Annotated in this window: 46 protein-coding genes, 1 other RNA gene and 5 pseudogenes (1 of these 52 running past the window's edge); 25 read left to right on the top strand and 27 right to left on the bottom strand. The window is 61.5% G+C overall.

Annotated features, from left to right (window positions below; genetic code table 11):
• The 3 genes in view from E4P82_RS07380 to E4P82_RS07375 are tightly spaced (at most 21 nt apart) and all read left to right on the top strand, a layout consistent with a single transcriptional unit that may run on beyond the window.
• Window positions 1-1,914 carry the 3' portion of a UvrD-helicase domain-containing protein gene (locus E4P82_RS07380; RefSeq protein WP_169248288.1) on the top strand. It extends 135 nt beyond the left edge of the window, so only the last 1,914 of its 2,049 coding nucleotides appear in the window; its start codon lies off the left edge, out of view; the stop codon is at window positions 1,912-1,914.
• Window positions 1,915-1,935: 21 nt separating this feature from the next.
• On the top strand, window positions 1,936-2,274 hold the full coding sequence (locus tag E4P82_RS23560) for a DUF6883 domain-containing protein (protein WP_420887072.1): 339 nt from the start codon (window positions 1,936-1,938) through the stop codon (window positions 2,272-2,274).
• Window positions 2,271-2,501: a DUF4926 domain-containing protein gene (locus E4P82_RS07375; protein ID WP_169248287.1), complete on the top strand. Its 231-nt coding sequence runs from the start codon at window positions 2,271-2,273 to the stop codon at window positions 2,499-2,501. Before E4P82_RS23560 ends, E4P82_RS07375 begins: the two co-directional genes overlap by 4 nt.
• Before the next feature lie 60 nt (window positions 2,502-2,561).
• Here E4P82_RS07375 and E4P82_RS07370 read toward each other — a convergent pair whose 3' ends face one another.
• The 3 genes and pseudogenes from E4P82_RS07370 to rsmI all read right to left on the bottom strand — a co-directional run bounded on the left by E4P82_RS07370 (window position 2,562) and on the right by rsmI (window position 4,575).
• The gene (locus E4P82_RS07370) at window positions 2,562-3,209 is read right to left on the bottom strand and encodes a cupin domain-containing protein (RefSeq protein ID WP_169248286.1); all 648 of its coding nucleotides are present in this window, start codon (window positions 3,207-3,209) and stop codon (window positions 2,562-2,564) included.
• A 77-nt stretch (window positions 3,210-3,286) separates the two neighbouring features.
• Window positions 3,287-3,637, bottom strand: an RNA gene (rnpB, locus tag E4P82_RS07365) — RNase P RNA component class A.
• A gap of 88 nt (window positions 3,638-3,725) precedes the next feature.
• A pseudogene (rsmI, locus tag E4P82_RS07360) lies at window positions 3,726-4,575 on the bottom strand (16S rRNA (cytidine(1402)-2'-O)-methyltransferase).
• Here rsmI and E4P82_RS21900 point away from each other — a divergent pair.
• Entirely contained in the window at window positions 4,456-4,833 is a 378-nt protein-coding gene (locus E4P82_RS21900; RefSeq protein ID WP_246327440.1) for a hypothetical protein, read from the top strand. The pseudogene rsmI and the gene E4P82_RS21900 overlap by 120 nt on opposite strands.
• A 65-nt stretch (window positions 4,834-4,898) precedes the next feature.
• Here the strand turns inward: E4P82_RS21900 and E4P82_RS21895 are convergent, their stop codons facing one another.
• The gene (locus E4P82_RS21895) at window positions 4,899-6,290 is read right to left on the bottom strand and encodes a TonB-dependent receptor (RefSeq protein ID WP_246327425.1); all 1,392 of its coding nucleotides are present in this window, start codon (window positions 6,288-6,290) and stop codon (window positions 4,899-4,901) included.
• Window positions 6,205-7,149: a TonB-dependent receptor plug domain-containing protein gene (locus E4P82_RS21890; RefSeq protein ID WP_246327424.1), complete on the bottom strand. Its 945-nt coding sequence runs from the start codon at window positions 7,147-7,149 to the stop codon at window positions 6,205-6,207. The genes E4P82_RS21895 and E4P82_RS21890 overlap by 86 nt, the downstream gene beginning before the upstream one ends.
• A 553-nt stretch (window positions 7,150-7,702) precedes the next feature.
• Between E4P82_RS21890 and E4P82_RS07350 the strand changes: the two genes are divergently transcribed.
• The 3 genes and pseudogenes from E4P82_RS07350 to E4P82_RS07340 all read left to right on the top strand — a co-directional run bounded on the left by E4P82_RS07350 (window position 7,703) and on the right by E4P82_RS07340 (window position 12,662).
• Entirely contained in the window at window positions 7,703-8,062 is a 360-nt protein-coding gene (locus E4P82_RS07350) for a YraN family protein (protein ID WP_312914374.1), read from the top strand.
• A gap of 113 nt (window positions 8,063-8,175) precedes the next feature.
• Window positions 8,176-11,878, top strand: a pseudogene (gene metH, locus E4P82_RS07345) (methionine synthase).
• Between the two features lie 10 nt (window positions 11,879-11,888).
• The gene (locus E4P82_RS07340; protein WP_169248285.1) at window positions 11,889-12,662 is read left to right on the top strand and encodes a bestrophin-like domain; all 774 of its coding nucleotides are present in this window, start codon (window positions 11,889-11,891) and stop codon (window positions 12,660-12,662) included.
• Window positions 12,663-12,689: 27 nt separating this feature from the next.
• Here the strand turns inward: E4P82_RS07340 and E4P82_RS07335 are convergent, their stop codons facing one another.
• Both E4P82_RS07335 and E4P82_RS07330 read right to left on the bottom strand, forming a co-directional pair.
• The gene (locus tag E4P82_RS07335; RefSeq protein ID WP_338140966.1) at window positions 12,690-14,045 is read right to left on the bottom strand and encodes a sensor histidine kinase; all 1,356 of its coding nucleotides are present in this window, start codon (window positions 14,043-14,045) and stop codon (window positions 12,690-12,692) included.
• A gap of 5 nt (window positions 14,046-14,050) precedes the next feature.
• Window positions 14,051-14,740, bottom strand: a complete 690-nt coding sequence (locus tag E4P82_RS07330) for a response regulator transcription factor (protein WP_169248284.1) — start codon at window positions 14,738-14,740, stop codon at window positions 14,051-14,053.
• A gap of 210 nt (window positions 14,741-14,950) precedes the next feature.
• Here E4P82_RS07330 and E4P82_RS07325 point away from each other — a divergent pair, with 210 nt between their 5' ends.
• Genes E4P82_RS07325 through E4P82_RS07305 form a run of 5 tightly spaced genes read left to right on the top strand, consistent with a single transcriptional unit; the run spans window position 14,951 to window position 21,939 of the window.
• The gene (locus tag E4P82_RS07325; RefSeq protein ID WP_169248283.1) at window positions 14,951-17,158 is read left to right on the top strand and encodes a PepSY domain-containing protein; all 2,208 of its coding nucleotides are present in this window, start codon (window positions 14,951-14,953) and stop codon (window positions 17,156-17,158) included.
• A 35-nt stretch (window positions 17,159-17,193) separates the two neighbouring features.
• The gene (locus E4P82_RS07320; RefSeq protein WP_312914373.1) at window positions 17,194-18,696 is read left to right on the top strand and encodes an efflux transporter outer membrane subunit; all 1,503 of its coding nucleotides are present in this window, start codon (window positions 17,194-17,196) and stop codon (window positions 18,694-18,696) included.
• A gap of 8 nt (window positions 18,697-18,704) precedes the next feature.
• Entirely contained in the window at window positions 18,705-20,003 is a 1,299-nt protein-coding gene (locus E4P82_RS07315; RefSeq protein ID WP_169248349.1) for an efflux RND transporter periplasmic adaptor subunit, read from the top strand.
• On the top strand, window positions 20,000-20,731 hold the full coding sequence (locus tag E4P82_RS07310; protein WP_169248282.1) for an ABC transporter ATP-binding protein: 732 nt from the start codon (window positions 20,000-20,002) through the stop codon (window positions 20,729-20,731). The genes E4P82_RS07315 and E4P82_RS07310 overlap by 4 nt, the downstream gene beginning before the upstream one ends.
• Complete coding sequence (locus E4P82_RS07305; protein WP_169248281.1) at window positions 20,731-21,939, top strand: ABC transporter permease; 1,209 nt, start codon at window positions 20,731-20,733, stop codon at window positions 21,937-21,939. The genes E4P82_RS07310 and E4P82_RS07305 overlap by 1 nt, the downstream gene beginning before the upstream one ends.
• Before the next feature lie 58 nt (window positions 21,940-21,997).
• On the opposite strand, the gene E4P82_RS07300 is transcribed toward E4P82_RS07305, so the two are convergent.
• From E4P82_RS07300 to E4P82_RS07290, 3 genes are all read right to left on the bottom strand, one after another.
• Window positions 21,998-22,645, bottom strand: coding sequence for a polysaccharide deacetylase family protein (locus E4P82_RS07300; RefSeq protein ID WP_169248280.1), 648 nt, complete (start codon window positions 22,643-22,645; stop codon window positions 21,998-22,000).
• Window positions 22,646-22,731: 86 nt separating this feature from the next.
• Window positions 22,732-23,142 (bottom strand): helix-turn-helix domain-containing protein, encoded by a 411-nt coding sequence (locus E4P82_RS07295; protein WP_169248279.1) that lies wholly within the window; start codon window positions 23,140-23,142, stop codon window positions 22,732-22,734.
• Window positions 23,143-23,415: 273 nt separating this feature from the next.
• On the bottom strand, window positions 23,416-26,733 hold the full coding sequence (locus E4P82_RS07290; protein WP_169248278.1) for a transglutaminase family protein: 3,318 nt from the start codon (window positions 26,731-26,733) through the stop codon (window positions 23,416-23,418).
• A 348-nt stretch (window positions 26,734-27,081) separates the two neighbouring features.
• Here E4P82_RS07290 and E4P82_RS07285 point away from each other — a divergent pair, with 348 nt between their 5' ends.
• The 5 genes from E4P82_RS07285 to E4P82_RS07270 all read left to right on the top strand — a co-directional run bounded on the left by E4P82_RS07285 (window position 27,082) and on the right by E4P82_RS07270 (window position 30,938).
• The gene (locus E4P82_RS07285; RefSeq protein WP_169248277.1) at window positions 27,082-28,533 is read left to right on the top strand and encodes a circularly permuted type 2 ATP-grasp protein; all 1,452 of its coding nucleotides are present in this window, start codon (window positions 27,082-27,084) and stop codon (window positions 28,531-28,533) included.
• Window position 28,534: 1 nt separating this feature from the next.
• Window positions 28,535-29,308: an alpha-E domain-containing protein gene (locus E4P82_RS07280; RefSeq protein WP_312914369.1), complete on the top strand. Its 774-nt coding sequence runs from the start codon at window positions 28,535-28,537 to the stop codon at window positions 29,306-29,308.
• Entirely contained in the window at window positions 29,208-29,534 is a 327-nt protein-coding gene (locus E4P82_RS23135) for an alpha-E domain-containing protein (RefSeq protein ID WP_312914367.1), read from the top strand. The genes E4P82_RS07280 and E4P82_RS23135 overlap by 101 nt, the downstream gene beginning before the upstream one ends.
• A gap of 151 nt (window positions 29,535-29,685) precedes the next feature.
• Window positions 29,686-30,345: a fumarylacetoacetate hydrolase family protein gene (locus E4P82_RS07275; protein WP_312914365.1), complete on the top strand. Its 660-nt coding sequence runs from the start codon at window positions 29,686-29,688 to the stop codon at window positions 30,343-30,345.
• Between the two features lie 14 nt (window positions 30,346-30,359).
• Entirely contained in the window at window positions 30,360-30,938 is a 579-nt protein-coding gene (locus E4P82_RS07270; protein WP_169248275.1) for an NAD(P)H-dependent oxidoreductase, read from the top strand.
• Window positions 30,939-30,984: 46 nt separating this feature from the next.
• Here E4P82_RS07270 and E4P82_RS07265 read toward each other — a convergent pair whose 3' ends face one another.
• From E4P82_RS07265 to E4P82_RS07255, 3 genes are read right to left on the bottom strand one after another with little or no spacing between them, the layout of a single operon-like run.
• A complete protein-coding gene (locus E4P82_RS07265; RefSeq protein WP_312914362.1) occupies window positions 30,985-32,355 on the bottom strand; it encodes a DUF697 domain-containing protein in 1,371 nt (456 codons plus the stop codon).
• Entirely contained in the window at window positions 32,264-33,805 is a 1,542-nt protein-coding gene (locus E4P82_RS07260) for a GTPase (RefSeq protein ID WP_169248274.1), read from the bottom strand. Before E4P82_RS07260 ends, E4P82_RS07265 begins: the two co-directional genes overlap by 92 nt.
• Window positions 33,789-34,229: a thioesterase family protein gene (locus tag E4P82_RS07255; protein WP_169248273.1), complete on the bottom strand. Its 441-nt coding sequence runs from the start codon at window positions 34,227-34,229 to the stop codon at window positions 33,789-33,791. The genes E4P82_RS07260 and E4P82_RS07255 overlap by 17 nt, the downstream gene beginning before the upstream one ends.
• Before the next feature lie 433 nt (window positions 34,230-34,662).
• Here E4P82_RS07255 and E4P82_RS07250 point away from each other — a divergent pair, with 433 nt between their 5' ends.
• Window positions 34,663-35,037, top strand: a complete 375-nt coding sequence (locus E4P82_RS07250) for a DUF4124 domain-containing protein (protein ID WP_169248272.1) — start codon at window positions 34,663-34,665, stop codon at window positions 35,035-35,037.
• An 87-nt stretch (window positions 35,038-35,124) separates the two neighbouring features.
• Here the strand turns inward: E4P82_RS07250 and E4P82_RS07245 are convergent, their stop codons facing one another.
• Window positions 35,125-36,693 (bottom strand): class I adenylate-forming enzyme family protein, encoded by a 1,569-nt coding sequence (locus E4P82_RS07245; protein ID WP_169248271.1) that lies wholly within the window; start codon window positions 36,691-36,693, stop codon window positions 35,125-35,127.
• Window positions 36,694-36,879: 186 nt separating this feature from the next.
• Between E4P82_RS07245 and E4P82_RS07240 the strand changes: the two genes are divergently transcribed.
• Window positions 36,880-37,761 carry a radical SAM protein gene (locus E4P82_RS07240; RefSeq protein WP_169248270.1) on the top strand — a complete coding sequence of 294 codons (882 nt, stop codon included), beginning with the start codon at window positions 36,880-36,882 and terminating at the stop codon, window positions 37,759-37,761.
• Here the strand turns inward: E4P82_RS07240 and E4P82_RS07235 are convergent.
• Window positions 37,732-38,253, bottom strand: coding sequence for an Rsd/AlgQ family anti-sigma factor (locus E4P82_RS07235; RefSeq protein ID WP_169248269.1), 522 nt, complete (start codon window positions 38,251-38,253; stop codon window positions 37,732-37,734). The genes E4P82_RS07240 and E4P82_RS07235 overlap by 30 nt on opposite strands.
• An 86-nt stretch (window positions 38,254-38,339) precedes the next feature.
• Entirely contained in the window at window positions 38,340-39,062 is a 723-nt protein-coding gene (tsaB, locus tag E4P82_RS07230) for a tRNA (adenosine(37)-N6)-threonylcarbamoyltransferase complex dimerization subunit type 1 TsaB (protein ID WP_312914357.1), read from the bottom strand.
• 138 nt (window positions 39,063-39,200) lie between these two features.
• On the opposite strand from tsaB, the pseudogene E4P82_RS07225 reads away from it, so the two are divergent.
• The 3 genes and pseudogenes from E4P82_RS07225 to E4P82_RS23125 all read left to right on the top strand — a co-directional run bounded on the left by E4P82_RS07225 (window position 39,201) and on the right by E4P82_RS23125 (window position 41,353).
• Window positions 39,201-39,585 (top strand): annotated as a pseudogene (locus E4P82_RS07225) (DUF6394 family protein).
• Entirely contained in the window at window positions 39,582-40,676 is a 1,095-nt protein-coding gene (locus tag E4P82_RS23130; RefSeq protein ID WP_312914355.1) for a potassium channel protein, read from the top strand. The pseudogene E4P82_RS07225 and the gene E4P82_RS23130 overlap by 4 nt, the downstream one beginning before the upstream one ends.
• The gene (locus tag E4P82_RS23125) at window positions 40,619-41,353 is read left to right on the top strand and encodes an NAD-binding protein (RefSeq protein ID WP_312914353.1); all 735 of its coding nucleotides are present in this window, start codon (window positions 40,619-40,621) and stop codon (window positions 41,351-41,353) included. The genes E4P82_RS23130 and E4P82_RS23125 overlap by 58 nt, the downstream gene beginning before the upstream one ends.
• Window positions 41,354-41,383: 30 nt before the next feature.
• Here E4P82_RS23125 and E4P82_RS07215 read toward each other — a convergent pair.
• The 3 genes and pseudogenes from E4P82_RS07215 to E4P82_RS07205 all read right to left on the bottom strand — a co-directional run.
• Window positions 41,384-41,956, bottom strand: a pseudogene (locus tag E4P82_RS07215) (glutathione S-transferase family protein); the annotation flags it as partial.
• On the bottom strand, window positions 41,839-43,845 hold the full coding sequence (locus tag E4P82_RS07210; RefSeq protein WP_246327423.1) for a DEAD/DEAH box helicase: 2,007 nt from the start codon (window positions 43,843-43,845) through the stop codon (window positions 41,839-41,841). The pseudogene E4P82_RS07215 and the gene E4P82_RS07210, both read right to left, overlap by 118 nt.
• Before the next feature lie 96 nt (window positions 43,846-43,941).
• Entirely contained in the window at window positions 43,942-44,463 is a 522-nt protein-coding gene (locus tag E4P82_RS07205; protein WP_211203059.1) for a DUF2062 domain-containing protein, read from the bottom strand.
• Window positions 44,464-45,256: 793 nt separating this feature from the next.
• Between E4P82_RS07205 and E4P82_RS07200 the strand changes: the two genes are divergently transcribed.
• The 3 genes from E4P82_RS07200 to cynS all read left to right on the top strand — a co-directional run bounded on the left by E4P82_RS07200 (window position 45,257) and on the right by cynS (window position 48,419).
• Window positions 45,257-46,138, top strand: coding sequence for a formate/nitrite transporter family protein (locus E4P82_RS07200; protein ID WP_169248267.1), 882 nt, complete (start codon window positions 45,257-45,259; stop codon window positions 46,136-46,138).
• Between the two features lie 67 nt (window positions 46,139-46,205).
• The gene (locus tag E4P82_RS07195) at window positions 46,206-47,945 is read left to right on the top strand and encodes a bifunctional protein-serine/threonine kinase/phosphatase (RefSeq protein WP_169248346.1); all 1,740 of its coding nucleotides are present in this window, start codon (window positions 46,206-46,208) and stop codon (window positions 47,943-47,945) included.
• Window positions 47,946-47,978: 33 nt separating this feature from the next.
• Window positions 47,979-48,419, top strand: a complete 441-nt coding sequence (gene cynS, locus E4P82_RS07190; protein ID WP_169248266.1) for a cyanase — start codon at window positions 47,979-47,981, stop codon at window positions 48,417-48,419.
• An 88-nt stretch (window positions 48,420-48,507) separates the two neighbouring features.
• Here the strand turns inward: cynS and E4P82_RS07185 are convergent, their stop codons facing one another.
• The 8 genes and pseudogenes from E4P82_RS07185 to E4P82_RS07155 all read right to left on the bottom strand — a co-directional run.
• The gene (locus tag E4P82_RS07185; RefSeq protein WP_169248265.1) at window positions 48,508-49,806 is read right to left on the bottom strand and encodes a nitrate regulatory protein; all 1,299 of its coding nucleotides are present in this window, start codon (window positions 49,804-49,806) and stop codon (window positions 48,508-48,510) included.
• A 105-nt stretch (window positions 49,807-49,911) separates the two neighbouring features.
• Window positions 49,912-50,337: a hypothetical protein gene (locus E4P82_RS07180; protein WP_169248264.1), complete on the bottom strand. Its 426-nt coding sequence runs from the start codon at window positions 50,335-50,337 to the stop codon at window positions 49,912-49,914.
• Between the two features lie 61 nt (window positions 50,338-50,398).
• Window positions 50,399-53,536: an efflux RND transporter permease subunit gene (locus E4P82_RS07175; protein WP_169248263.1), complete on the bottom strand. Its 3,138-nt coding sequence runs from the start codon at window positions 53,534-53,536 to the stop codon at window positions 50,399-50,401.
• A 67-nt stretch (window positions 53,537-53,603) separates the two neighbouring features.
• Window positions 53,604-54,707, bottom strand: coding sequence for an efflux RND transporter periplasmic adaptor subunit (locus tag E4P82_RS07170; RefSeq protein WP_169248262.1), 1,104 nt, complete (start codon window positions 54,705-54,707; stop codon window positions 53,604-53,606).
• A 102-nt stretch (window positions 54,708-54,809) separates the two neighbouring features.
• The gene (locus tag E4P82_RS22775; RefSeq protein ID WP_281383664.1) at window positions 54,810-55,112 is read right to left on the bottom strand and encodes an excalibur calcium-binding domain-containing protein; all 303 of its coding nucleotides are present in this window, start codon (window positions 55,110-55,112) and stop codon (window positions 54,810-54,812) included.
• Window positions 55,113-55,227: 115 nt separating this feature from the next.
• Window positions 55,228-55,506 (bottom strand): annotated as a pseudogene (locus E4P82_RS21880) (thermonuclease family protein); the annotation flags it as partial.
• The gene (locus E4P82_RS07160; protein WP_169248261.1) at window positions 55,457-56,701 is read right to left on the bottom strand and encodes a hypothetical protein; all 1,245 of its coding nucleotides are present in this window, start codon (window positions 56,699-56,701) and stop codon (window positions 55,457-55,459) included. The pseudogene E4P82_RS21880 and the gene E4P82_RS07160, both read right to left, overlap by 50 nt.
• 344 nt (window positions 56,702-57,045) lie before the next feature.
• The coding region (locus tag E4P82_RS07155) for a substrate binding domain-containing protein (RefSeq protein WP_169248260.1) at window positions 57,046-57,671 on the bottom strand (626 nt) is incomplete at its 5' end.

Below are 57,671 nucleotides of genomic sequence, written 5' to 3'. Positions count from 1 at the left end.
GCCTGTCCAGGCAGTGGTAAAACAACCTTGATCGTCGCGAAGCTTGCCATCCTAGCGCGGAAGTGGCCCCATCGGACGAAAGGCATCTGCGTCCTCTCTCACACCAATGTCGCGCGAGAGGAAATTCAGCGACGCCTCGGTAGTACCGTTGTCGGTCAGCGCCTGCTTGACTATCCGCACTTCATCGATACGATCCATGGCTTCGTCAATCGGTTTCTTGCGCTGCCATGGCTTAACTCAAAGGGATTCCCCTCGCCCACGATCGACAATGATGTGACAACTGCTTATCGGCGCGGCGTGCTGGCCAACGCGGACTATCGGACAGTGCAGAATTTCCTGACGCAGAAACACAGCAGCTTCGACCACTTGCAAATTTGCGCACACAACTTGCACTTCGATCTCGGTGGGAAACCGTTTCCTGCCGGGCCGAATGCAAAGAGCTTCAAACTAGCGAAACAGGCCATAGAAACGGCTGCTCACGCAGGATACTTCTGTTACGACGAGATGTTTGTTTGGGGGCATGCGCTCTTGGCGAACTTCCCCGCCGTGGCTTTATGGCTCAGGCATAGGTTCCCACTGGTCATCATCGATGAGATGCAGGATACATTCGAGGCTCAGGGCGCCATTCTGCAGGCGGTCTTTCCGCGTACGTTGCCTGATGTCATTGTGCAACGGGTCGGTGATCCGAACCAGGCGATTTTCGACGATTCTGACGCTGAGCCGAACAAGAGCGATCCCTTTCCAGATTCCGATCCCACCCGTTGCGTCGACATTCCAAGCAGCCATCGCTTCGGACCTGAAATCGCGGCGTTGGCTTCGCCGTTTGCTGTCGCGCCTGTGGGCAACCATGGGCTCTGCGGCATCGGCCCAAAAGCCATCACCGGTGCGCCAACCACCTGTGACCACGCAATATTCATCTTTCCCAGCAACAGCACCGTAGGGGTACTCGATGCCTACGGCAAGCATGTCCTGACGACCTTTGATGACGGTACCTTGGCGAAGGGGATGGTTACTGCCGTGGGGGCGGTTCATCAGGACGCATCGGATATCGCACCAGGACACGATCAATTTCCAAAATCAGTGCCGCACTACTGGAGCGGCTACACCGCTGATATCTGTCGGAAAGATCCTCATCCTAAATCCTTTGTGCAATACGTTCGGGCAGCACAGGCCATTGTGCGCGATGGTCATGACCTCGCGCCAGGTGTCGAAAGAATTGCATCAGGGCTTGTTCGTCTCGCGGGACATATTGGAAACGCCGGGCAACTCAAGCGCAAGGCGCGGACGCATCGCGCGATCATCGATGCACTGGAGGCTAACACCGCAGTGCTAACAACTTATCGTCAGATGATCAAAAAGGTTCTTATCGACTGGATCCCATTAACCGAGAAAAACTGGGGTACAGTACGGACTGACATCCTGGCAATTGCTTGCGCACTTTGTGACGGCCCTACCAATCCCAATGTGATTAATTTTCTCGAATGGCCGGATACTGATCCATCACTAGCCGTCGGCGCTTCGACATCGGCGCATGATGCCAGTCCCAATGTGTATCACGTCTCGCACGGTAACAGGCGCGTAAACATCCGACTTGGATCAATCCATTCCGTCAAAGGGCAAACCCATTTGGCAACGCTGGTGCTCAACACCTACTGGCACGATCACTCGTTTCGGCGGATGTTACCATGGCTTCTTGGCGACAAGGTCAATGAGGGCGGCGCCAAAGTTCAAGATCGCAAACGTCTTTTACAAACCTATGTTGCGATGACGCGACCAAGCCATATGATCTGCCTCGCCGTACCGTATTCGATATGCAGTGGTGCCAAATCCTTTTCTCAACACATTGCCACCTTGAGCGCGCGTGGGTGGCGAGTAGCCGAGATTATCGACGGTGCGCCTGTATGGCATGGTTAAGAATCATGGTACCAATGAATTATGAGACTACCGGATTCAGATTATGCATCTATACCTACCGAGAAACTGAAGGATTACCTGCTATCGCCCTTTCATCCAATCGGACGGTTCAAGGCCAGATTCTTCAATGCTCTCGGTTACTATAGTGATGAATGGCCACTCTTGGAGCAAGACATTCGCACCTTGCTCGGAGGCGATGCCGCCAAGACTGAGAGGACATCATATGGTCAGAAATATGAAGTGTACGGCACGATCACCGGTCCTTCCGGCAGAACCGCACAAATCGTGACAGTTTGGATCGTGCTCCATGGCGAACGTATCCCCCGATTTGTGACTGCCTATCCAGGAGGTGGAACATGACGATCTCACTTTTAGATACTGTAGTTCTTGCCCGAGATTTGCCTGAGCACGGTCTCCGTCAGGGAGATATAGGCGCTGTCGTTGAAGTGTACGAACCAGATGGAGTAGAAGTGGAATTCGTGACCGGTTCGGGCCGAACCCAAGCCTTGGTCACGCTAACTGCGACTGACGTACGCCCTGTGGGTGACAGCGAAATACTAGCGGCAAGATCGCTTGCTGCCGCATAGGTTTAATGCCACCAATGCATTGAAGACATGAGATTGAGGAATGAGGAACACCTCAGCCACTCAGCCTACCGGTATCACCGTGCGGTTGATCATCGGATGATTATCGTCGCGCGGCCCGAAATCGCTGTCGGGATGCCAAGCAACCACATCCAACGCCACTTCCTCGGTGAAAAAGGAATGCAGGCAACCGCTTGGGATATACCAGCCCATGCCCGGCCGCAGCGGAAACACGCCATCCGAGGTGCGACACTCGCCCGTCCCATGCAGAATGACCCCGATCCGCGCCGAAGGATGGGTATGAGGCGTCTGGTCGGTATGCGGCGGAATGTGCAAATGATTCAAACACGGCTCGCCTACGCGAGGCGGGCAAATTAATAAAGTATCGCTGCACCCGTCGATATAGCGCAAACGCCCGACAGTCTCCAAGGGACCGCCGATCTGCCGCAAACCGCGATAACCGGACAGGGCGATCACCAAGCCAGCGCCACCACGCATCGAACCGGGGTCGGGCAACGCGAAAAACATCCCCTGGCCTAATTCACAGCCACCCCAGACATCGCGCAGCACGGAGCGACCACGAGTGACCATGCCATAACTGGTCGCGCCGTCCGGCAGCGTCAAGCACTCTTCATCCCACCCCCAAATCTGAACCGAATCCAGATCCAGCAGCAGGCCGTGACGAATCTCCAAGGGTATGAACGTGGTCATGATGGGCTCGGAAAAACGATCGCCGCGCGACGCGGGATCGGCTAGCCGGCTCTCGGAAGGAGCCGCGACAGGAATGGAGTGGGAACCGGCCTGTAAGCCGGGTTCTGTCAAGGACGATCATTCATCTGCGACGCCTGTCACCAGACGCCTGTAGCGACCTACCCAGGAGCCGCGCGGACCACGCGTAAATGCCCCTCTATTTGGTCTTGCTCCGGGTGGGGTTTACCCTGCCGCGCCTGTTGCCAGCCGCGCGGTGCGCTCTTACCGCACCTTTTCACCCTTACCGGTTCTCGCGAACGTAGGCGGTGTATTTTCTGTGGCACTTTCCGTCGGCTTACGCCGCCCAGGCGTTACCTGGCACCCTGTCCTGTGGAGCCCGGACTTTCCTCCATATCGTCATGCGATACAGCGACCGTCCAGCCGGTTCCCGGCTCTTAGTGTCCCCTGCCGAACGCTGCTTGGCAAGATCGGCTTGTGAATGGGAATACTCCACCATCCGACTCCGACCACCCCGCCTCACTCTCTCTCCATGGCGGAGGAAAGATGGGAATCGCTCCCCAACGCCAATGCCAGATCGTACAGCGCCTTTTTCCGCAGACCGGTCAACTTAGCCGCCACCGCCGCCGCTCGGCTGGCGGGCAGTTCCGCCAGCAGCGCCACCAACAAGCGGCGCGTCTCCGCCGTATCCGCCTCGCTCGCCGCCGGTGCGCCCTGCACGATCACCACGAACTCGCCCTTGCGGCGATGCGGATCGGCGTCCAACCAATCTTCCAGTTCGCTCAGACTGGCGTTGTGAATCTCCTCGAAACGCTTGGTCAACTCGCGGGCGACCGTCGCCGGACGTTCCCCGCCGAACACCGCCGCCAAATCGGCCAAGGTTTCGGCGATGCGATGGCTGGCTTCCAGAAAGATCAGCGTGCGTTCCTCTCGCGCCAAAGATTGCAGACGCTCGCGGCGCGCAACGGATTTGGGGGGGAAGAAAACCTTCGAAGGTAAAACGGTCGGTCGGCAACCCGGCCACCGACAGGGCCGCCACAATGCTGCTCGGCCCCGGCACCGGGATAACCTTCAGCCCCTGCCGGCGCAGTTCGCGCACCAACGGAAAGCCCGGATCGCTGATCAGCGGTGTACCGGCATCCGACACCAACGCCAACGCCTGCCCTTCTTGCAGGCGTGCAATCACTGCTTCCAGGCGTGCCCGCTCGTTGTGCTCATGCAAGGAAAACATCGGCGTATCGATGCCGAAATGCGCAAGCAACTGACCGGTATGCCGGGTATCCTCGGCGGCGATGCCCCGCACTTCCCGCAAGATGCGCAGGGCACGCGCGCTGATATCCTCCAGATTGCCGATGGGGGTGGCGATCACATACAACGCGCCGGATTCGACGGTCATGCGGCCTCTCCATCCGGCTCCGCAAACGCCGGGCACGCTTTAAACTCCCACATAACCTGTCCTTCGCGTTTTATCCGCAACTTCATTGCCGTGATGCCAATGGCATCCATCATGCCACCGATTGCGGCGGCATTGCGCTTAAATCATTGGAAATGCCCTTGCATCCTGCAGTTTAGTGGAAGACACCCATCCCGCGAGTTTGCCCGACCCGCGTTCCCGCGACACCGCTAACCACGATCGCTATGCGGCGGTTCACAAGGGAATCCGAAGCCTCCCCGCCTGTACGACCTTCGGACTCAGAACTTGAAGCTGACGGCCGTATAGACCGAACGTCCCTTGCCAGGCACGGCAATGCCCCATGGAATTCCGTTGATCGCCATGGTTCTGCCCTGCCCTGTATAAGCACCGCCGGTCGGCAAGTAATAAAGTTTGTCGAACAGATTTTCGATGCCGAAGTCGACACGCGCCTGCTTCCAGGAATAACTGCCACGCAAGTTGAGCAGGCCATAACCGGGCGTCTTGATTTCGTTGCGGACATCGGAAACATCGTCTTTCCTGTGCGCGAGCACGAGTTCAAGCGCGTTGTCCCAACCACCGTGCTGATGCGTCAAGATCAAGGTGGCGTTGAGCGGCATGACGTTGTAGAGGCCGTCATCGGTGTCGAGGTTTTTACCGTTGGTATAGTTGAGCACCCCATTGAGACCAAAGCGTCCCCAGTCGGTCTTGGCGAGCGGCATGTGTCCGTAAAGATCGATGCCGTAGAGCCGCGCCGGTTGATTGACGTATTGGAGGACCACGAATTGGTCCGTGGTGGTTGCATTGGCTTCCGTGCAGGAGGCGCCATCCGTACAGCGCATGGCATCGATGTAGTCGGTTACCCGCGTGTAATAGGGCGTTGCCTTGAACTCCCAGCGCCGGTCTTGGCTATGCCAATCAAGGGTAAAGCTCACGGTGTGGGCGACTTCCGGCTCCAGGTCGAGGTTGCCGATATACCCGTTTCCATCACCGACGAAGTTGTTCATGATTGCCGCCATGGCCCAGGTCGACCAGGTATAGCGCTCGTACAGATTAGGAGAACGGGTTTTCCGCGCCAGCCCAAACTCATAGGTTTGCGTCGAATCCGGGGTATAGCGCAGCAATGCGGTCAAGTCCCAATTTCGATCGGTCTTGTTACGGTCTTGACTGTTGAAATTACTGCTGTCGATAAGCTGGTTATTGACCATCATGCCCATGCCATTGGTTTCGGCATAGCCATGGACATCGCCGGTATTCATTTTGACGGTCTCGTGACGCACACCGAACAAGCTGACCCATTGCGGATCGAGATTCGCTTCCCATTCGCCGAACAGCGCATAACGATCCCGTTGACCGTTGTTGATATTCTCGAAGGTATTGGGAGCCATGTTGCCACCGGAAGGTGGCCACCAATCGTCCAGGCGATAGTATTGGAGTTCGCCACCCACTCGGAGAATATCGCCTTCGGAAAGATCAATATCCGCCGAGACCACGACTCCGGTCAGATTGGCCTTGGTATCCATGGGCATGCCGGGAATCGTGGCTGGATCGCCATAGTAGTATTGCTTGCCGTCGCCGAACTGCATTTCATGACGGGTCTTTTTGATAGTAGCCGCGCGCTTCCAACAGGCCCCATTCATATTGCCCGGTATAACCCAGATTGACCAGGGCATTGTTGTTTTCGGTCATATCCATGCGCTGGCTCGGAAAGCCCTCGTAAGGGATATTTTGAATATCCACCTTGGCCGTGAATAAATGCTTATCCTCCTTATAGGCGATACCCAGCGATTGATTGATCGCCTCGAAAGCAGAGGAGCCGACCTCATCGCCCGCAATCCAACCGCGATCCGCAGCGGCCGGACCGGACGGTTTGAAATCACCGCCCGCCTTGTAATTGTCGGCACTCACGGTGGATCCGGTATACGTAAGGTTCAGCTTTTCATTGGCCCAGCTTGTCCCGAGATAAGCACCCAAGACATTGCCATTGCCGCGGTAGAAAGCACCCACCTGTCCACTGATCAAATTGCCTTGTCCCGGAGCGGCAAACACAGGAGTCGCGGATTCGATTTGTATCGTCCCACCGAGACTGTCGCCTCCGACACTGACGGGGGTAATACCGGCATACACATTGATGCGGCCTACTTGACTTGGATCGATATAGGAAAGTGCCGGGTTCATGTGATTGGGACAGGCCGCCATCAAGCTCATGCCGTCCACTTGGGTACGGACCCGGTCATCGGCCAGACCGTGAATCACGGGTAGGCTGGAAATGCCGCCGGCACCTTGAAGTCCCACTCCGGGCACATTGCGCAACAGATCGGCCGTATCGCTGGTGGCATGACGCCGGAGATCGAGCGCATCCGCGCTGAGCGTCACCGCATTCAGTGGTTGAGACACGGGCCGTTGCGCGGTGACCACGATCTCATCCAGTTGCTGGCCAAGTTGTTGGTCCCCATCCCATCCCCAGGCTGTTCCCGCTGAAGTCGCCAGAGTATAAATGGCAAATAGGCCCATCATAAATTTCTTATTCATTATAAAGACTTCCTCTAATCGCCGCAGTGATTTCGCCAACAATATCCGTATTGTTTATTGGTTATATCCATATGAAAAAATTGATCAATACTAGCGAGCGGGAGGAATATTTGGAATGCGACAATATGTCGCAGAGCCCGTTTTCCACGGACTAGAGGCAGGGGATTTGAGGTTTCGTTGGGTTATTTCCGATGAGTGGACTGTATCGGAAAAGTGGATCGGAATCAGGCGCAATTAGACCGTGAGAAAAAAGAACTGCTCGGCCAGCGATAGGCTTTGCCTGTCGATCATTATTTTCTTAATGGGATACTGTGGTCATGAGATAAGAAATGAGCTAGCATTCTGTCGAATCGTGGGAGGCTAAACATGACCGCATCGATACTGTCAAGTTGCCGAAAGCGTAAAAGGATTTTTACGATGGACGATACTCTGGCTCCATGAGATTCCCATAGCGCCCTCCATCGCATCTGGCCGGAAATCCGCAAACTCATCGCCAATCATCAATTGATCCGAATCTACCCGGATCGCCTGGAATATATCGGGTGAACCCATCGTGATCAGCCGCATCGCCCAAGGTAGCGCGGCCGAGGATCTGGCTTGCCGCTATCTGGAAGCGCGCGGTCTGGCGCTGGTGGCGCGCAACGTCCGCTATCGGGGCGGCGAACTGGACTTGATCATGCGCGATGGCGAGCACCTAGTGTTCGTGGAAGTGCGCAGCCGTCGCCATACCCGCTACGGCACGCCGGCCGAATCGGTCACCCGAAGCAAACAGCAACGCCTGCTCCGCGCCGCCGCGCTCTACTTGCAACGCCAACGCCTCGACCTACCCTGCCGCTTCGATGTGGTGGCGATCCTCCAGGCCGATGGCGAACCGCAGGTAGAATGGATTCGGGATGCATTCCAGTTGACTTGAATGCCCGGCCAGCCGCCATGGTATCGGCCCGCAAGGCGCACAAGCCGGCTGCCCACTCTTCCCCCTTCTGATACCTTACAAGTATTCCATCGAAGTTGCCGAGTACCTGACCGATGACCGTTGACCGTACCGCCGAACTCTCCGCCCTGCTCGCCCGCCGCATCCTGATTCTGGACGGCGCCATGGGCACCATGATCCAGAGCTATCGCCTGCAGGAGTCCGATTATCGGGGCGAGCGTTTTCACGACTGGCCCAGCGATCTCAAGGGCAATAACGATCTGTTGGCGCTGACCCAGCCGGCCATCATCCGCGAGATTCACGCCGCCTATCTCGACGCCGGTGCCGACATCATCGAGACCAATACCTTCAACTCCACCTCGATATCCATGCACGACTACGGCATGGAGAGCCTGGTGCCGGAGCTGAACCGGGAAGCGGCCCGGCTGGCGCGCGAGGCCGCCGACCAATACAGCACGCCCGACCGGCCGCGCTTCGTCGCCGGGGTGCTCGGCCCCACCAACCGCACCGCCAGCCTGTCGCCGGATGTGAATAATCCGGGCTTTCGCAACATCGGCTTCGACGAATTGGTCACCGCCTACACCGAAGCGACTCAAGCCCTGGTCGAGGGTGGCGCGGATATCCTGCTGGTCGAAACCATTTTCGACACGCTCAACGCCAAGGCTGCGCTGTTCGCCATCCAGCAATTCTTCGACGATTCCGGTATTCGGCGACCGGTGATGATTTCCGGCACCATCACCGACGCTTCCGGCCGCACGCTGTCCGGGCAAACCACCGAGGCGTTCTGGAACTCGCTGTCGCACATCCGTCCGCTATCCTTCGGCCTGAATTGCGCGCTGGGCGCCACCCAACTGCGGCCCTATGTGGCCGAACTGGCGCGCATCGCCGACACCTACGTTTCCGCGCATCCCAATGCCGGTTTGCCCAATGCGTTCGGCGAGTACGATGAAACCCCTGAGACCATGGCCGCCACCATTCGCGAATTCGCCGAGAGCGGCTTTCTCAACATCGTCGGCGGCTGCTGCGGCACCACGCCCGCGCATGTTCGCGCCATCGTCGAAGCGGTCCAGGATCTGCCGCCGCGCCCGATTCCCGCCATCGAGCCGCGCTGCCGCCTGGCTGGATTGGAACCGTTGAACATCGGCCCGGACTCGCTGTTCATCAATGTCGGCGAGCGCACCAATGTCACCGGCTCGGCGGTGTTCAAGCGATTGATCAAAGCCGGCGACTATAACGCCGCGTTGGATGTCGCTCGCCAGCAGGTGGAAAACGGCGCGCAGATCATCGACATCAACATGGACGAGGGGATGCTCGACTCCAAGGAAGCGATGATCACCTTCCTCAATCTGATCGCCGCCGAGCCGGATATCAGCCGAGTGCCGGTGATGATTGACTCCTCCAAGTGGGAGATCCTGGAAGCCGGTCTCAAGCGCATCCAGGGCAAGCCGGTGGTGAACTCGATCAGCATGAAGGAAGGGGAAGCGGAATTCATTCGTCAGGCCCGACTGATCCGCCGTTATGGCGCCGCCGCCATCGTCATGGCTTTCGACGAACAGGGCCAGGCTGATACCGAGGATCGCAAGTTCGCCATCTGTCAGCGCGCCTACCGGATTCTGACCGAACAGATCGGCTTCCCGCCGCAAGACATCATCTTCGATCCCAACATCTTCGCCGTCGCCACCGGCATCGCCGAGCACAACAATTATGCGGTGGACTTCATCGAAGCCACCCGGCGGATCAAGGCGGAACTACCCCATGCGCTGATCTCCGGCGGCGTGTCCAACGTGTCGTTCTCGTTTCGCGGCAACAACCCGGTGCGCGAAGCCATCCATTCGGTGTTCCTTTACCACGCCATCCAAGCCGGCATGGACATGGGCATCGTCAACGCCGGACAACTGGCGATCTACGAGGAGATTCCGGCCGAACTGCGGGAATGCGTGGAAAATGTCATTCTTAACCGCCGCCCGGACGCCACCGAGCGTCTGCTGGACATCGCCGACCGGTACAAGGATGAAGGCGGCGCGACCGGCCCCAAGCGCGAGGAACAGGATTGGCGTTCCTGGCCGGTCGCCAAGCGACTGGAACACGCACTGGTCAAGGGCATCGACGAATTCGTCGACATCGACACCGAGGAAGCTCGTCAGCAGGCCGAACGACCGCTGCACGTCATCGAGGGTCCCTTGATGGACGGCATGAACGTGGTCGGCGACCTGTTCGGGGCCGGCAAGATGTTCTTGCCGCAGGTGGTGAAATCGGCGCGGGTGATGAAAAAAAGCCGTGGCCTACCTGATTCCCTACATCGAGGCGGAACAGGCCGAGGGCGAGCGCCGCAGCAATGGCCGCATCGTGCTGGCCACGGTCAAGGGCGACGTACACGACATCGGCAAGAACATCGTCGGCGTGGTCCTGCAATGCAACAACTTCGAAGTGGTCGATCTGGGCGTCATGGTCCCGGCCCAGAAGATTTTCGACGCCGCCCGCGAGCATGGCGCGGACATGATCGGCCTGTCCGGCTTGATCACGCCGTCGCTGGACGAGATGGTCAACGTCGCCAAGGAGATGAAACGGCAAGGCTTCGACATCCCGCTGCTGATCGGCGGCGCAACCACCTCGGTCATGCACACGGCGGTGAAGATCGATCCGCAATATCCCGGCCCGGTGGTGTACGTCAAGGATGCCTCGCGGGCGGTGGGCGTGGCGCAAAACCTGGTCGGCGCCGATTCCAAGGCCGATTACGTGGCCAAGACCAAGGCTGATTATGTCCTGAAACGCGAGCAACACGCCAATCGGCGTGGACGGGAAGCCTTGCTGCCGTTGGCCCAAGTCCGCGCCAATCGTCCAGCGCTCGACTGGTCCACTTACACCCCGCCCAAACCGGGTTTTCTCGGCATTCGCGCTTTCGACGACTACCCGCTGCCGGAACTGGTGGAGCGGATCGATTGGACGCCGTTCTTCCATGCCTGGGAACTGCGCGGGCGCTACCCGGCTATTCTCGACGATCCCGAACAGGGCGAACACGCCCGCCACCTGTTCGCCGACGCCCAGGCCATGCTGGACAAGATTCTCACGGAACGCTGGCTGACGGCGCGGGCAGTGATCGGTTTCTTCCCGGCCAATCGGACCGGCGAGGACGACATCGCGCTGTATTCCGACGAAGGTCGCGAATCGGCATTCATGACCTTGCACCACCTGCGCCAGCAGGGGCCAAAGCCGGACGGCAAGCCGCATTATTGCTTGGCTGACTGGATCGCGCCGCGCGAAACCGGCGTGGCTGATTATGTGGGCGCGTTTGCCGTCACCGCCGGCATCGGCATCGACGAACGGGTGGCGGAATTCGAGCGCGCGCACGACGATTACAGCGCCATCCTGCTGAAAGCGCTGGCCGACCGGCTGGCCGAAGCGCTGGCCGAACGGCTGCACGAGCGAGTACGGCGGGAATTTTGGTGTTACGCAGCAACGGAGACGCTGAGCAACGAGGACCTGATCGCCGAACGCTACCAGGGCATCCGCCCCGCTCCCGGCTATCCGGCCTGCCCCGACCACACCGAGAAGGGTTTGCTCTGGCAATTACTGAATGTGGCCCAGAACGCCGACATCCATCTGACCGAGAGCTTCGCCATGACCCCGACGGCGGCGGTGAGCGGCTGGTATTTCAGCCACCCCGAAGCGCGTTACTTCGGCGTGGGCCGGCTGGGCCGCGATCAGATCGCCGATTACGCCAGGCGCAAGGGCTGGACGCTGACGGAAGCGGAAAAGTGGCTGGCGCCGAACTTAGGGTACGAACCGGATAACGAATGAGGTATTGACCATGATCGAAAGCTGGCTCGATTTTCCATTTTGGCTGGGGGTGCCCGCCACCCTGCTAGTCTGGCTGACCACCGCCGCCGCTCTATGGTGGTTCTTTCAACGCAGCCGGCTCGCTCCTTTCTGGCGCGACAATCTGGGTGTCGTGGCCCCCTATTTTTCCTCGGTCGCAGTGCTGTTCAGTCTGTCGGTCGGATTCATGGGCGCCGATATCTGGCAACGGGCCGAGCAGGCACAACAATCCGTCCTCCAGGAAGCCAGCAATCTGAAATTACTATCGAACTTCGCGGAGATCCTGGAGCCGACCCCTCAACCCTTGGCCGAACGGATCTGTACCTACGCGAAAGCGGTCGTGCAACAGGAATGGCCGACGATGCTGCTGGACGGCGAAGCCTCGCCCACCGCCGAAACGGCTTTGAACAACCTGATGCTAGCGCTCACCACCCCGGAATTCACCGCTCGGGTGGATGCAACGCTGCGCCGGGAAATGCTGAACGCTTTCAACCAGGTCCGAAAGTACCGGGTCAACCGTATCCAGCTCAGCAGCGGCCACAGTCATATCGGCAAGTGGGTACTGGTCATCTTTCTCGGCTTCATGACCCAGATTGCCATCGGTCTGGTGCAACTCGACAAACCGCGCGCCCAAACGATAACACTGGCCGTCTTCTCGATCACCGCAGCCGTCACCCTGACCCTCCTAGCCGGCATGGATCAACCTTTTACCGAACCCTTCGCGGTCCTCAACACACCCATTGCGGATCTGGCGCGGTGCAAGTAAGTATCCCCCGGTGGAACCGGGGGAGCTTTAGGGGATTCGCCTCAAAGGTGCTGTAAGTCGTCCACCGGTAGCACGATCTCGACCCGCAACCCGCCGTCCGGGCGATTCAGCGCGCGAATGTGCCCGCCATGGGCTTCGATGGCCCGACGAGCAATCGCCAAGCCCAAACCGAAACCGGTGGTCTTGACGCTGCCCCCACCGCGAAAAAAACGGCTCGAAAACGGCTTGCAGGTCGCTTTCGGGAATGCCGGGACCTCGATCCGAAACCATGACAACCAGGCTATCGGGCGCGGCCCGCCGTTCGATCCGCACTTCGACCGCCGTGCCTTCGCGCGTGAATTTCACGGCGTTGCGGATCACGTTCTCGAAAGCGCGGTGCAACAACTCCGCGCGGATCTTGACGATGACCTCGCCCGCGCCGGAAAACGACACCCGACGCCCAGTCGCCTCCGCCTCGAAGCGCGCGTCATCGGCGATGCCCGCCACCAGATCCACCAAATCGACCTCTTCGTCCGCCGCGCCGCTGATGCCGGCTTCCAGTCGCGACAGGGTCAGCAGTTCCCCTACCAGTTCGTCCAGGCGACCGGATTCGCGTTCGATGCGATCCAGCGAAGCGTCCAGTTTCTCCGGTTGCTGGCGTGCCAAGCCGATGGCGGCTTGCAAGCGCGCCAGCGGCGAGCGTAGTTCGTGCGAAACGTCGTGCAGCAAGCGCCGTTGGGAACCAAGCAGAATTTGCAGTTGCTGGGCCATGCGGTCGAAATCCCGACCGAGATCGGCAATCTCGTCGCGCCGTCCCATGCGCGATCCGATCCGCGTATCGAGGTTGCCCGCCGCCACCGCGTCGAACGCCCCCCGCAGATGACGGATCGGTTTGGAGAGATACCAGGCCAACAGGGCGCTGAAGCCGAGACTGGCCAGAATCCCGATACTGATCGGGATCCACGGCGGTGGTGGCGGATCATGGGATGAGATTTTGCTCGCGGCGGGAATGAAAAATAGATAGGTGTGCAGGGGCGTCGCCTCCAACCAGGCAATGCGCGGGGTTTGATCTCCGTCCGCCAAGCGACGGGCCTGCGCCACCGCCTCGGCCGAAACCGTTCGGCCCAGCAGTTCCCGGCCCGCCTCATCGACGACATAAACCCGCGCCTTGCCCTGCTGCATTCTCCATTCTTCCAGCAGATCGCGCAGCGCCTCGATCCCGCCATGCCGGAACACCATCGCTGTCGTATTCACCAAAAACGCGGTACGCGGTCCTCCCGCCAGCGCGCGATCATGATCGTCCAGTGTTTGCCTGTGCAGCCAGACGGTCGTGCCGACGCCACCGCTCGCGATCAGCAGCGCCAGCCAAAACGCGAAAAAGAATTTCCAAAACAGCCGGCCCAAGATGCTTATTCCTTGAGGAACTGATAGCCGATGCCACGCACGGTTTGAATCGGCGAGCGCCCTTCCCCACCACCGAGCTTGTGGCGAATGCTACTCAGATGCACGTCGATGCTGCGATCGTAGCGCGCCAGCGGACGGCCCAAAGCCTGCTCCGATAATTCTTTCTTGCTCACCACCCGACCCGCGTTGCGGACCAGGACTTCGAGTAGATTGAATTCGGTGCTGGTGAGGTCGAGCGGCAGGCCATCCCATTCGACACCACGCTTTTCCGGCCATATCGTGAGCGGACCGGCCGTGAGCGAGCCCGATGACGAACTGGATGATTCCTCCAGTCGGGCACGTCGCAGGATAGCCCGGATACGCGCGACCAGTTCGCGCGGCGTGCACGGCTTGGGCACGTAGTCGTCCGCGCCGAGTTCCAAACCGATGATGCGATCCACGTCGTCACCCCGAGCAGTCAGCATCAGCACCGGAATGCGGCTGTCGCGCGCCCGAATGCGCCGCAAGGCTTCGATGCCGTTCATGCGTGGCATCATCACGTCCAGCACCACAATTCCGTATTCGCCCGACAGCGCTTCGGCGACTCCGGTTTCACCGTCGGACACGGCAGTCGCGCCGAAACCCTCGCGTTCGAGGTATTCCGTCAACATCTCGCCCAACTCGATGTCGTCATCGACCAATAGAACCCGGGTCATCGTCGCCAACCACTTCGCTCGTCGTTCATGAGGACCATCATAGCGATCCGTGCTCGACAGCCAACCGTATTTACCTGTTTTTGCCCATCTTTACCTTTCTTTACATAACGCTAACCCGCATTTACGGACACCCCGGCTACAGTAGCGACATCCGATAACCGCATCCCGAAATCCATTTTTCGTGATGCTCCGTCCAAAAATGTGAACGCCATGTCTCCCGATACATTCAAGCGCTTGCTCGTGATCGCCCATCGCTGGCTGGCCCTGGCGCTGGCCCCCGTCTTCCTGCTGATTTTGCTCTCCGGCGCGACTCTCGCCTTCAAGCCAATTGTCGAAAGCGGCGGCGCCACTGGACCGTCCGCGTCGGCGAACGTCGATACGGTGGTCGCGGCGCTCGAAGTAATCGATCCGACGCACCAGGCAACCTCGGTCAGCCTCTCGGCGGATGGTCGTTCCATTCGCTTGAAATCCAACGATCCGGCCGTGGTGGGCACTTTCGATTTGGCGACGCGCACGCCCGCCACATCCAGTGATTTCGATCTATTCGCCTTCGCCCTCGACCTGCACAAGAACCTGTTGGTCGGGGTGGGACTCGTGGTCGAGATCGCCACGTACGTCATGGTCGCGATTCTCGCCATCGGGCTTTTCTTGGGACTACCCAGACTGCGCAATACCTGGATAGGCTGGCACAGTGGGTTGGGTTGGCTGGCGCTGCCGCTGGTGGCGTTGGCACCGGTCACCGGCTTGCTGATGATTCTGCACATTGGCACACCGACCTTGCCCATGATCGAACCGGCAGCGCAACCCTTGCCGTTGGCTCGTGCCCTCGAAGCCACCGCCGACCAAGTCGACCTGACCCGTTTCGTCGCGGCGCGGCGATTCCGCCAGGGCAGCGTCCTGCTCACCGCGACCACCGCCGAAGGTCCGATGCGTTATCTGGTGTCCGGTACCGGCAAGGTCGTTCCACTGACCGATGGACCGGGATGGGTCAGGCAACTGCACGAAGGCACCTGGGCTGGTATCGGGTCGGGCATACTCAGTTTCCTGGCCGCCGCCGCGCTCATGGGGCTGATGGTGACAGGATTGTATTCCTGGTTGCGCCGCCAGCGGCAAGCGCGGCGACGCGACGGCGATCGCAACGCCTCAACCCTGGTCGCCTTTGCCAGCCAGACCGGCACCGCCACCCGGCTGGCCGAAGCCACCGCCAAAGCCTTGCGTGGCGCGGGCGAGGCGGTGATCTGTGCCTCCCTGGCGGCGCTGGACCCGCGTGAACTGATGGGTTTCCGGCATAATCTCTTTATCGTCTCCACCACCGGCGAAGGCGATGTCCCGGATTCAGCCCGGACATTTTTGACGCGACTCGGCGCATCCGATCTGCGCGGAACGCACTTTAGCCTGCTGGCGTTAGGCGATTCGCGTTATCGGTCGTTCTGCGGCGGTGGCCGGAAAGTCCGCGAGGCGTTGCTCGAACAGGGCGCCGACGAAGTAGCCGAATGGCGTCGCGCCGACGGTGAGCCGACTTCGACCTGGCGCGATTGGCTGGCCACCGTGTCGCGCTTGATCGGTCTGGAACTGGGCGCGGTGGAAGCCCCCGAAACCGACCGACCGGTCACCCTGACCCTGATCGAATGCCAACGGCTCGACCATCCCAAGCAAGGTGATACCCGCGAGACTTGGCAACTAACGTTCGACACCGGAGACACCGCAGGCGACTTCCGCCCCGGTGATCTGTTGCTGGTCAGTCCGGGGCCAGGGGAAGCGCCGCGTTGTTACTCAATCGGCACCTCATCGCTCGCCGGCGACTCGCGTATCGGCCTAACGGTCAGCCTACATACCTGGAAGGACAGCGAGGGCAAGCACCACTTGGGACTGACCTCGAATTACCTGTGCCACCAGTTGCGGCCGGGCGCGAAGCTCGACGCCACATGGCGTCGCCATCCCGATTTCAATCCACCGGACGATCCCACGCGCCCGCTCATCCTGGTGGCGACCGGCGCCGGCATCGCGCCCTTCCCCGGCTTCCTCGCCGAACGGGCCCGGCAACCCAACGCCGGTCCGGTCTGGTTACTGTTTGGCAACCGCTTCCGCGCCGGCGATTTCTTCTACCAGGCCGCGTTCGAACAATGGCGGCGGGAGGGCGTGCTCACCCGGCTGGATACCGCATTTTCCCGCGATCCTGACGATGGCCACCACATTCAGGATCGGTTGATGGGGAATGGCGAAGAATTGCTGCGCTGGTTGGTCGAGTGTCGAGGCGTGCTCTATACCTGCGGGCGGGCCAGTACGGTCGGCGCGGCGGTCGAACGGACGGTACGCGCCATCATCGCGAGCCACGGCAGCCAGTACGGCTTGCAACCGGACGAGACCCTGGCTCAGTGGCGGAAGGACGGTACGCTGCGGGTAGATGTGTTCGGATGAACCGCCCACCTTCCATCGTAATTAGGGGAATGACCGTGAAATCATCCATTTGCGAAACTCATGCTGGTCGGCTCTGGACCCTGGATCGACGCTTTTCCTATCCGAAAACCATGCTGTTGATGGCGGCTCTGCTGCTGTCCGGTTGCGCGGCGGTCGGCCCGAATTATGTTGCGCCGGACCCGGCGCTGCCGGCCACCTGGCAAGGCGCGGCGGCGGCCCAGGTCACGATCTCACCGACGACGCCAGAGGATTTGGCGACCTGGTGGAAGCAACTCGACGATCCGACCCTGACCACCCTGATCGAACAGGCCCTGCGCAATAGTCCCGACCTCCACGCCGCTCAAGCGAAACTGCGTCAGGCGCGTGCGCAACGGGCTCTGGCCGGGGCGGAGTTGTTTCCGACGCTTTCGGGTTCGGCGGCGGGACAGCGGGCGAAAGCCAGCGGTCAATCCGGCGGCGGCGGCGTGGCGAACCTGTTCAATGCCGGATTCGACGCCAGTTGGGAACCGGACGTGTTCGGCGGCCTCCGGCGCGGCGAGGAAGCGGCCCAAGCCGATCTCGAAGCCAGCGAAGCCAATCTGCACGATGTCCAGGTCTCGCTGAGCGCCGAAGTCGCGCTCAACTATGTGGAACTGCGCAACTACCAGACCCGCTTGGAGATCGCCAAGGCCAACGCCGACTCCCAGCTCGAAACCTTGAAACTGACCCAGTGGCGAGCCGAAGCTGGGCTGACCACTGCGTTGGACGTGGAACAGGCTCGCTCGAATCTCGAACAGACCCGCGCCCAAATTCCCAGTCTCGACACCGGTCGCGCCGAGGCCGAGCATCGCCTGGCCATCCTGCTCGGACAACAACCCGGCACCCTGCACTCGACCTTGGCGAACTCGGCCAAGATTCCCGAAATACCCGAGCGGGTCATCGTGACCATCCCCGCCGACACCCTGCGCCAGCGTCCCGACGTGCGCGCCGCCGAACGCACGCTGGCGGCGGAAACCGCGCGGATCGGCGAAGTCGAGGCTAAACGCTATCCGAGTTTCAATCTGAGCGGTTCGATCGGCTTGGCGGCCTTGACCCTCGGCAACTTGAACAGCGTCGATGCGACCACGGGGTCCTTATTGGGATCGATCGCCGGGCCGATCTTCGACGCCGGGCGCATCCGCCAGCAGGTCGCGATTCAAACGGCGGTGCAGGAGCAGGCATTGGTCAACTACCAATCGACGGTGCTCAGTGCGTTGGAGGAGGTCGAAAATGCCTTGGTCGCCCTGGCCAATACCCGCCAACGCCAGCAAAGCCTGCGGAACGCCACGCGGGCGGCCCAGCTTGCGGCTCTGCTGGCCCGTCATCGCTATACCACCGGCATCATCGATTTCCAGACGGTACTGGATACGGAACGCACCGTGCTCACGCTGGAAGACAGCCTCACGACCAGCGAGGCCGAACACGTCTCCGCTCTGATTCAACTTTACAAGGCGCTGGGCGGCGGCTGGTCGCTGACATCCGTTGAAACGGTCGCCAGCGCGCAAGGGAAATCGTCGTGAATCCATCCATGCAACACGATCCGGAGCTGGCGAAAATCGTCGGCATGGGAACGCCCAAAAGCCACTTCCTTGGAAGCCTGATACGCTGGCTGCTCATGGCAAGCGTCCTCGTCGCGCTGGGCGTCGGTGGTTTCGCGTTCCTCCGTTCCCGTGCCGAAACCCAGGCGACGCCCCGCTATCAGACCGAAACGGTCAACAGAGGCAATCTGCGGGTTACGGTTTCGGCGACGGGTAAATTGGCGCCGGTCAACGAGGTCGAGGTGGGCAGCGAGTTGTCCGGCACCATCGAAGCAGTGTTCGTCGACTACAACGACCGGGTGAAAAAAGGCCAAGTGCTCGCTCGTCTGGATATCGCCAAGCTCCAGGACGCCATTGCCAAGGCCAAGGCGGCACTGGCCTCGGCCGACGCCAAGGTATTGCAAACCGTGGCGACCGTGCAGGAAGCGCGCGCCAATCTCAAACGCTTGCGGCAAGTAGCCAAACTGAGCGGCGGCAAGGTGCCTTCGCCGGCGGAACTGGAAACCGCCGAAGCCACCCAGCAACGCGCCATCGCCGACGAGGCCAGCGCGCGCGCGGCGGTGGACGAAGCCCGTGCCACCCTCCGTTCCAGCGAAACCGATTTGACCAAGGCATCCATCCGTTCACCCATCGACGGCGTGGTGCTCGCCCGCTCGGTGGAGCCCGGACAAACCGTGGCGGCTTCGTTGCAAGTGACGGTGCTGTTCACCTTGGCCGAAAATCTAGCGCAAATGGAGTTGCAGGTGGACGTGGACGAAGCCGACGTCGGTCAAGTGCGCGCTGGGCAGGTCGCGACCTTTACCGTGGATGCCTATCCCAACCGGAAATTTCCCGCCAGCATCAGCCTAGTGCGGTTCGGTTCGGAAACAGTGGACAATGTGGTCAGTTACAAGACCATCCTCAACGTCAATAACGACGATCTCAGCCTACGTCCCGGCATGACCGCCACGGCGGAAATCGTCACCGCCGAACGGGAAAACGTGCTGCTGGTTCCGAACGCGGCGTTACGTTTCACGCCACCGCAATCCACGACGAATGCGCAACCGAGCAGCGGCGGCGGTTTGTTGGCCAGTTTGCTGCCCCGACCACCCCGCCCGCAAGCCGCCAAATCCGTGACGGAAACGCCCGACAAAAGCGCCGCGCAACGGGTGTGGGTGCTGCGCGACGGCCAGCCGGTTGCGATTCCGGTGACCGTCGGCCAAAGCGATGGACGCACGACCGAGGTGACGGGCGCGGATTTGGCGGCGGGCATGCCGGTGATTACCGCCCGGCTGAGTACGACGCCTTGAACGCGACCAGCGAGCGCGTCGCGCCGGAAAACGGCGCGCTGATCGAATTGCGGGACGTGACCAAAACCTACGGGCAAGGACCGGCGACGTTTCTGGCGCTGCGCGGGGTCAATCTACGCATCGACGCCGGCGAGTTCGTCGCGATCATGGGTCCGAGCGGTTCCGGCAAATCCACCGCCATGAACATCCTCGGCTGCCTGGACAACCCGACCTCGGGCGCTTACCTCTTTCGTGGGATGCACGTCGAGAATCTAACCCGTAACCAACGCGCCTTGCTCCGCCGTTATTATCTCGGTTTCGTGTTCCAAGGCTTCAATCTATTGGCCCGCACCACTGCCCTGGAAAACGTCGAACTGCCGCTGGTTTACCGGGGCGAACCGCGCGCGGCCCGTCATGCCAAGGCCCGCACGGCGCTCGACGCGGTCGGTTTGCGGCAGTGGGAACACCACACGCCCGCCGAACTGTCCGGTGGTCAGCAGCAGCGCGTCGCCATCGCCCGCGCCATCGTGACCGACCCGACCATCCTGCTGGCCGACGAGCCGACCGGCAATCTCGACAGCCAGCGTAGCCACGAGATCATGGATTTGCTGGTCGCCCTGAATCGCGACCGAGGCATCACCGTGCTGATGGTCACCCACGAACCCGACATGGCGCGGTACGCCAAACGAGTCATCCACTTCGTGGACGGCCGAGTCGATTCGGATCACCACAATGGGGAGAACTCTTGATGTTCTGGAGCAGCGTGCTATTGGCCTTACGGGCGATTCGGCGCAATTTGCTGCGGTCGTTCCTGACCATTCTCGGTATCGTGATCGGCGTCGGCGCGGTGATCACCATGGTCACGCTGGGCAACGGCGCCACCCGCGCGGTTTCGGACCAGATTTCCAGCCTCGGCAGCAACCTCATCATGGTGCGCCCCGGTCAGCGGCTCGGTCCCGGACGGGATTCGGCGGGCGCACCGCGATTCAAGGCCAGCGACGCGGAAGCCATCGCGGCGCAAATCAGCTCGATCAATGCGGTCGCGCCGGTCGCCAACAAAAGCGTGACCGTGGTGTACGCGGCGCGCAATTGGTCGACCACGGTGACCGGTAGCACCGATGCTTATTTCACCGTGGGCAACTGGCAGCTCGCCGACGGACGGGTTTTCACCAAGGCCGAGCAGCGCGCCGGCAAGGCCGTTTGCGTGATCGGCGCCACAGTGCGCAAGGAGCTGTTCGGCGACCGCCCGCCGCTGGGCGACGAGTTGCGGATCAAGAATTTCGCCTGCGAGGTGATCGGCCTGCTGCAATCCAAGGGGCAGTCGGCCATGGGCATGGATCAGGACGACATCATCGTGATACCGCTGCGCACCCTGCAGCGCCGCCTGGCCGGCAACCAAGATGTCAACACCCTGATGGTGTCGGCGCAAGACAGCGGGGATACCGACCGCATCATGGCGGATTTACGGTTGCTGATGCGTGAACGACGCAAGATCGTCGCCAACGAGGACGATAATTTTTCCATCCTCGACACTCGGCAGATCGCCGAGGCCATGACCGGCACCACCAAGGTATTGACCATGCTGTTGGGTGCGGTGGCGGCGGTCAGTCTGCTGGTCGGCGGCATCGGTATCATGAACATCATGCTGGTATCGGTGACCGAGCGCACCCGCGAAATCGGCATCCGACTGGCGATCGGGGCGCTGGAGCGGGAGGTCCTGCTGCAATTTCTGATCGAGGCAGTAGCCCTGTCGTCGCTGGGCGGCGTTGTCGGGATCACCTTGGCGACACTGGCCTCGCTCGGGCTGGCCAAGATCATGCAGGTACCGTATGTCTTCGATCCCGGCATCAACCTGCTGTCGTTCCTGTTTTCGGCGGCGATCGGTGTGATCTTCGGTTATTTCCCGGCCCGCCGCGCCGCGCGGCTCGATCCCATCGACGCATTGCGGCACGAGTGAATGTCGCCAGGTGGAGCGCCCCCGGATCAGGGCTGAGCACGCACCAAGATGGAGCCGTTCAGAACAATGCTTCGATGCTCGCCCATTCCGCCGCCGGATCGGCGCCGATCCGGGCGATCTTGTCTTCCAGCTCGGCCCACATGGCTTCATCGACCAATTCGTAGCTGTGCCCCCAGAAGCAGAACACGCCATCTGATGCCTTGGCATGCTCGTAACGAGTCCAGAACGAGGGATCGACGAACCGGCAACTGACTCCGAACTCGAATGGATCGGTCAGCGGTAATATCGGTTCGCATTCGGTCACGGTGCGGGCGTAGACATGACCGGCAGCGCGCACCGCTTCCTTCACCGCCGGATTGAACCCGCCGAAGGGATAGCAAAAACCCCGCACCGGCTGCCGAAACCACTCTTGCAAAATGCGTCGGCTGTCTTGCACCTCACGCCGCAGATCCGTGGGAGACAGATCAGGCAGATTGGGATGGTTCAGGGAGTGGTTGGCGATCTCGAAACCGGCGTAGATCTCGATCAATTCGTCGCGGCTGAGTCGCCACACCTCCTTGTCGCCATAACGCCAACTAAAGGAACGCCCCGCGTGGTGCAAGCCGGGATTGAGATTGAAAGTGGCGCTGGCCTGGTGGCGGCGCAGCAAATCCGCCAGCCGAATATCGTCCACGACCCCATCATCCCAACTCTGAACGACCTTCATTCGTCACCCGCGCATATCGGAAATCCGGCAATCGAGTGGAACCCGCTTCGGCGCGGCAAGCGCGATGTTCCCGGCTCGCCGCCCTTCTACCAGACGCCGTTGCGGACCTTATGCACCAAGGCGGACAACTCCTGGTCGGACACGTCGCCCAATCCTCGGATGATCTCGGCAAACAGCGTCGGCCGTTTGGCGATGACCTCCAGAACGTCGCTGGCCACCAAGCCCGCCCTGGCCAACAGCAAGTCCGCGTCTTCCCCCAGATCGGCCGCCAACCGCCGCATCGTATCCTCCGTCGGTGGGTAAATTTCCCCACGCTCGATCTTGCTGAGGTGGGTCGGCTCCACTCCGATCCGCTCGGCGGTTTGCCGCACCGAGTACCGGCGGTTCACTTTTCGGCGTTGTTCGCGGAGCTCCCGAAGATGAGCTCCAAAACTCTTGGCCTTCGCCGCCTCATCGTCCTTTTCGTCAGCGCTTGATACGTACCGTCTCGATTGCATGCAGAGACGGGAATCCCGTACAACGGAGAATGACCTTATCACCATCACCATCACCCTTTGCCGACCCACACAAAAATCCGAATGAAAAGTTTGGATTTTGTCCGGTTCCGATGCCTTAACGATCACCCTTCAAAACTGTAGAACATATCTTGCACAAGAGATCGACAATACGGTGGTTCGCGCCTCAACCACTCCTCAGGAATCCCCATTCGGTGGGATGCCCCGACGGCGACGATTGAGTCGACACCGGGGATCAGCCCCGAAAACCTGGTATCAATCCTCTCGCCGCCGCAAATCCAGCGTAAACGGAAAGTTGGGGTTGGGTTCCTCGGCTGGCGCCATCATCGACCCGGGGGTGTGACCATACGGCCAGAATCGGGCGAAACGCCGCGCTTCCGCTTCGTTGGCGTTGACGGGGAACGTGTCGGGGTTGCGGCCACCTGGATGTTGCACATGATAGGTGCAACCACCGATGGAGCGCTGGTTCCAGGTATCCACCAGGTCGAATACCAGAGGCGCGTGAACCGGGATGGTCGGGTGCAATGCCGACGGCGGTTGCCAAGCACGGTAACGAACGCCGGCCACGAATTCGCCCGGAATCTCGGTCGGGCGCAACGGTACCCGCCGGCCGTTGCAGGCCACCACATGCCGCTCGCCGACCATGCCGCGCACCTTGACCTGCATTCGTTCCACCGAGGAGTCGACATAACGGGCGGTGCCACCCAGTGCCTGCTCTTCGCCCAGCACATGCCATGGCTCCAAGGCCTGGCGCAGTTCCAGATCGACATCGCGATGGACGATGTTGCCATAGTGCGGAAAACGGAACTCGAAGAACGGCAGAAACCAGTCGCTCGCAAACGGGTAGCCGGCATCGTTCAACTCGCCGATCACATCCTGGAAATCCGCCCATACGTAGTGCGGCAGCATGAACTGATCGTGAATTCGCGTGCCCCAGCGTACCAATTCTCGACCCGCATAGGGCCGCTCCCAGAACCGCGCCACCAAGCCGCGCAACAGCAGCATCTGCATCAGGCTCATGCGGGCATGCGGCGGCATCTCGAAAGCGCGCATTTCCACCAAGCCCAACCGCCCGGTGGCGGAATCCGGCGAGTACAACTTGTCGATGCAAAATTCGGCGCGGTGGGTATTGCCGCTCAGGTCCACCAATAGATTGCGCAACAAGCGGTCCACCAACCACGGTTGCGGCACTTCGCCGGCCGGCATCTGCTGAAAGGCGATTTCCAACTCGTACAGGCTGTCGTTGCGGGCCTCATCCACTCGCGGCGCCTGACTGGTCGGGCCGATGAACAGCCCGGAGAACAGCGTGGACAAGCTGGGATGATGCTGCCAGTAGGTGAGCAAACTGCGCAGCAGATCGGGCCGGCGCAGGAATGGGCTATCGCTCGGCGTGGCACCACCCAGGGTAACGTGGTTACCACCACCGGTACCGGTGTGCCGCCCGTCCAGCATGAATTTCTCGGTACCGAGCCGAGATTGGCGCGCATCCTCGTACAAACCTTCGATGTTGCGCTTCAGTTCATCCCAGTCGCTGGCGGGATGGATATTGACTTCGATCACACCGGGATCGGGCGTGACGGCGAATTTGCGCAGCCGCCAGTCGGACGGTGGCGCGTACCCCTCGACCAGCACCGGCATTGCCAGATCGGCGGCGGTCTGCTCGACGCAGGCCAACAGATCCAGATAATGCTCCAATTGCCCCAGCGGCGGCATGAAAACGTAGAGGTGGCCTTCACGCGGCTCCACGCACAAGGAGGTGTGGATCACGGCTTGGGTATCCGCCGTCGCAGCCGGTTGTTCCTGGAAATCGCCGCGTGCGGCCTCCGTTCCTCCTCTCAGAAATTCGCTATAGCGGCGCATCACCTCGCCATGGACATCGCCCAGCGCGGCGCGGAACTCGAACAACGACTGCGGATGCGGCACTTCGCGGTCGGTCTCTCCGACCCAGGGCAGGGCCGCCAACGGCAACCGATAACCCATCGGCGAGTCACCGGGAATCAGATACAGATGCTCACGACGCAGCGCCCACGGTCCGCTCATCCATCGCCCGCCATCCGGCGTTTCGTGCCAGCGGATCGGCAGCGCATACCCAGTGATGGCGTTCAGACCCCGCTCCAGCAGGATCGCCAGCCGCCGGCGCTCCTCATCGTCCTTGAGATCGTACTTCAAGGGATCGACGTTGACCGGCAGCGTGCGTTCCTTCCACAGGTAGTAATACACGTCCTCGTAGCCAGGAATCAGGCGCCCGGCATTCACGCCCAAGCGCCGGGTCAACTCTTGCGCAAAGGTCAGCGCGTGCTCCGGGCCGAACCCTTGCGGCGTCTCGTCATCGGCAATCCAGCGCGGATCGTGCCACAGCGGCAGATCGTCGCTACGCCAGTAGCAAGACAGCGCCCAGCGCGGCAGGGATTCGCCCGGATACCACTTGCCTTGACTGTAATGCAGGAAGCCGTAAGGCGCGAAGCGGTCGCGCAGTTTCTTCAACAGCCGCCCAGCCAGCTTGCGTTTGGTGGGACCGATAGCGGCGGTGGTCCATTCCGCGCCGTCCATGTCGTCGATGGAGACAAAGGTCGGTTCGCCGCCCATGGTCAATCGCACGTCGTCAGCGCGTAATTTCGCGTCCACATCGTGGCCCAAGGCCTCGATGGTCCGCCATTGCTCCTCGGTGTAGGGCTTGGTGACACGCGGGTCCTCGTGGATGCGCGTCACTTTCATGCCGAAATCGAATTCCGTTTCGCATTGATCGGTATAGCCGGTGACCGGCGCGGCGCTAGGCGGGGTCGGCGTGCAGGCCAGCGGGATATGACCTTCGCCGGCGAACAAGCCGGAGGTCGGATCCAAGCCGATCCAGCCGGCACCCGGCACGAACACCTCGGCCCAGGCGTGCAAGTCGGTGAAATCGGCCTCGGGGCCGGAGGGGCCATCCAAGGACTTGAGATCGGCGGTCAGTTGAATCAGGTAGCCGGAAACGAAGCGCGCCGCCAATCCCAGATGTCGCAGGATTTGCACCAGCAGCCAAGCCGAATCGCGGCAGGAACCGCTGCGTTTGCCCAGCGTTTCCTCACAGGTCTGCACCCCTGCTTCCATGCGAATGAGATAGCCGATGTCCTGACCCAGTCGTCGATTGAGTTCCACCAGGAAATCGACGATCGTTTGTGGTTTGTTGCGATCGACACCCTCCAGCCAGGCATTCAGTAATGGGCCGTTTTCCTGCGTCTCCAGATAGGGCGTCAACTCCCGGCATAGGGTGGGTTCGTAGGCAAACGGATACTTCTCGGCGTAGCTTTCGACGAAGAAATCGAAGGGATTGATGACCGTCATCTCGGCCACCAGATCGACGGTCAGGCTCAGTTCCCGAACCTTTTCCGGAAACACCAGCCGGGCCTGGAAATTGCCGAAGGGGTCCTGCATCCAGTTGATGAAATGCTGGGCCGGCTCGATCTTGAGCGAGTAGGCATGGATCGGGGTACGGGTATGCGACGCCGGGCGCAGTCGGATCACATGCGGCGATACACTGACGGCGCGATCGAATCGATACGAGGTATGGTGGTGGAGAGCAACACGTATGGCCATGGCCTATCCTTCACAGTCGGCTACAATCGTGGCGCGCATTATGCGGGAACAACCCGGCTTGGCCAATGCCGAGGCACGCCGTCAAACGGGAGAAGTTCGTTTACAATTCACCGTATTGCACCTAATCAGTGCAACATGACTTTTCCCGCGTCATCCTCGTGCATTCAGGCTGTTTCCCTTGGGCCACCGTCCGTCATGCTTCCCATGCCATTGAAGGCAGCTATTGTATTTTTGTTTGTCATACCACCAACCAGCCCCAACCATCCTGTTTTATTCCCAACTGGCTTGGATTTTGCTGCACTCAAACGCAACAACGATCGAGCATGCCAATGCTAAGGACAACGATAGATGACAATCGAATGGCGGAACTATGCCGCGACCGGCGCATACGACGAACTCATCGACGGCGCGACCGGACCACGACCGGCGGCGAAGACTCTATGCGAGTATCTAGCCTCGCTGAGCGATGAGGAACTACACGAGCGCAAAACGGCGGCCGAACTGGCCATATTGGTCATGGGCATCACCTTCACCGTCTACACCGAGGGTGGCAGCATCGACCGGGCCTGGCCGTTCGACATCGTGCCGCGCATCATCCCGAAGCGCGAATGGGACCGCACCGAAGCTGGTCTGAAACAACGGGTGCAGGCGCTCAACCTATTCATCGACGATCTTTACCACGAGCAGAAGATCATCAAGGACGGCGTGTTTCCAGCCGAGGTGTTGGAGCAGTCGGTCAATTTCCGGCCGCAGTGCGTGGGGGTCAGCCCGCGTCACGGCGTCTGGGCGCACATCTGCGGCTCGGATCTGGTGCGCGACAAGGACGGTACGGTCTACGTGCTGGAAGATAACCTGCGGGTTCCTTCCGGCGTGTCCTACATGCTGGAAAACCGGGTGGTCACCAAGCGGGTGTTCCCGGAACTGTTCGAGTACCAACGCATCCAGCCAGTGGACGACTACGCTCCACGGCTGTACGACATGCTGGCCTCGCTGTCGCCGCGCCCCGGCGACAACCCCAGCGTGGTGGTGCTCACCCCCGGCATCTACAACTCGGCCTATTTCGAGCATTCCTATCTCGCCCAACAGATGGGCGTGGAACTGGTCGAGGGTAGCGACCTTGAGGTCGGCGACGACGACTGCGTCTACATGCGCACCATCCAGGGATTGGAACGGGTGGACGTGATCTACCGGCGGGTCGATGATTTGTTTCTCGATCCCGAAGCCTTCCGGCCGGATTCGTCGCTGGGTGTCAAGGGTTTGATGCGGGCCTGGCGCAAAGGCAACGTGGCGCTGGCCAACGCACCGGGCGCCGGCGTGGCCGACGACAAGGTCGTGTACACCTTTGTCCCTGACATTATCAAATACTATCTCGACCAGGATCCCCTGATCGCCAACGTGCCCTCCTACCTGTGCATGCGCGAGAAGGACCGAGGCCATGTATTGGCCAATCTGGATAAACTGGTGGTCAAGCCCGCCAACGAATCCGGCGGTTACGGCATGATGGTCGGACCGCACGCCACTTCCAGCGAGCGCAAGCGCTTCGCCGAACTGATCCAGAAGGATCCACGCAACTATATGGCCCAACCCACCCTGTCGATCTCCACCTCGCCGACCCTGTGCGACGACCAGATGGAGCCACGTCATGTGGACTTGCGGCCGTTCATCCTGTCCGGTCCCACCACCTACGTGACCACCGGCGGCCTGACCCGGGTCGCTCTCAGAAAAGGTTCGTTGGTGGTCAACTCCTCGCAAGGGGGTGGCAGCAAGGACACCTGGATCGTCGATACCGAGGGCTTCTAACATGCTGTCACGCGTCGCCCAAAACATCTATTGGATGGCCCGTCAAATCGAACGGGCCGAAGACACCGCGCGCATCATCAACGTCAACAGCAACCTGCTGCTGGATCTGCCGCGCAATACCACCTTCGGCTGGCTGCCGCTGATCTTCATCGTCGGCGCCGAGAAACTGTTCTTCGAGAAGGACCCGAACCGGCTGGCCGACGAGACCGCCGTGGTCAAATTCCTGATCAGCGACCGCGACAATCCCGGTTCGATCATCTCCAGCCTGGCCGCCGCCCGCGAGAACCTGCGAACCACGCGTGACACCGTGCCACAGGATGCTTGGGAACAGGTCAACGGCCTATACATCTACGCCCGCGACCATGTCCCCACCCGGCGTGGTCGTTTCGAATTCATGCGACGGGTCATTCACGGCGCGCAACAGATCAACGGCATGCTGTCCGGCGCCATGAGCCGCACCGCCGCCTACGATTTCGTCCGGCTGGGCCGCTACCTGGAACGGGCCGACATGACCACCCGTATTCTGGACGTGCGGTCGGCCAATCTGCTGCCGCGCGCCAGCCAACCGGTGGTGGTGGAATCGCGACAGGAGCAGGACTCGACTGGAACCATGCCAGTCTCAGGCCGCCACATCCGAACGGCAGGAACAAGACCCTTTCGAGAACATTCAATGGATGAGCGTATTGAAATCGCTGAGCGCCTACCAGATGTACCGCCAGCAGGTACGGTTGCGGGTCGGAGGTCCAGACGTGCTCAAGTTCCTGTTACAAGATGAAAGTCTTCCGCGCGCCGTGGCCTGTTGCCTGACGCAGATGGAAATCTGCCTGCGGGAACTCCCCAAGAACGCCATGCCGCTCGCCAGCATCGCCGCCCTCAGACAACGCTTGAACACGGCGGCGGTGCCGGAACTGGCCCGCGAGGGTCTGCACGAATTCATCGATGAGCTGCAGCTCGGTCTGGGCCAACTGCACGATCAGATCGCTGCCACCTACTTCGCCTAGTTGGCAAGTTTCCGGCCAGCTTCGCTCGACCCACGAGTCATCCACTTCGCCAGCCTTCGGGCTGGCGCTTTTTTGTCGTGCCCGCCGTTGCGGCCCCGCTGGGCTTACCCGACAATACCTTTCCCGCCACTCACAACTTGGAACAATCCTCGTGGCTTACCAACACCGCTATCTGGATGGCAGCCCGCTGGCGCTGCCGATCGGCAAGGTCGTCTGCATCGGCCGCAACTATCTCGACCACATCCGCGAACTCAACAACGCGGTCCCGGAAACGCCCATCCTGTTCATGAAGCCGGCCACCGCGCTGGCCGGACTGGATGAAGCGATCCGGCTGCCGGCGGGGCGAGGCGAGTGCCACCACGAAGTGGAACTGGCGGTGCTGGTGGACCGGGAGCTGCGGAACGCCGACACCGACACCGCCCGAACGGCCGTGGCCGGTTACGGCATCGCCCTGGATCTGACCCTGCGCGATCTGCAAAACGACTTGAAAAAGAAAGGCCACCCCTGGGAAACCGCCAAAGCCTTCGATGGCGCCTGCCCGCTGTCGACGTTCCTGCACCCCGAGGCGCTGCCCGAACCGCAAGCAACCGAGCTGGCGCTGCGGGTCAACGGCGAGTTGCGTCAGCAGGGCAACACCCGCCAGATGATGGTCGGCATTTTCGAATTGATGGCCTACATCTCCACCCACTTCACCCTGCAACCGGGTGACGTGGTACTGACCGGCACGCCATCCGGTGTTGGCCCGCTCGCCTCCGGCGACGTGTTGACGCTCAGCCTGGCCGGTCACGATTTCAGCGCGCGAGTGGCCTGAGCCATACTTCGAACATGAATATCCTGCTGGTTTACGCCCATCCCAACCCCCGCAGCTTCAATCGGGCCATTCTGGAAACGATCGACGCCGAACTCTGCGAACGGGGACACGCCACCTGCATTCGCGATCTGTATCAAATGCGGTTTCGCGCGGTGCTGGACGGCGAGGATCTGATCCGCAACTGGCGCGGCGATCTACCGAACGACATTCGTCAGGAACAGGAAGCCATCCGCTGGGCGCAAGGGCTGGTCTTCATTTATCCAATCTGGTGGTTCGGCCCGCCCGCCATTCTCAAGGGCTGGATCGACCGGGTGTTCGTGCGCAAATTCGCCTTCGACTTCACCGAAGCCGGCATGCAGGGTCTGCTGACGCACGAAAAAGCCTTGATCGTCAATACGCTGGGCGGCGACGAGGCCACTTACCAGCGTCTGCGCTGGCACGAATTGCTGGTGCGGCCGATGGCCGAAGGCATCTTGGAGGCCTGCGGCGTTCGCGCCGTCACCCACCGCGCGTTCTATCAGGTACCGACCGTCTCGTCGGCCGAGCGACGTGTCATGCTGGCGGAAGCACGCGATCTGGCCGCAACGTTTTAGCGCGACGGGATAACCGTTCGACCGGCATCCGCTCTCGCGACGGGATTCATAACAACGGTTTCAAGCGCGCCAGGATATCGTCTCGGGCCTGTGCCAGCAGCGATTCGCGGTCCAGACTGTCGAGGATATCCTGCACCACCCGTTTCGGTCCGCCCTCGCCCCAGGACTTGCCTTGGGCGAAATACTGTTCGGCCGCCCGCCCGACCACGTAGGTACCGTACCAGGCCACCGCGCCCTGCGCCCCGGCGGTCACCACCGTCGACAGCCCCAGACTGATGCCCTTCAGCGCCGCCGCCACCAGATTCATGACCCAAACCGTGCCCATCAGAAACGCCAGTTGGGTGAAAATGGTCTTAAGCAGCGCACCCGCCTCGACCCGGTTGATAGGCAAGCCGTAGACCCGGCCGAGATGCACGATCATCGCCGCGTCGGTGGCGACCGCCGCCAGAATATCGGCGACGGGAATGGGATTCAGCGCCACCGCCACACCCTTGGCCAAACAATACTTGCGCACCACTTTATCGGCCAAGCCGCGACGGATGACGACGATCTCGCGGGTCAAACGGTCGGAGAAACGACCGGCGAACAAGCCGGCGTTGAGCGCCGCCATGGTCTTGCCTTCGGCCTTGAGGATGTCCCAGATCCGCTCGCGCAGCGCGGTCACGTCGGCCGGTGGCCGACGACGAGTCTCGGTCTCGTTGCCCTCGGCGTCCACCAGAATCACGATCCGCTCGGCCGGCTGGGCGGCGACGGTCAGAATATCTTGCGGTTGGATCAGTCCGGCGCTGCGTCGGCGCAGCGTTTCCAGCAGCAGTTTGCGATCGGCCTGGGTATAGCGATCGATCTTGTTCAGCACCAGCACCAACCGTTGAGCCGCGCCTTTCACCTGACGCAGCGCTTTCAGTTCGGTATCGGTGATATCGCCGTCCACCACGAACATGACCAGATCGCTACGGCTCGCCACGTCGTGGGCGAGTTGCTCGCGAGTTTCGCCGGACACTTCGTTGATACCGGGTGTATCGATCAGGAACACCCCACCGGCATCGTATTCCTGCCAACGGGCGTGAGTGGCGCGGGTGGTCTCGCCATGCAGCGGGCTGGTCGAAAACCGCGTCTCGCCCAGCAGGGCATTGAGCAGCGCCGATTTGCCGACACTGACCCGGCCGAACACGGCAATATGGATGTGGCCATGTTCGATCTTTTCCAGCAACACTTGCAGTTGCCGGTATTCTTCCGCCAGCGCCGCGCGCACCGGCGGCGGCACTCGCTGATCGTCCAGCAGTTCGCGCAGGCTCTCGCGGGCCAGGGCCAGATGCCCGTCACCGTTAGCCGGTTGCGGTTCCAGTGCCTTCATCGCCTCGCTGTCGCGTCCAAGCCAGTTGGAGTAAACGCTTTGCACGCGCTTCCAGATTTTCACTCAAGTCATCCTCGAACATCCGCAAGGTGGGTCCGCTCACCAGGTCGCCACGACTTTCCAGGGAACGGGCCACCGCCTTCCCCAGGCTTTCGAATATCAATCCATAGACCACGGCGTGCAACATGCCGCCCACCACCGTCCCCATCCCCGGAAACGCCTTGAACATGTTGCCGACCAGCGCCAGCAGCAGGTTGAAGCTGCGCTTGACCTGATTGCCGGCCAGATCCAGGAAGCGCTGCATATCGACCTCGCGCACCGGTACTTCGTACAGCGCGCACAGCTCCTTAAGCAGACGGATGCCCAGATAACCCTGGATCAGGACGTCGGTCCCCGGCCCGACCGCCGCCAGCGCGCCAAACACCGCCTTGCGAGAATAGCCCTGGACGATTTCATCGGCCCGTCGGCGCCGATGTTCGGCAACCGCCGCATCCAGCTTCTGCTGGACCAGCACGAACACCGCGGTATCGCGTAAGCCGTCCAGAACTTGCGGGTCGGTGTCGAGATAGCGCTGCAAGGCGCGGCGCAGCTCCTCGACCTGCGGCTTGCGCTCGCGCAGGGTGGTTTCCTCGCGGCCATCGTGATAAATGCGGGTGACTTCCTCCACACCGCCGCACTGCACCGGCACCACTTCCACGCCTTCACCCACTCGCTCGCCCAGACGCTCGCGCACCAACTCCAGTTCCTGGCCGATGAAACGATCGATCTTGTTCAGCGCCAAAATTACCGGACTACCCAGATCCACCAGCGTCCGCAGCGCCTGATATTGATCGCGGGTCAGGTCGCCCTCGCAGACGTAGATCACCACATGGGCGCGCAATGCTTCGTCACGGGCTTCCTGGTCGAGCGTGCCGTCCGCTTCGTTCAGCCCAGGCAGATCGGTCAGAATCAGCCGGTCCCCGGCCGGACTGGTCCAGGTATGGTAGATCACTTCCCGGGTGGTGCCGCCGCGCACGTCGACCGCGATGTCGGTGCCCGGCAGCAAGGCGCCGATCATGGACGATTTACCGGTGCTGATCTCGCCAAACACCGCCACGATGATCTCGCCCGCCGCTCGCCGCCGTTGCAGTTCCTCCAACTCGCCGCGGATGGTGTCCACCGGCACGCCAGCGGCGGCGTGGCGCTCCATCTGCCCGCGCAGGGTTTCTTCGTCGGGCGGCTTGGCGGGGACGACCGTGCGGGATTTGCCGGCTGGCCGACCCAGCCGCATCACCCGCCAAACCAGGTAGACCCCACCCACGCCCAACAGGCCCAACACCAGCAGATAGATTACCCAAAACGTGGTGGGCGCCCGCTGCAAGCGATCCCAGACCGACAGCCCGAGATCGGTGATGTACAGCACCATCACCAGCAACACCGCGACGCCCACGCTGGCACCCGCGGCCAGCAGCAGGCGGACCGGCAGCCAGGTCCGGGCGGCCGGCGACAACGACGGTTTAAGCGACGGCGGCATCGTGCGGGAACAGATCGAGGAAAGCAGGTGGCACGGCCTGGACCGCGCGTTTTCGGTAATCGAAGAACACGACACCGGTCTTGGCTCGCGCCACTTCGCGCCCGCTGGCCTGCTCGGTCACCCGGTAGACGAAATCGCAGCCATATTTGTTGAAATCCACGACGCCCACCGCAATCTTCAGCACTTCGCCAGGAAACGCTTCGGACTTATAGACGATGACGCTGTCGGCCATGATCAGCCCAAGACCGAAGATATCCAGCTCCTTGAGTCCAAAATGCGCCAGGAATCGAACCCGCGCCTCGTGCAACAAACCCAGCAGGGAGTCGTTGCCCATATGCCCGCCATAATTGATATCGGTGATCCGCACCCGCAGCTCGGCGGCAAACGGAAAATCCGCCGGCAGATCCAATTTGATTCGCGCCATGCGCCGCCTCGACAAAAAGTGAAAATCCACTTTATAAATTATAATGTTAACCTAACCGCACCCTTAAAGGAACCAGCGGTCGCGGCGGGGATTGTAAACGATTATCGCGGAAAAACGGACTGTCGGCCGGCCACTAAATGCGACAAAATTCACCAATAACCACAATTATTCAAGCCGCGTCCAGCAAGGCGAGGCTAGCCAGTGTAACCCGTCGGATAGTTATTATTTCAGGTGTGCATTGGATTGTTTCTCAAACCATCCGCCATTTTTCGAAGCAATAATTGGCCGGAAGGGCTGCTGAAGGCGCGATAAACCCAGCTTTAATCGGCGCGGAACGGTTCAAACTCAGGACTGGAGCACCCCTCACTTTTCAGTTGCATATTCTCTGAGCTTGCAGGATATTTTTGTTACACAACCGCCGGGGGAGAGACTCATGAAATCAACCGTTATCATCCTTGCCATTTCCTTGTTTCAAGTCGCGGCCATCGGGCAAACGATGTACAAGTGCCCCGATCCTGCTGGCGTCGTCAAGTTCCAGCAGATGCCGTGCTCCCCCACCGGCGGCGGCGAGGCAGTCAAAGTGAAGCCGATCCCCGCTGGAGTTGGATCAGGGCTCAGCGACGACGCCAAGCACTACCTGGACGAACAAACCGCGCAACGCACCGAGCGCAACCGACTCTCGGCAGAGGAAGACAAGCGTCAGCAGGCGCTCAACGTCGAAAAAGCCAAGGTGCGGGCAGCGGAAGAGCAGGCCGCCGCGCAACGCGCCACGGCCGCCGCCATTTGGGCCACCGGCAGGGGGTATTGATGACCCGCCACGGACGGCGCTACAACCAAGGCTAGCCAGTTCGCCAACCCCAGGGCGGCGCAATTTACGGTCGGCGCAACCTCCGAGTCACCCGCCACCCGCATAGTAAGTGACGACAGCATTACGGTTCAGTTTTCCGGCGCCGGTGAGCGGCAATTCGGCAACCGGCCGAATTTGCTTGGGCACCTTGTAATCGGCCAAATAGTCCCGGCAAAACGCCTTGAGCTCCTCTTCCGTGGCACTTCCGCCGGCATGGAAAACCACGAGCGCGACCGGCACTTGTCCCCATTTCGGATCGGGAATACCGGCGCAAATTGCCCCGGCGATAGCGGGATGTTTAGCCAAGGCTTGCTCGATCTCTTCCGGAGAGATGTTTTCTCCCCCGGAAATGAACATGTTGTCCGCCCGCCCTTTGATGAAAACCAAGCCATCCCGATCCCGCTCGGCCAAATCGCCCGTATAAATCCAGCCGTCTTGATCGATGACCTTCTCGGTCCGCGCCGGATCGTGGAGATAGCCGTCGAAGTTATGCGGGCTGCGCAGACACAACACGCCCGTTTCACCGGGTGCCACGTCTTGCCGGGATTCCGGATCGACGATCTTGGCATCGCAATGAAACATGGATGTGCCGATACTGGTCGAATAGGTCAGCAATTCCTCCAGCGAATCGGAGCGAGGAATGTAGGCGAAATTGGAGGGACCGGCCTCGGTCATTCCATAGGTCTGACTGATGGGAATACCTTTGTCCAAGAAGACCTGCATCACCGCTTTCGAACAAGGCGCGGCGGCGGTGGTGATCGCCTTCAGCTTTGAAAAATCAGTTTCCCCGAATTTCGGATGGGCGATCAGGAATTGCAGCATGGCTTCCACCGCGCCAAAGTTTTCGACGCGCCCTGCGTGGATCAATTCCAGCATCAGACCGGGATTGAATTCACGCATCAAAATGCCGGTGATGCCTGCGTAGAACAGTGGCGTGAAGGTGTTCCATCCGCCGATGTGAAAGAAAGGAAAGGTGATTAGTACGGTTCCGTAAGCGCCGACGAGGCCGATGGCGAGAATATCGACCGCGTTCCAGACCATTTGCCGATGCGACACGATACAGATTTTCGGCACGGCGGTCGTACCGCCGGTATGGACGTAGAGGCAGATATCGCTCATCGCCAGTGGAACGTTCACCTCCCTGGCGTCGGTCTTCAGGATGACGTTTTCGAAAAAGCTTTGCTCATTATCCATATCGATGAGCGATCGAACCGATGCGGGCACCGATAAGGAGGCGACCAGCTCGGCGAACAAGTGCTCGTGAACGAGGGCGCTGGGCTGGAGACGCGCCAGCAAATCCTCCAATTCCGGCTTTTTCAAACGCTGGCTCAACGGCGCCAAAATGATCCCCAGTTTTCCGCAGGCCAAATAAATGTCGATCGCCTCGATCCGGTTGCGGCAAATCAGCGCGATGACATCCCCCTTGCGCAGTCCCAGCACGTCGCTCAGATAAGTTCCCACCCGGCAAGCCCGCTCGTTCATGTCCCGAAAGGTGTAGGACCGTTGGGTGAAGGAGTCGTACAGGGCAGTCCGATTGGGCGTCAGGGCAGCGCGGCGTCCCGCCCAATCACCGACCCAGTTCATGGGCAGATCGTCATAACCTTGAATGAATCCCATTGGAATCTCCTCCGATCGAGTACTAAAAAACACGGGTTTCGAGTTTTGGATGCTGGTGCGTCGCAGCGCGCGCGTCAGACCATCGGCCTTCATCCACTGTGCCGCAACGCGACAGGCGACAGGCGACGGATCGATGGTAAGCTGTTTGCCCGGCCGGCGAATACCGGCGCTTCCTTGGAGGCTAGCATGCTGATCGACTACGACATGCCGCTCTGGCGGCCGCCATCCGAAGCCAACAGTTTCATTTTACAGGCAACCTTGGGTTGCAGTTTCAATCGGTGCAGCTTTTGTTCGATGTACCGGACCAAGCAGTTCGTCGTGCGGCCGTTGGAACAGGTTCAGTCCGAAATTCGGGCCATGGCGCGCGCGTATCCCGGAACGCGGCGGGTGTTTCTGGCCGACGGCGACGCCTTGGCCACGCCGACCGAACAGCTATTGGCGATCTTGCAAGCCCTGCACCTTGCCTTCCCCCGACTGGAGCGGGTGTCCAGCTATGCCCTGCCCGTCAATCTACTCAAGAAATCGGTCGACGAACTGCGGCAACTACGGGAAGGTGGGCTGACGCTGCTGTATTACGGCATCGAAACCGGTTCGGCGGATTTACTGAAACGAATTACCAAGGGCGCCACACCGGAGGTGATGGTCACTGGATTGACCAAGGCCAAACAGGCGGGCTTGACCCTGTCGGCGACGGTGGTTCTCGGGCTGGGCGGGCAAGCGTACTGGCGAGAGCACATCGACGCCACCGCCGAGCTGGTCAATCGGGTGGAACTGGATTACCTGTCCACCTTGCAGTTGATGCTCGATCCAACGATCGAGGACGAGTTTCGCCGCAAGTTTCGCGAACCGTTCCAATTACAGGACGACCAAGCGCTGCTGGAGGAACAGGCCCGGCTGATCGAGCGACTGGAGCCACCCGCGCCCCTGACCTTCCGTTCCAACCACGCCTCCAACGCCCTGGCGCTGGCCGGCGTCCTGCCTCGGGATCGGACGGCGCTGCTGGACACGCTGGCGACGGCGTTGGCCGGACAGGTGGCGTTAAGGCCGGACTGGCTGCGCGGCTATTGACATCGGCTCCAGCGCGCGGATTTCCGGCTGTGGCGGCGCCGCGTCGCGCAAGGCGGCGAGGATTCGGTCTTCCAGTTCGATGCGTTCCGCCAGATCCTCGCCCAACAGCGACAGTTCTTCCCGCAATTCAGCCAGATCCGTATCGGACGAGGCACCGTCATAGCGGTCGTGGAAGACCAGCGCCGTCTGGGTGGTGAGGGCAATACGGGCATAAAGCTGCCGGGCCAAATCGCGGGCCGGATTGTAAGGCGAGTCGGCCGGCTGATCTTCCAACGCCTGATAGACCTCGAACGGCCCCAAGGCCAGGTAATCCACCAGCGACTGGCGAAACTGGCGCAGTAGATGCTGGACCGGCTCGGTCAGCACGAACGGTTTCAGCGCCGCCAACTTGTTGTACAAAACCAGACTTTGTTGGCGGGCCGCCAGCAGCTTGCGCACCAAATCCGGCAGCGCCTTGCTGTGGAGTGAATCGACGACGATTGCGGCGTTCATGCGGCATCCTCACGATGGTGGGTCTGTTCTGTTTGCTTTATTGGCGCTTATTCAACCGCGAAGCTGCTTGCGGCTCTCGCCCTATGCTAATCAACGGCGGCTTGCTTTCCAACCGATAAAACGTCTAGTGGGCGCTGGCGACCCGTCCCGCCACCACTTCGTTGCGCAGGTAGACCGGCAGTGCCAGGTCGGGCGACACCCAACCGGCGCGCTGACGTGGAACGGCCGCCAATCGCGCCACGTCGGCGGCGCGGGGATAGCGCTCCTCCAGACAACCGCGCACCGGCAACCGCCGCGATAAAACCGTCGAGTGAACCCGCCAGCCGCCCCCCGGCGCCGAACCAGTCGCCCCCCGCCGGCGCGGTCACGGCCGTCGGCGCGCACACCCGCTCCTCTCCCAGCAATTCGGCATCGTCGGCGGTCACGGCGTAGGTTCCCCAGTAGACTTCGCTCATGCGAGCGTCCAGCGCCACCGCCAAGCGGGCGTAGCCGGTTTCCCGTCCCACGCCCAGCGCCAGCGCCGCCAGCGTGGACACCGGCACCACCGGCAGATCGGCGGCGAAAGCGATACCCTGCGCGATGCCGACCGCGATCCGCACCCCGGTAAAAGCCCCTGGCCCACGTCCAAACGCGACGGCGTCCAGTTGCGCCGGTCTCAGGCCGACCTCGGCCAGCACCGCATCGATCATCGGTAGAATCAAGGCAGCGTGGCGACGTGGCGCCAGTTCGTAGCGTTCGTGCACGACACCATCCACCCACACGGCGGCGGAACAGGCGTCGGTCGCGGTATCGAGAGCGAGCAGTTTCATGGAGCTCCTGGGTTGGGGCGGGGTTGCGGGACATATGATTGGTCAAGGCCACCGCCCGTATTATATTGACCGTTGTCCTAGAAATAGAAACGAGCCTCGGAAACCCAAAGAATCCCGGCCCTTGGAACAGTCGCCACCATGAATCTCGAAAAAGTCATCTTCGGTTTCTTTATCGTCCTCGCCGCCACCTTGAATTTCGGCTTTTTTCGTCGGCGACATCGACAATCCCGTCCATCACGACGTGTACGAGCTATTCGCCGCCATCGTGGTCAACTTGATCGCCACAGTGCTCAAGTTCGGCGACCGCACTCACATCGGGGCGATTCATCTATCCACCAGCCTGGTGGCGGATCTGCAATTGATCGCGGCGGCGCTGGTCTGGAGCTACGGCACCCAGGTGGTTGGCGCCGAGCTGACCCCGGAAACCACCGCCAAGGTGGTCTCGCTCTCCGGCGGCGCGTTGTTCGCCAACATCGTGTCGATGGTGATCCTGATCGCCGAAACCATCATGCAGAAAAGATGAACCCGGACGTCCAAGAAAGCACATTTTTCCTGGCGTTGCGGCGGATGCGGGCGCCGCTGATCACGCTCATCCTGATCTACGCGATCTCGGTGCTGGGCCTGACGCTGATCCCCGGCATCGATGCCGAAGGCCAGCCGACCCGGATGAGTTTCTTTCACGCCTTCTATTTCATCAGTTATACCGCGACCACCATCGGCTTTGGAGAAATCCCCAACGCCTTTTCGGAATCGCAGCGGCTGTGGATCATTCTCTGCATCTACCTGTCGGTGATTGGCTGGGCGTATTCGATCGGCGCCCTGCTGGCGCTGCTGCAAGATCAGAATTTTCAGAACGCCGTGCGCGTGCAGCGCTTCAACCGGGTGGTGCGGCATTTACGGGAACCGTTCTATCTGGTCTGCGGCTACGGCGAAACCGGGCAACTGCTTTGCCGCGCGCTCGACCATCTGGGGATACGGGCGGTGGTGGTCGAAATCGAAGAGGCCAGGGTCAGCCAACTCGATTTGCACGGCTACTCCGCCGATATTCCGGCGCTGGTGGCCGACGCCCGGCAACCGGAAATCCTGAAACTGGCGGGACTGACCCACCGCTGCTGCCTGGGCGTCATCGCCCTGACCAACGACGACGACGCCAATCTGGCCATCGCCATCTGCGCCCGCCTGCTGGCGCCCGCCCTGCCCGCGCTGTGCCGGGCCGAAACCGCCGAAACCGCCACCAACATGGCATCCTTCGGCACCCGCCACATCATCAACCCCTTCGACAAGTTCGGCCGCTACCTGGCGCTGGCCCTGAACGCGCCGGCGGCCTATCACCTGCTGGAATGGTTGACCGGCGTGCCCGGCACGCTGGTCGTACCGCATCGCGACCCCCCCGCGCGGCCACTGGCTGCTATGCGGTTACGGCCGTTTCGGAAAAGCCATGGTCTCGGCCCTGGAGCAGGAAGGCGTGCTGGTAACCATCATCGACCACGACCCACCCCCCGGACGACGCGCAACGGCACTGGGTGCGCGGCGACGGCACCGGGGTACCCGCCCTGTTGGAAGCCGGCGTTCGGAACGCCGTGGGCATCGCCGCCTGCACCTGCGACGACATGAGCAATCTGTCGATCGTGGTCACGGCGCGGGAGCTGAACCCCGAACTGTTCGTGGTGCTGCGGCAAAACCTGCAAGCCAATCAGGCGCTGTTCGATGCGTTCGAGTCCGATTTCACCGTTGTGCCGAGCCAGATCGTCGCCCGGGAATGTCTGGCGATCCTCACTACCCCCCTGCTGGCTCCCTTCCTGTGGCAGATCAAACAGCGCGGCGAGTCCTGGGCCAGCACCCTGCTGGATCAATTGACCGAGCGCTTTGGCTGGCAAGCACCCACCGTGTGGAGCGTGTGCGTGGACACCAACCAATCCCCGGCACTGCTGAACTGGCTGACGCAGGCTCCTCGCGAAACCGCGCTGGGCGATTTGCTGCGCGACCCGCACGATCGCGCCGAGGAACTGGCATGCCGGGTTCTGTATCTGGCGCGGGACGATGGCGGTTCGACCGTGATGCTGCCGCATCGCCGAACCGTGGTTCGATCGGGCGACCAGTTGCTGTTCGTCGGCCAAGGCGCGGCGCGGCGCGCGCTCGAACTCACCCTGAATAACGAGAACACGCTCGATTATGTGCTGCGGGGCCGGGAGGTTCCCGGCGGTTGGGTTTGGGAACGACTGGCCAGGAGTCACGGCGGCGCGGCGGCACGCTCCGCCGACAAAACGAAAGCGGACCGCACCATCGCCTGATCGGGTCGCGGTTCGCGGTTCGCGCCGCCCTCAGGCGCGTGATTCGACCTTGGCCTCGGCCTGCTCCCGTTCCTGGGCCCGGCGCCAAGCCGGACGCGCCAGCAGGCGCGTGGTGTAGGACTCCAAATTATCGTGCCCCAATGGCAGTTCGAAAGCCTGTGCCCAGGCCAGCGTGTGCGCGACCAGAATGTCGGCGGCGGTGAAACGATCGCCCGCGATGAACTCGCGCCGACCGAGCCCTTCCGCCAGAATCTTGGCCGCCACCGCAAATTCCCAGCGCGCGGTCTCCAGCACCGCCGGCGCCCGCCGCCGTTCGGGCAAGGCGAAAGTGTGCTTGCCGATGGTCCAAAGCGGCTGCTCCAGCTCGCTCAAGGCAAAGTAGCACCACTGGTCGTAACGGGCACGTTCCTGGCCACCGACCGGCGGCGTTAGCCCCGTGGCCGGAAACCGATCGCCGATGTAGGTACAGATCGCACCCGACTCGGTCAGCACGAATTCGCCTTCGACCAGGGTGGGCACCTTGCCGCCGACGTTGAGCGCCAGATACTCGGGCCGCCAGCCGGCACCGGCCCTGAGATCGACATGGACGCATTCGTACTCCGCGCCGACTTCCTCCAACGCCCAGACCACCCGACTGGAGCGGGAATTGGGAAACCCGTAAACCATGAACATGACCGCATCCTCCTGTGGATTCGAAGCCGTTTCACGAATTCTGGTGGTGATCGGAATTTTTTTTTCCTGATCTTGCGCTCGACCGGTTTGCCTTGGCCTCCCCTAAACGGTTTTTCCTGAGAATCCGATAGCCTGGAAACCGGCCGTCTCCGTTCCGGTTCGGATGCGTCGAGGCGACTGATGTTCAACATGCACTGCCGCACCCGGACTTTCCTCAGATGCTGGAAGATCTCGGCGGGCATGCCGTCGGGCAGGTCCACGGTGCTGTAGTCGTCGTGAATCTGGATACGGCCGATATAGCGGCTTTCGATCCCCGCCTCGTTGGCGATGGCGCCGACGATATTCTGCGGGGTCGCGCCTTGCTGGTGGCCGACTTCGAGCCGGTAGCGCACCAGATCGGCATCGGCGGATTCTCTTGAGCGTTTGCGCGATTTGTCGGATCTCGCCGACCCTTCCGCTTCCGACCGGACGCGGGCGTTGGCGGCCTCCGCTGGATCGGCGGCTTCCTCGACCCGCAGCGGACGGTCGCGCTGGGCCAGATAGGTCAATGCCGCGGCGATGTCGTTCGGGCCGATCTCTTGTTCCTTTTCCAGTTGGGCGACCACGCCGTGGAAAAAGTCCAGATCTTCCGCGGCAAGCACGTCCAGGACTTGCTGCTTGAACTGCGCCAGGCGATGGGCCGCGATCACTTTCCGGGTCGGCAGCGGCATCGATTCGATGGGCTGACGGGTCGCCTTTTCGATGGCCCGCAGCATCCGCATCTCGCGCGGCGCGACGAACAGAATGGCATTGCCCGAACGGCCGGCGCGACCGGTGCGGCCGATGCGATGGATATAGGCTTCGGTGTCGTAGGGGATGTCGTAATTGATGACGTGACTGATGCGCGGCACGTCGAGCCCGCGCGCCGCCACGTCGGTGGCGACGACGATATCGAGGCCGTTGTTCCTGAGCTGTTCGATGGTGCGCTCGCGCAGCACCTGGCTCATGTCACCCTGTAGGGCGGCGCAGGCGTGACCGCGCGCTTCCAACCGCTCCGCCAGTTCGGTGGCGGTGACCTTGGTGCGCACGAACACCAGCACCGCGTCGACATCCTCCACTTCCAGGATGCGGGTCAGAGCGTCGAGTTTATGCAGACCGCTGACCTGCCAGTAGCGCTGCCGGACCGAGGTGACGGTGGCGGTGTTGGTCTGAATCTTCACTTCCCGAGGATCGCGCAGATGGCGGTGCGCCACCCGGCGGATCGGCTCGGGCATGGTGGCCGAGAACAGGGCGATCTGCCGCTGCGGCGGCGTGTGTTCGAGAATCCAGTCCACATCCTCGATGAAGCCCATCCGCAGCATTTCATCGGCCTCGTCCAATACCAGGGTACGCAAGCCTTCGAGCACCAGACTCTCTCGGCGCAGGTGATCCATGATGCGACCCGGCGTGCCGACCACCACATGCGCCCCGCGTTTGAGCTGGCGGAGCTGGTTGCTCATGCTCTGACCACCGTAGATGGGCAGCACATGAAAACCGGGCAGATGATGGGCATAGCCCTGGAACGCTTCGGCGACCTGAATGGCCAGCTCGCGGGTGGGCGCCAGCACCAACGCCTGCGGTCGCCGCTCGGCCAGATCCAGTTTTTGCAGGATCGGCAGGGCAAAGGCGGCGGTCTTGCCGGTGCCGGTCTGCGCCTGGCCCAACAGGTCGTGGCCGTCCAGCAGGTGAGGAATGGTGGCCGCCTGAATCGGCGAGGGGGCTTCGTAGCCGAGTTCTTGCAGTCTTTGCAGCAGCGGCGGGGAAAGCGCCAATTGTTCGAATGAGGTAATGAGAGATGACATACGCGAAACGGTACCTTGATTGGGGAGGCGCTGATCGAAGACGGACTACCGTGGACGCAATAACAACGGCAAGGATTTCAGCCTAGCCAAAGCGTCTCAGCCGGAGCAGGTCGCAACCCGCCGCCGCCGCCGAAATTTGTTGACGATATACCAGCGCCAGAACAGATGGGCGGCGCAGAAGGTAAACACTCCCGCCACCATGCCCACGACCAGCGAACCAACCAGCAGAGGTGGACCAATGGTGCCGGCCTGTTGCAACAGCCAGTGCAGCGAAAGCTCGAATGTCCAACTCTGCGGCGGGCTACCCAGCAGCCAAGCGCCAAGCCGATAGGTGAGGTAAAAGATGGGCGGCATGGTCAGCGGATTGGTGATCCAGACCATCGCCACCGCCACCGGCAGGTTGAAGCGCAGCCAAGCAGCAGCGGTGGCGGCCAGCAGCATCTGCCAGGGAAAGGGAACGAAAGCGAAAAACATGCCGGCCGCCAGCCCGCGCACGGTGGGGCGGCGACTGAAATGCCACAAACGGGGATCGTGCAACAGCTCCCCAAGAAAACGGAGATTCTTGTGCGCGCGCAAGTGCTGCGGATCGGGCAGGTAACGCTGCAAAAACGATTTCATGGGCGAGGAACATTCAACCAAGGCGCACACGTTGACGAAGAGCACGACTTTCGGGCGCCGCAACAAATCTGGCCGGCGGATGATTATACGCTAACGGTCGCGACGCAAACCCTTTTTTATGAATGAAAGGGTGGTAGCGGTTGCTCGGTTTGGAACCATCGCTGAAGCAAGCGCTACCGCGCATGAATCAAGATAGGGCGCCGCAAGCAAGTTTCTTAAAGGTCCAGTGGTCGGGATCCGCTTGGGCGTGGTTTTTTTTCCAGTGAGGTCGGATGTCGCCTCGTACCCTCAGTTCACTTGGCGCGAAAGCTTAACTCAAACTGATCGGTGGCAAGCCTGTCATGCGGCTTTATGGTTGGGACCTGGTCTCGCATTTTTTTATTGAACTGCTTGGCGCGCGCGCGGCATTGATGCAGCAAGCACCATTTATGGGCACGAAAGTCTGCATTTCCAAGTAAAAATTATTCATATTATTTTATAAATCAATAATATGAATATATGGCACACCTTGTGCTTAATCTTCAACTACTTCAAATTGGAGTCGTGGTAATGGCGCTGTGACTCCTATGTAAGTCGCATCAAGGAATCGTCTTGAACCCAATTTGAGCGGCCCAAAAACCGCTCGGGGGTAACGAAGCCCCAAGTGTTTGCAACCCATCCGGTTGCGGCACTTGGGGCTTTTTTTTTTCAAGGTCATCGATAACAGCAACTCGCAATCCTGATCAAGATCCCGCCGGACACGATGTTGGCAGGATTTCGACCACCTTTCACTCCAACTAAAGAGGAAACTACCATGTCCTATCTTGACCCCAGCGAATTTGTCACCAAAATGGTCGACCAGGGTGAATCCAAGGTCTACATGTCGACCAAGGACACCCTGATCCGCGCCTTTATGGCCGGTGCCCTTCTGGCGCTGGCCGCAGTATTCGCCGTCACGGTAGCGACCACCACCGGATCGCCCCTACTGGGAGCGGTTCTGTTCCCGGTCGGATTCATCATGCTCTACCTGATGAAATTCGATCTGTTGACGGGTGTTTTCACCCTGGTGCCACTGGCCCTGATCGACGGCCGTCCGGGCGTGACCCTCGGGCAGGTGCTGCGTAACTGGGGGCTGGTTTTCATTGGCAACTTCGCGGGCGCCCTGACCGTCGCCTTCATGATGTCCTACATCCTGACCTACGGTTACACCGTCGACGGCGGCGAAATTGCGACCAAGGTCGGCCATATCGGCGAGGCGCGTACCCTGGGCTACAAGTCCCACGGATTGGAAGGCTGGATCACCATCTTCATACGCGGCATGTTGTGCAACTGGATGGTTTCCATGGGTGTGGTCGGCGCGATGATCTCCACCTCCGCGAGCGGCAAGATGATGGCCATGTGGATGCCGATCATGCTGTTCTTCTTCATGGGCTTCGAGCATTCCATCGTGAACATGTTCCTGTTCCCGTTCTCGATGATCATGGGCGGCGGTTTCACCTTCGTCGATTACATGGTTTGGAACGAGCTGCCAACCGTGTTGGGTAATCTGGTGGGCGGCTTCGTGCTGGTCGGGCTGCCGCTCTACTTCACCCATGTGCGCACCAGCCCGGAGCGCATCCTCAAGAGCCACAAAGCCCAGATGTCCGATGGCAGAACCGAGAGCAGCGCGGAGCACACTCTCGCCGCCCGTGTCTGACCCTTTCCGGCCACCCGCGAGCTGAAGCGACCCGGTCCTCGCTGGGGCCGGGCCTTCCTCGATCATGATGATGACAACACTCCGCATCGCATTCGGCCAACGCTCGGTCAAGGGGCGCAAAGCCGTCAATCAGGATTTTTCCGGTATCCAGATCCCGAGCGAACCGCTGCTCGGCTCAAAGGGCGCCGTGGCGGCTCTCGCCGACGGGATCAGCAGCAGCGATGTCAGCCATATCGCCAGCGAAACCGCCGTGTGCGGGTTTCTGGAAGATTATTACGCCACCCCGGAATCCTGGTCGGTGAAAACCGCGGCACAACGGGTGCTGAATGCCACCAATTCCTGGCTATACGCGCAGACCCGCAACGGTCCCAACCGCTACGTACTGGACCGAGGCTATGTCTGCACGTTCAGCGCGATCGTCGTCAAATCCGCCACAGTGCACATCTTCCATGTCGGCGATACCCGCATCCATTACCTCGCCGGCGACCGCCTTGAGCAGCTCACCGAAGACCACCGCCTGTGGGCATCCTCCGAGAAGAGCTACCTCAGCCGAGCCCTGGGTATGGGCGAACATCTGGAAATCGACTACCAATCCTATCCGCTGGAGGTGGGCGACACTTTCGTGCTGATGACGGACGGCGTCTACGAGTTCGCACCGGAACATTTCATCGCCGATACGATTCACGGACGGCATGACGATCTGGATCAAGCCTGCCATCGGATCGTGGAGGAAGCGCTGCGCCAGGGGAGCGGGGACAACCTGTCGATCCAGGTGGTGCGCATCGACGCGCTGCCGGAACCGGTGGTCGCCGAGCTGCACGAACAGGCCACGACCCTGCCACTGCCACCGCCACTGCGGCCACGGATGGCATTCGAGGGTTACGAGATCCTGCGCGAGCTGCACAACAGCCACCGCAGTCACGTTTATCTGGCCTTGGACCGCGAATCCGGGCAGCGGGTGGCGCTCAAGGCCCCCTCCGTGGAGCTGCGTGGCAATCCGCTGTATCTGGAACGCTTCCTGACCGAGGAATGGGTGGCCCGGCGTCTCGACAACGTCCATATCCTGAAGGCCGTGGCACTAACCCGAAAGCGCCATTATCTCTACACGGTTACCGAATACGTCGAAGGTCAGACGCTGACCCAGTGGATGACCGACAATCCGCTGCCCGACCTTGAAACCGTACGCGACATCGTCGAGCAGATCGCCCGAGGATTACAGGCCCTGCACCGCCAGGAGATGCTGCATCAGGACCTGCGACCGAATAACGTCATGATCGATCGCAATGGCACGGTGAAGCTGATCGACTTCGGCTCCGTGCATGTGGCGGGCATCGCCGAACTCGCGCCCACCCCGGAGCACTGGGAGCTGCTGGGCACCGTGCAGTACACGGCGCCGGAGTATTTTCTCGGGGAGACTGGAAACAACCAGTCGGATATTTTTGCGCTGGGCGTGATCACCTATCAAATGCTGTCGGGGCGCACGCCCTACGGCACCCAGGTCGCCAAGGCCAGCACGCGGGCCGCGCAGCGCCGTTTGGTCTATCGCCCGGTACTCGACGAAAAACGCGCCATTCCGGTCTGGATCGACGGCGCCCTGCGCAAGGCGGTTCAGGTGAACCCCAGCAAACGCTACGAAGAACTGTCCGAATTCATTTACGACCTGCGCCATCCCAACGAGCGCTTCCTGCACCAGAACCGGGCGCCACTTCTGGAACGTAATCCGCTGCTGTTCTGGAAAGGCATGTCGTTTATCCTGTTTATCATCGTCCTTGTCCTGTTGAGTACCCATCTCGTGCCTGTTCACTAGATGTCATTGTTGCCAACCACCCGGAGTCTGAACATGAACAAGTTGGAAATGACCGAAATCATCATCACGGCCAAGACCCAGTCCGGCCTCAGCTGGGAAGCCATCGCTGCCCAGGTCGGGCTGGCGCCAGCATTCGTCACTTCCGCCTGTCTCGGCATGAACAGCCTCAAGGCGGAACCGGCGGACAAGTTGTGCCAGGTTTTGGGTCTCCCGGCCGAGGTCTCTACTGCTTTACAGGCTTTTCCGCACAAGAGCTGGGACAAGACGATACCCACGGACCCGGTGATCTACCGCCTATATGAAGTCGTCGGAGTCTACGGCGACACCATCAAGGCGCTGATCCACGAGAAATTCGGCGACGGCATCATGAGCGCCATCGACTTCAGCATGCACATCGACAAGGAGGAGAATCCCGCCGGGGATCGGGTGAAGATCACCATGAACGGGAAGTTCCTGCCCTACAAGAGTTGGTAAGACCCGGCTGCGGCCTGCCCAGCCCGCGTGCCGAAGCGCGGACCGGACCAGGCTGGGCGTTCCAGCGCAATGCAATGCCAATCCAGCATCAAAAGGGTATCGCTTTGGCCAGCAGGAACTCCGCCATGTCAACCAAGCGCATATTCCTATCCATGGATGCCTTGCGCATTCGGGTGTAAGCCTCGTCCTCTGACAAGCCGAACCGGACCATGATCACCCCTTTGGCGCGTTCGATCACCTTGCGCTCGGCCAACGCCCGCTTGGCGGAGGTCAATTCAGCCTCCATGTCGGCCAGATGCCGGGATTGGGCCTGGAGCAGCTCGATCAGCGAGCGTGGCCGCTGGGAAGATTCGGGGGCGGCGGCGGCGAAGCTCAGCGATTGCTCGACGGCCAGATGGGGATCGAAAAAGCGGTCGACCGCGTCGGCTCTGGGCGGTTGTGCTTCCCGCAATGAGCGCAACAAACCCTCCGAGTCCAACAACGCCTCTTCGGCCTTGGCGATCAGCGTGGCGCAGTGCTGTTGCAGAGCCTCGACCAAGTCACGTTGTATCGACCAAATAGCGGTGATGCGATTGCTGCAACAGGCGAACCATGGGTCACTGAGCGCGGGATCGAGAACGGCGCCGGGTGGCGCGGCGCGCAGCAGTTCGCGCAGCCTCAACAGCTCCGCCGTGTAATCCTCGTTCTCCATGACTGCCCACTTCCGGTGCAAAGAGGCGTCGGCAAATTGCAGGAAAACCTCGAAACTGCGCGCCTGGGCATCGATCAGATAAAGCAAGCGTTCCTTGAGCGGACCGTCGCAACGCCCGGCACCGAAGTGCAAAGCACCCACGGCGCGCTCCTGGCCGGCAAATTCCTTGCCCTCGACCAGATTGAAGAGGCTGACCAGCAACCGCGATATGTCTGGATCGACCGAAGCGTCGGCGACCTCGAAGATCAGGGCGATCAGACCGGCGATAATCCGGCTGAAAGCGGCCACGGATTCACTGCCCGAGAGGCGTAGGCTCGTGATGCGGGCTCGCAGGTCCGACAAGGCGTCCAGACCGAGCAGAACCCAGGCCAGCAATGCGACGATCCGGGCGTTCGAGGATGCCGAGGCGCACGACTCTTCCAGGATCAGGTCGCGCAGCAGGCGCTGGACTGACTCCGACTCACCGACCAGCTTGAGGCGGGTCTCTTCGAAGCGTTTGCCGTCTGACGCGATGTAGATGCTCGACGCCCCGCGCTCGGCTTGGAGTGCGTGGACCATGTGACTGATCACCCCAACCAGGTGCGCTCGGGACTGCAAATGCTTGAGTTCGTCGATCTCAAGACGCTTGGCCAGCAAGACGATGTCGGAAACGGATGACGGCACGGTATTTCGGATTGTCGTGTTTTGCGGGTTCATGGCCGCATGACCTGATTGTTGCCCGTAATACTGAGGCGTGGCGAGTTTCCCGGTGGACGGATACCTGGGCAGCATCGCGATTCATGAGGCAAATTGAACGCTGGATCAAGCCTGGAGGCTATCCAACCCGTACCATTTCAGTGCGGTGATCGACGGTTCCGCTTCAAGAGATGCTTTCAGCGCATCAACCCATTCCGCCGCATCCGTAAATGGTGGCTGGTCTTGGCCGAACCACTTTCGGCCGAATCGCCGCAGCGCGATACACCAATGATCTTTCCGTCCCTCGGCATTACCACAGTGAAATGCAAACTCCGCGCCTTCTGGAGTCGACCACTCCACGTACCAACCCCAGTCTTCGGATTCGGGGTAGCTGGATGCCAGACCGCGCTTCGCCAGTTCCTGGGCGATCCAATAGGCGAGTTCCGCACCGTACACTTGCGGATTGACTTGGCTTTCCTCGGGCAAAACGGGGGCGAATCGGGCCGAGCGGAACTCCGCGATGTCAATGAGGATGGTCATCGAAACGCTCACCACCGATCAGTCCCGGATCACGCAGTCGACTTGTGTCATTCCGCTTCCGCGCGATCATGCCCTAAACCCGATCGCTCAATCCTAGCGGATCGCTCGCGAGTGCGGCGGCGGCTGGCGCCGCGTCGCGCAACTGCGCCGTCAACCGCCGTTCGATGGCATTGACTGGCCGGGTAAACCGCGCCAGCAGATCGTACAGCACCGGGGTCAGGAACAGCGTCAGCGTGGTCGACAGCAATAACCCGCCGATCACCACCACGCCGATGGCGATCCGGCTTTCGGCGCCGGCTCCGGTGGCCAGCGCCAGCGGAACCGCGCCCAGCACCGTGGACAATACGGTCATCAGAATCGGGCGCAGCCGCTGACTGGCGCCAGCCAGCACGGCGGCACGCGTGTCCAAACCTTGTGCCCGCATCTGGTTGGCGAATTCCACGATCAAAATGCCGTTCTTGGCCATCAGCCCGATCAGCAGCACGCAACCGATCTGGCTGTAGAGATTGATCGACTGGCCGGTCAGCGATAAAGCCAGCAAGGCGCCGGTCACCCCGACCGGCACGGTCAGCAGGATGATGAATGGATGAATGAAACTCTCGAACTGGGCGGCCAGCACCAGAAACACGATCAGCAGCGCCAAGCCGAAGGTGAAATACAAGCCGCCCGACGTCTCCAGAAACGATTCGGCGGCACCGGTAAATGAGACGCGCGCCTCCACCGGCAAAGTTTCGGCGGCGATGCGGTTGAGATCGACGATGGCTCGGCCGAGATCGTAGTCACCGACCAGCGAAGCATCGATGGTGACCGCCGGCAGGCGATCGAAGCGGCGCAAGGTCAGGGCTGAGTCGTCCTCGCGCAGCTCGACCACCGCGCCGAGCGGCGCCAGCTCGCCACTCTTGTCGGCGCGCACGAAGATCCCCGCCAAGTCACCCGGCTGGCGTCGGTCGATGGCTTGCGCTTGCAGCAACACACTGTACTCGCGGCCTCGGTCGATGTAGGTGGTGATCTCGCGCGAAGCCAGCAGAGTCTGCAAGGTGGCGGCGATACGCTCGACCGGGATGCCCAGTTCGTCGGCCAGGGCGCGGTCGATCTCGACCCGCAGGGTGGGCTGACTGGCTTGATAATCGCTGTCGATGGAGGTTAGCCCCGGATTGTCGCGGGCGCGAGCCATGATCGCCTCGCTCCAAGCCACCACGGTCGGGTAATCCGGTCCACCGATCACCAACTGCACGGCTTGCGAGCTGGCGCCGCGCCCCAGGCTGGAACGACTGATCGGAATAGCTCGTAGGTCAGGGATATTCCGTAAATCGCCGCGCAGCGCGTTGACGATGGCCTGCTGGCCGCGCGCGCGCTGGCTCCAGTCGCTGAGGCCGACCACCACGAACGCCTGATTGCTGTCGCCCCGCCCGACGATCGACACCAGCCGCCACGCCTCGCCGCGCGCGAACAAGGGTTGCAAGATCTGCTCGATCTTGCGTACCCCGGCGTCGGTGAAGGCCAGCGTCGCGCCTTCGGGCGCCTTGATGGAGATGAAGAACACCCCGCGATCCTCGCTGGGCACCAATTCCTGGGGCAGATTGCGATACAGCAGCAGCGCGGCGCCGCTCAGCAGCGCGGCAGTGGTCAGCACCACCAGCGGCATCGCCAGCGCGCCGCCCAGGGCGGCCCGATAGCCGCGTTCCAAGGCGGCGAAGGCGCGTTCCGCCGCCCGCATGAAGCGGTTGGGCGCCGCGCCGCGCCCCAACAGTTGCGAGCACAGCATGGGGGTCAACGACAGCGCCACGAAGGTGGAAATCGCCACCGCCGCCGCCAGCACCAACCCGAATTCCTGAAACAGTTTGCCGATCTCGCCACCCAACAGCGACAGCGGCACATAGACCGCCACCAGCACCGCGCTGGTGGCCAACACCGCGAAAGTCACTTGGCGGGTGCCGCGATAGGCCGCGACCAACGGCGGTTCGCCGTGATCCACCCGGCGCTGGGCGTTTTCCAGCACCACGATGGCATCGTCCACCACCAGCCCGATGGCCAGGATCAGGGCCAGCAGGGTCAACAGATTGATCGAGAACCCCAGCGCCGCCAGCAGCATGAAGGCACCGATGATCGAGACCGGGATGGTCAGGGCCGGAATCAGGGTGGCTCGTAGCGAATAGAGGAAGGCGAAGATGACCAGCACCACCACGCCGACCGCGATCAAGAGCGTCACCACGACCTCGTCGATGCTGGCCTGGATGAACAGGGCATCGTCGGTGGCGACGATCATCCGCACCCCATCCGGCAGTTGCGGGCGGATACGCTCCAGCTCGGCCCGCACCCCGGCCGACACCGCCAGGGTATTGGCCCTGGACTGGCGGATGATCCGCAAGGTAATGGAGTTTTCGCCATTGGTGCGTACCAGGGAACGGTCGTCCTCCACGCCCAGTTCCACCTTGGCCAGTTCGGACAAGCGGATCGGGTAACCGTCGCGCTGAGCGATGGCGAGACTGCGGAATTCCTCGATGGTTTTCAGCCGGCTGTCGACCCGCACCGCCAGTTGCCGATTGCTGGATTCCAGCCGGCCGGAAGGCAGTTCCACATTGGCCCGGCGCAAGGCGGTCTCGACGTCGCCGACGGTCAGGCCGCGCGCCGCCAGCGCTTCGCTGTCCAGCCAGACCCGGATGGCGCGACGGCGGGCGCCGCTCACCGTCACCTCCCCTACCCCGGATACCGTGGTCAGCCGATCCACCACCACCCGCTCGGCTAGATCGGTCAGATCCTCGCCGGACAGACGGTCGCTGGTCAGGGAAACCCGCATCACCGGCTGGCTGTCGCTATCGGCCTTGACCACTCGCGGCTCGTCGGCCTCCTCCGGCAAGCGGTTGGCCAACGAACCGACCGCTTCGCGCACGTCGGCGGCGGCGCTGTCGATGTCTCGACCGGTGGTGAAGGTGATCCGGGTCTGCCCCACCCCTTCGCTGGAACCGGACTCGATGCGCTTGACCCCGTCGATCCGGGCCACCGCGCCTTCGATGAGTTCGGTGATCTCGGTATCGACGATGGCCGGCGCCGCGCCGGTGTAGGTGGTGGTGACAGTCACCACCGAGGCATCGACATCTGGCAGTTCGCGCACCGGCAAATCGCGCAAGGCCATGATCCCGCCGACCACGATCAGCAGGCTGACCACGATGGCGAACACCGGTCGTTGGATGAACAGGTCGGAGAGGAACATGGCGGCGAGCCTCAGCGCTTCGCCCGATGCCGCGCGGAGCGGAAACCGTTTGCTTCCCCGCCGACCATCAGTCTGTCTCGCCGGAAATCAGGGCGGCGGCGGTCTTCGCGCTGCCATCGACCGGTCGCACTGGCGAGCGCTCGCGTAGCGCCTGATGACCCTTGGTCACCACCTCGGCGCCCGGCGCCAGCCCGGTCAGCACCTCGACGGCGGCGTCGAGCCGTTGCCCGGTGGTAATCGCGGTCCGGCTGGCGATGCCATCCGCCACCACATGGACATAACTACGGCCATTTTCGCTGACCACCGCCTCCTCGGGCACCAACACCGCGTGATCACGCTCGGCGACGGTCAGTCGAACCGCCATGAACAAACCATCCGGCAGCAGGGCATCGGGGTTGGGTAGTTCGGCCCGCACCCGAAAGGCACGGGCGACCGGGTCGATGCGAGTATCCACCTCACGCACCGCGCCGACGAAGGTTCGCCCCGGAAAGGCCGCGCTGACGGCACGGATTGCTTGTTCGGGCTTGACCACGCTGAAATAGCGCTCCGGTACCTTGAACTCCAGTTCGATGGTCTCCAGATCGTCGAGCGTGGTCAGCGAAGTATCGGTATCGACATACGCGCCGAGATTGACGTTGCGCAACCCCACCACGCCAGCGAAGGGAGCGCGGACGGTTCGTTTTTGCAGCCGGCTGCGCGCCGCTTCCAATCGGGCCTCGGCCATGCCGAGCTTGGCGCGCAGATCGTCCAGATCGGCCGCAGACACCAGCCGTTGGGCGCGCAACGAGCCGGCGCGTTGCACTTGCAGACGCCAGTTCGCCAGATCGCTCTCGGCTTCGCGCACCGCCGCTCGCTCGCTGTCGCTATCCAGTTCGACCAGCGTCGCGCCGGCCTGGACCCGCTGTCCTGCCTGGAAGGCGATATGGGTGATCCGACCCGCCGTGCTGGGCACGATCTTGACGGAACTGGCGGCGCGGGCGGTGCCGACCGCCGCGACGGTTTCGGTGACCGTACCCAGACGCGCGGGGACGGTTTCGACCACCGCCGCCTTGGTTTGGCGCGTGCTTGGCGCCTCATCGCCACGTTCGCCCCCGACCGTCCAGTACCAGCCACCGCCGGCCGCCAGCGCGATCAGCGGCACCACGACACCGAGTTGAGAAAGTAGTCGCATTCTTGAATTCACCGGGTCCTGTGGCGTCACTGTCGAATCGCCGCGATCACCACGACGCGCCTTCCCGCACTATGACCACCGAATGGCGGATAACGTGCCTCATCATCGGCAAAGCGCCTCGCACGGCACTCCATCCCGGTCGCGATCCAGCCCCTTGATGCCGCAACGATCAAGATAAAACCGCGCTTCCTCGCAGGAGGTCATTTCCCCGCAAGTGCGTTTCACCCCGCACTGAAAGGAGGTCGACGGCGACGGCGATGGCTTCGAGACTTTTCCACCATGCCGCCAGTCCCACGGCGGGATCGGATTCGAATCGGCCCATAGACCGCGCCGGGCTTGCTTCGCCTCCGCCTCCAGCGCGTACAGACGCCGCGATCGCGAGTAGCGGCGGTAGACCCACGCCATCCCGCGCCGTACCTGTTCGGCGTCGAGATCTCGACCGTCCGCGACCACCACCCCCGACCACGCGACCGTAGTCGTCCTCGGCCACCCTCCGCACCCGCACGGTACGATTGAGCGCCAGCGCCGCCAGCGAGTGGGTGGCCGCCGTACCGTAGGGCTGATCGTGCTCCGGCGCGTCGATCCCCGCCAACCGCACCCGCACTCGCCGGCCGTCGTCGGTTTGCACAGTCAGCGTATCGCCGTCACTAATGCCCACCGCTTGGCCATCGAACTCGGCGGCGTGGACCGCCAGCGACCACAGCAGACCCGCAAAGAACAGGCTATTTCGCCAGTTCCCAGTCAAGCGCTTACGGCTTGAACTGGGGCAGAAGCTGGATGGTGTCGTCCACCCACGCATCCACCGCGCCCAACAGAGGCGGCAACAACTTGCCTTGCCACTCCCCCTGGGTGCTAGCCAGCGCGGCTTGAATCTCGGCTTCGAAGTTGTCCCGCGCCAGCAGTTCGATGCCTTCCTGAATCAGCCAGTCCACCGTCAGACCGGCACCCGCGCCGATCACCACGCCCGCCGCCGCCCCCAGCGGTCCGCCCAGACTGCCGCTGGCGCCACCGGCCGTGCCGCCGGTCACCAACAGTAGCGCCCGTTCGACAAAGGGCAAACTGAGCCGAGCGGCGATGGCGGCGCCGACCTGACTGCCCAATACCTTGCCGGCCGCCGCGCCCAGGGTAGTCAACGTGATCCCTCGGAACGCACCCAAGGTGGAATTGGCGTCCGAGGCGATGCGAACCTTGTGCAACTGCGCCGGCCAGTCCAGCCGCAGCTCGGTCGCCGCCGGCTGGCCAGGATCGAGATGGGTGGTGTGGCGGGCGACGAAAACCTGAAAGTCCGCCTGCATGGTGGCCAGCTCCCGCAGATAAGACTGCCGCGCCTGCTCCAAGGTATCGCGATAAAGCTGCTGCAAGCGGGGATCGGTGATTTCCGGCTGCAGCACCAGCAACTCGTAGTGCTGTTGCAGCACCCGCTCCAGATCGGCGACGACCCGCTCCTTCACATCCCCGTCACCGAGGTGGCGAACGGCTGAGGTCAGCGCTTCCCACAATAGTTGATAGTTGGTGCCGTAGCCGTAATACCAATCGGCGAACGCCGGCACGCGCTGGCGCAGATCCTGGAATATCGCGTCCATGCCACTCTCGAAGCGCGCTTGCGCCTGCTGACGCAGTTGTTGGCGGCTCCGCTCCAGACTGGCCGCGTGCTCGCGCACGAAAGTGGAATATTGCTCGGCGTCGGCCAACACCCGGACCAGTTCGCCGTTCTGATTCTGGTAGGCCAGGGCCACCTTGGCCGGCACCTGACGTTCGACCGGGGTAACCACTTCGGTTCGATCGGCATGAACCAACGCGGTATCGAGTGGCGGCGCCTGGCGCCACAGATGGGGACCACCCCATGCCAGCACCAGGCCGAGCAGGAGACCGAGCCAAAAGCGGGAGCGCCGCCAGACCGGTGGGGCCGCTGGCGTGGTGTTGATGATGATGGGCGGGAGAGTACTTTCCCGGCGCTCGCCGCCCGCAACCGGCACGGCAGACAGTTCGTTCATGGTCACTCCTTCAAGCGACTCCTCTCTCTGGAACGAGAGAGGTTCAAAACGGATCATGGGGATGAAACCAGGAAATGGAAGGACATGAGGCGAAATGTTGGCAGGAAACAACCATGCGGGAAAGCTGTTCGATGCAGTACAGTTCGGGCCGGAGATAGTAGGCTTTGTTGCATGAATGCCGGTCTGACCCCAGGTGGCCTGATGGGCGACTGACCCGGTGGTCGCCTGTTGAACGCCCCGATAAACGGGAACAGGCAACCTTCATCTGATTTGTGCAATAAAACAACCTCAATCAGGCTGACGGGATTACTTGATAAACGGCTTCTTCCCGGCCCACGCAGCACTCAGCCGTTCTCTGCTCGCCACGCCGGCTGAGCAAAGGCGATGGCTAGAAAATCGACCAAGGCGCGCACCTTGCCCGACAAGTGCTTGCGAGTGGGATAGACGGCGTAGATGCCGAGTTCCTCACCCTCCAGTTCGGGCAGAATCCGCAGCAGACGACCGGCGGCGATATCGGAACCGATCAGGAAATCGGGTTGTAGCACGATGCCTTGATGGTCCAGGGCGGCGGCCCGCGACGTCTCGCCGTTATTGCTATGGAACTTGGGCTGGGTCCGTACGCTGCAGGGTCCGTCCGGCGCAACCATCGTCAGGGTATCGCCCTGGGGCGCGTAGCTGTAACCGATCACCCAATGCCGAGCCAGATCGGCCAGCGTGGTCGGCATGCCGTGGAGCGCCAAGTATTCCGGCGAGGCACAGAGGACCAACCGGGTGCTGGCGAGACGGCGGAATACCAATGTCGAATCCGCCAGTTGCGCGATGCGTATGGCGACGTCGCAGCCTTCATCCAAGAGATCCACGACGCGATCATTGAGCGTCACGTCTAGCTCGACATCGGGGTGGAAGGCCAGAAAAGCGCCCCAAAGAGGGGCCAGGTGCAAGATACCGAAGGAGACGGGGGCATTGACTC

Source organism: Candidatus Competibacter phosphatis, from assembly GCF_012939995.1.
Taxonomy (GTDB): Bacteria; Pseudomonadota; Gammaproteobacteria; order Competibacterales; family Competibacteraceae; genus Competibacter; species Competibacter phosphatis.
The sequence above is the reverse complement of the archived record's forward strand: the minus strand, read 5'-3'. Positions and strand labels throughout refer to the sequence as shown.

Coding starts and splice junctions, on each gene's coding strand:
- E4P82_RS23560 (WP_420887072.1), top strand. CDS start 1,936: ATGAGACTACCGGATTCAGATTATGCATCTATACCTACCGAGAAACTG.
- E4P82_RS07375 (WP_169248287.1), top strand. CDS start 2,271: ATGACGATCTCACTTTTAGATACTGTAGTTCTTGCCCGAGATTTGCCT.
- E4P82_RS07370 (WP_169248286.1), bottom strand. CDS start 3,209: ATGACCACGTTCATACCCTTGGAGATTCGTCACGGCCTGCTGCTGGAT.
- E4P82_RS21900 (WP_246327440.1), top strand. CDS start 4,456: ATGCGCAAGCAACTGACCGGTATGCCGGGTATCCTCGGCGGCGATGCC.
- E4P82_RS21895 (WP_246327425.1), bottom strand. CDS start 6,290: ATGCCCTGGTCAATCTGGGTTATACCGGGCAATATGAATGGGGCCTGT.
- E4P82_RS21890 (WP_246327424.1), bottom strand. CDS start 7,149: ATGAATAAGAAATTTATGATGGGCCTATTTGCCATTTATACTCTGGCG.
- E4P82_RS07340 (WP_169248285.1), top strand. CDS start 11,889: ATGATCGAAAGCTGGCTCGATTTTCCATTTTGGCTGGGGGTGCCCGCC.
- E4P82_RS07330 (WP_169248284.1), bottom strand. CDS start 14,740: ATGACCCGGGTTCTATTGGTCGATGACGACATCGAGTTGGGCGAGATG.
- E4P82_RS07325 (WP_169248283.1), top strand. CDS start 14,951: ATGTCTCCCGATACATTCAAGCGCTTGCTCGTGATCGCCCATCGCTGG.
- E4P82_RS07315 (WP_169248349.1), top strand. CDS start 18,705: ATGCAACACGATCCGGAGCTGGCGAAAATCGTCGGCATGGGAACGCCC.
- E4P82_RS07305 (WP_169248281.1), top strand. CDS start 20,731: ATGTTCTGGAGCAGCGTGCTATTGGCCTTACGGGCGATTCGGCGCAAT.
- E4P82_RS07300 (WP_169248280.1), bottom strand. CDS start 22,645: ATGAAGGTCGTTCAGAGTTGGGATGATGGGGTCGTGGACGATATTCGG.
- E4P82_RS07295 (WP_169248279.1), bottom strand. CDS start 23,142: ATGCAATCGAGACGGTACGTATCAAGCGCTGACGAAAAGGACGATGAG.
- E4P82_RS07290 (WP_169248278.1), bottom strand. CDS start 26,733: ATGGCCATACGTGTTGCTCTCCACCACCATACCTCGTATCGATTCGAT.
- E4P82_RS07285 (WP_169248277.1), top strand. CDS start 27,082: ATGACAATCGAATGGCGGAACTATGCCGCGACCGGCGCATACGACGAA.
- E4P82_RS07280 (WP_312914369.1), top strand. CDS start 28,535: ATGCTGTCACGCGTCGCCCAAAACATCTATTGGATGGCCCGTCAAATC.
- E4P82_RS23135 (WP_312914367.1), top strand. CDS start 29,208: ATGAGCGTATTGAAATCGCTGAGCGCCTACCAGATGTACCGCCAGCAG.
- E4P82_RS07270 (WP_169248275.1), top strand. CDS start 30,360: ATGAATATCCTGCTGGTTTACGCCCATCCCAACCCCCGCAGCTTCAAT.
- E4P82_RS07260 (WP_169248274.1), bottom strand. CDS start 33,805: ATGCCGCCGTCGCTTAAACCGTCGTTGTCGCCGGCCGCCCGGACCTGG.
- E4P82_RS07255 (WP_169248273.1), bottom strand. CDS start 34,229: ATGGCGCGAATCAAATTGGATCTGCCGGCGGATTTTCCGTTTGCCGCC.
- E4P82_RS07250 (WP_169248272.1), top strand. CDS start 34,663: ATGAAATCAACCGTTATCATCCTTGCCATTTCCTTGTTTCAAGTCGCG.
- E4P82_RS07245 (WP_169248271.1), bottom strand. CDS start 36,693: ATGGGATTCATTCAAGGTTATGACGATCTGCCCATGAACTGGGTCGGT.
- E4P82_RS07240 (WP_169248270.1), top strand. CDS start 36,880: ATGCTGATCGACTACGACATGCCGCTCTGGCGGCCGCCATCCGAAGCC.
- E4P82_RS07235 (WP_169248269.1), bottom strand. CDS start 38,253: ATGAACGCCGCAATCGTCGTCGATTCACTCCACAGCAAGGCGCTGCCG.
- tsaB (WP_312914357.1), bottom strand. CDS start 39,062: ATGAAACTGCTCGCTCTCGATACCGCGACCGACGCCTGTTCCGCCGCC.
- E4P82_RS23130 (WP_312914355.1), top strand. CDS start 39,582: ATGAACCCGGACGTCCAAGAAAGCACATTTTTCCTGGCGTTGCGGCGG.
- E4P82_RS07210 (WP_246327423.1), bottom strand. CDS start 43,845: ATGTCATCTCTCATTACCTCATTCGAACAATTGGCGCTTTCCCCGCCG.
- E4P82_RS07205 (WP_211203059.1), bottom strand. CDS start 44,463: ATGAAATCGTTTTTGCAGCGTTACCTGCCCGATCCGCAGCACTTGCGC.
- E4P82_RS07200 (WP_169248267.1), top strand. CDS start 45,257: ATGTCCTATCTTGACCCCAGCGAATTTGTCACCAAAATGGTCGACCAG.
- E4P82_RS07195 (WP_169248346.1), top strand. CDS start 46,206: ATGATGACAACACTCCGCATCGCATTCGGCCAACGCTCGGTCAAGGGG.
- cynS (WP_169248266.1), top strand. CDS start 47,979: ATGAACAAGTTGGAAATGACCGAAATCATCATCACGGCCAAGACCCAG.
- E4P82_RS07185 (WP_169248265.1), bottom strand. CDS start 49,806: ATGAACCCGCAAAACACGACAATCCGAAATACCGTGCCGTCATCCGTT.
- E4P82_RS07175 (WP_169248263.1), bottom strand. CDS start 53,536: ATGTTCCTCTCCGACCTGTTCATCCAACGACCGGTGTTCGCCATCGTG.
- E4P82_RS07170 (WP_169248262.1), bottom strand. CDS start 54,707: ATGCGACTACTTTCTCAACTCGGTGTCGTGGTGCCGCTGATCGCGCTG.
- E4P82_RS22775 (WP_281383664.1), bottom strand. CDS start 55,112: ATGGCGTGGGTCTACCGCCGCTACTCGCGATCGCGGCGTCTGTACGCG.
- E4P82_RS07160 (WP_169248261.1), bottom strand. CDS start 56,701: ATGAACGAACTGTCTGCCGTGCCGGTTGCGGGCGGCGAGCGCCGGGAA.